A 57,671-nucleotide genomic window follows, 5' to 3' on the forward strand; every position below is an offset into this window, starting at 1 on the left:
AAGTGAGGGCGTTTGCGCTGTTCACGCTGCCGGTCAACAAGCAGCTGACGGTCATGGCGGAGCGCCGTCTGAAGGTGCTGCAATCGCTCGATACGCTTGGCGCAGGTTTCCAGCTGGCCAGCCACGACCTCGATATCCGCGGCGCCGGCAATCTGCTCGGCGAAGAACAGTCGGGTCATATCAAGGAAGTCGGTTTCGAGCTTTACCAGCAGATGCTGGAAGAGGCGGTCGCCGAGGTGAAGGGCGACGACGAGATCACCGATACCGGCTGGTCGCCACAGATTTCCGTCGGCATCACCGTGATGATCCCGGAAGACTATGTGCCGGACCTGCATCTGCGCATGGGCCTTTACCGTCGTCTAGGCGAGTTGACGGAACTGGCTGAAATCGACGGTTTCGGTGCCGAAATGATGGATCGCTTTGGCCCGATGCCGAAGGAAGTGCAGAACCTGCTCAAGGTCGTCTACATCAAGTCGCTGTGCCGCAAGGCCAATGTCGAGAAGGTGGATGCAGGACCGAAGGGGATCGTGCTGCAGTTCCGCGACAAGCAGTTCCCGAACCCGGCCAACCTCGTCGGCTTCATTGCCAAGCAGGGCACGATGGCCAAGATCCGGCCGGACCACAGCGTGTTCCTCACCCGCGATCTGCCGACGCCGGAAAAGCGGCTGGTGACGGCGGCTCAGATCATGGGTCAGATGGCCGAACTGGCAAAGACATAAAAAAATCCCCGGGTTTTGCAGCCCGGGGATTTTTCGTTTCGGATGTGTCTTGCGTTATTTATGCTCGGCCGGTTCTTCCGGCGAGACCATGGCGGCAGCCTGAGCATCGGTGCCGATCGATGGCGGCAGCGGTGTGCCGCGCACCCGTTCGCGCATCAATGTCAGAAGGCCGGAACCGACGATCAGCAGAATGCCGATCATCATCGGCAGGTCGATGTGATCGCCGAAAACGAGATATCCGAACAGCACTGCCCATAACATCTGGCTGTATTGAGTCGGCCCGATCAGAGTGGCGGGCGCGTAAGCCGCCGCATACATCAGCAGGATGGCGGCGATGGCGGCAAAACCGCCGTAACCCGCGAGCCAGACCCATTGCATCATTGTCGGCACCTGGAAGCCCGGAATCGCAAGAGCTCCGCAGACGACCAATGTGCCGAGAACGCCTGCGCCATAAAGCGAGATGTTCTTTTCCGACGGGCCCATGGCGCGAAAAATGACGATCGAGATCGCACCGCTCAGGCCGCCGAAGACGGCGCCGAGATGGCCGATGGAAAGCTCGCGAAAACCCGGGCGCAGAACGATCATCACGCCGACGAAGCCGATGATGACGGCACCCCAGCGGCGAAACCCGACCTTCTCCTTGAGGAAGAGAACGGACATGATGGTGACGAAGGAGGGCAGCAGAAAAATCAGCGCAAAGGCTTCCGCCATGGACAGATGGGTGAAGGCGGTGACGCTGCCGATGGTGCCACCGGCCTGCGCTGCAAAACGCAGGATCCAGAGCGGGCGGTTGGTGGTGGCGAAGATGTCGGTCCAGCGGTCGCCGGGCTTCATGATGAAGGGCAGGGCCATGGCGCCGAAAATGGCACCGAGGAAGGCGGCCTGATAGGGGCTGAGTGTGCCTTCCAGCAATTTGACGCTGGCATCGCTGAAGGCAAAGGCGGCGAAGGAAACGAAGGCGATCAGGACGCCTTTGAGAGCATGGTCTGCGGAGACGTTGGCCATGGTCCTAGTTCATGCCCTTGCGCGCTTCGGCCTTGGAGGCGGCGATTTCGCGGAATGCGTTGGCGAGCACATCTGGGGTCTGGGCGCCGCTCACCGCATATTGCTGATCGATGATAAAGAAAGGCACGCCGGTAACGCCCATGTCCTTGGCCGCAGTGATTTCGGCCTGCACCGTATCCTTGTCCGCATCTGACTTGAGCAGGTTTTCGATAACCTTGGTGTCGAGACCAGACTGTTCTGCGATATCGAGCAGCACGGCGTGATTGCCGACATTTCTGCCGTCTTCGAAATTGGCCTTGAAGAGCGCCGTCGCCACCTTGTCCTGAAGTTCGCGGCCTTCCATCATCGCCCAGTGCATCAGGCGATGCGCATCCAGCGTGTTCGGGCCAATCTTGATGGCGGCGAAATCGAAATTGATACCGACTTCCTTGCCGAAAGCGGTGAGGCGTTCGTGACCCTCCCTGACAGCATCCTCGCCGCCCAGCTTCTCCGCAAGATACTTGTGGTGGTCGACGCCCTCGGCCGGGATGTCCGGGTTGAGCTGGTAGGGGCGCCAGTTGATGTCGATGCCGACTTCGTCCTGCACCTCGGCAATGGCAAGCTCGAGGCGGGCCTTGCCGAGATAACACCAGGGGCAGACGACGTCCGAGACGAGGTCGATAGTGAGCCGTTCCATCTGGAACTCCTTATGTCAGAACAGCCGCATGGGAGGAGGCGGCAGGATGAGATTATTGTACGCGGGCGTCCCACCAGCTGGAGAACTGGTGACCATATAGCGGCAAGGTTTGCGGGTGATCGATGCGTTTCCAGCGCGCCACCCATTTTTGCGGCACGTGGTAGAGCGGCACGACATAATGGCCCGATAGAAGCAGGCGGTCAAAGGCGCGCACGGAGGCCTGAAAATCCTCCCGGTCGCGGGCAAGGCGCATCGCATCCATGATGCGGTCGAGATCCGGGTCTGCCGTGCCGGCATAATTGAAGCTGCCCTGCGCCTTTGCAGCGACGGAGCCCCAGCGACCAACCTGTTCGATACCCGGCGACAAAGATGACGGATAGGATTTGACGATCATGTCGTAATCGAAAGTACCAGAGCGGCTCTGATACTGCGAATCGTCGACGGTGCGGATGTTCATCGAAACACCGATCAGGCGAAGACTACGCTGATAGGCAATGGCCAATTTTTCCTGATCCTGCGTCTGCGTCATCACCTCGAAGGCAAGCTGGCGACCCTTCTTGTCGACCATGCGGCGATTGCGGATGGTGTAGCCGGCCTCCGCCAACAGATCGACGGCCTTTTTCAGCACTTTCCGGTCGCCGCCTGTACCGTCTGTTTTCGGCAGACGATAGGTGCCGTTCAGGATGTCCGGCTCGATGCGGTCCCTGGCCTTGCCGAGCACAGCCAGTTCCCGTTCATCGGCTGGGTTTCCGAGCGCCGAGAGCGGTGAGTTCTGCCAGAAACTTTCGGTACGGGTGTAAGCGTCATCAAACAGGTTCTTGTTGGCCCATTCGAAATCGAAGGCTAGCGACAGTGCAGCGCGGACACGCACGTCAGCAAACAATGGCCGACGGACGTTGAATACGAAACCGAGCATGCCGGTCGGCAGTTGCGGCTGAAAGGCATCCCTGACGATGCTGCCATTGGTGACGGCAGGGAAATTGTAGGCGCGGGTCCAATGTGTCGGGCTGCCATCCGGGTATAGGTCGATTGCCCCCTTCTTGAAGGCTTCGAACAGGGTGTTGTCCTGCAGGAAATATTCGATGGCAATCTGGTCGTAGTTATCGAAACCGACCTTTGAGGCAATGTCCTTGCCCCAATAATCGGGATTGCGCTCATAAACGATGCGCTCGCCCGGCGAGACCGACTTGATGCGATAAGGGCCTGAACCGATCGGCGGTTTCAGCGTAGATTGTTCGAAAGTCTCCACATCGATCGCGTGTTTAGGCAGGATCGGGGTCGATGTGGCGAGAATGAGTGGTGTTTCGCGCGTCGCCTTGTCGTTGAAGGTAAAGCGAACACCGTGTTCGCCAACCTTTTCCATCTTCTCCACTGAGTTCAGGCGTTGCGAGAAGGGAATACGGCCCTTGTCGCGCAGCACTTCAAAAGAAAAGATCACGTCGTCCTGGGTGACGGGTTGGCCGTCCGACCATTTTGCCTTGGGATTCAGATTGAATTGCACAAAGGTTCGGTCGTCATCCCATTCGACGCTTTCCGCAAGGAACCCGTAGAGCGTGAACGGTTCATCGGCCGAACGTGTCATCAGTGATTCGTAGATGAGGTTGCCGAATTCCGGATCCCAGATGCCGCGGGCGGTGGTGCGGATGCTTTTCAGATTGAATGCATTGAGGCTGTCGAACGTGCCGACGACACCATAAGTGATGCGCCCGCCCTTTTTCACGTTTGGATTGACGTAGGGAAAATGAGTATAATCGCCGCTGAGCGCCGGCTGGCCATGCATGGCAATGCCGTGAAGCGGTTCCGCCGCTGCTGTTCCGGCTGCCAAGAAGACAAGAAGTAAGGCTGACGGTCTGCGCATATGGGCGGCTTTCATTCGAAGATTATGCTTTATGATTCTGCGCAAAATAGACCAAGGATGCGGCGGAAACCAAATCAAACCCCGCAGAAATAAAGGTTGATACGAAGAAAATTCTCGCGGGCACTGGATATCGGCGAAACCGCGATGTAACAGATTGCTCAACGCTGGGGGTCATTCAAATGCCTCATTTGACCGACAGGTGAACGCAGGAAGACAACCCGATATCGAGCGGCCTCGTCGCTCTCGGACGGATTTCAGGAGACGGATTTCGTTATGACGCTTAACGCAAACAAACTTTCGCGAGCCCTGTCGGCTCTGGCTCTGACGGTCGGCACGGCCGCAGTTCCTTTTGCCGCTTCCGCTCAGCAGGCAGCACCGGCCGGCCCGGCGCCGGGCCAGTGGTACAAGACCTGCGCCAAGCAGGGCGAAAACGACCTTTGCGTCGTCCAGAACGTCCAGCTCGCCCAGAACGGCCAGCTCATCACCGCCGTTGGCATGATGACCCTTCAGGGCAAGGAAACCCGCAAGATCATGCAGGTTTCGGTTCCGACCGCACGTCTGCTGCCCCCGGGCATCACCATGCAGATCGATGGCGGCAAGGGCCAGAAGATGGATTACACCGTCTGCCTGCCGGACAAGTGCATCGCCGAAGCGCCGCTGACGGACGCCAACCTCGCTGCCCTCAAGAAGGGTACTGAAGTTGTCTTCACCTCGGTCAACTTCCGTCGCGCGCCGAACCCGATCAAGATCACGCTGTCCGGCTTCACCGGCGTTTACGATGGTCCGGCAATCTCGGAATCGCAGGTTGCCGAAAGCCAGCGTTCGCTGCAGGAAGGCATGCAGAAGAAGGCCGAAGAAACCCGCAAGAAGCTTGAGGACGCGCAGAACGCGGCCAAGCAGGGTCAGTAATTTTTCCGGCATCCAGTGATGCCGTTTCACAAGATGAAAAAGGGACGCTCTTTCGGGCGTCCCTTTTTTTGTTTTCAATTGAGCCAGATGTCCTACACGTCGGTTGCTGCTTGGCGGCAAGAATAAAACAGCCAAAACAAGGTAGATTTACCCGGATCGCAACCATGTTTGTATACGCGGGACTTATTGTAACACAGATTCTGTTTTATCCAGACGTCTGAACTGAAATTCAAGTTACCCGCTGGCAAAACGGCATTGACCTTCGAGGAAAACGTAGTAGCGTCGATTTGGTCATCATTTTTTAAGTTATATACTCAACCTATGGCTGTTTTGCCTTAGTCTATCTCACCATTGCGAGAATATTTCTAAATCTTTACTGCTGCTACATTAAGTTTCCCTGAAACAACAGGGGCGCGCTAACCTTGTTTACCCTAAATAAGTAGTTTGCGAGAGATTGTGGGATTTCAAAGTTGCTGAATAAGTAACATAACGGTACAACACGCCCAATTAGAAAAAGGGTTCTGCAATTGCGTACTCGTTGGGACGAAGTAGAAGATGTGGATGGCGGCTCGCACCGCTTTATGGGCTTTAGCGCGGTAACCTGGGCTATGGCAGTGCCGGTCGCGTTGATTGCAGGCGCGGCTGTCATGAGCTTTTTCGGTCAGTCGCAGCCTGATACTACGTCGCTGACAATACCTGCTCCGGCTGTCAGCGATCACGCCAAAGCCGTCAACGGTGCCCGCGTGGGCAGCGATAAAGGCCGGTGGGAAGAAGAGGCGCGGCAAGCGGCGACCAAGGCTGCCGAACTGCAGATGCAGGTAGAGGCGCTTCGTGACCAGGTGAGCGATGAGGCTCGCCGGCGTCAACAGGCCGAACAGACTGCCGCTCAGGCGGCCACGACGCTTGAAAAGGTGCAGCAGGAACAGAAAGCCTCGCAACAACATCAGCCGGCGACTGCGGTTGCCGTGTCCAACCCGGTTCAGCCTTCGCAGGGCGCATTGTCCTATGCCGCCCCTGGTGGGTCTGGCTCCACAGCATTCGGTTCCCAGTCGGCGTCCGACGAGCGGACAGAGCGTGCTGTTTCAGCTTCCACGGATAACAACCAGGTAAGCGGGCGAGCCAATGACGATTCCATTGCCCTGCAGCGGATCATCGAAGATACGGCGAGCCGAAGTGCAGCCCTGTCCGACCGCAGAGACGAGATGGAGAGTGACGCCACTTCGAGCACATCGAACATGCGTCCCGCCAACACCTCACGCAGCGTGGCAGATGTTGAATCGGCCCTTGAGAAGGCCACGGGCCTCGACACACTTTCGGTTTCTCAGCGAGGTGGCCTGAAGGATGAACTGGTTGCCGGTGCATGCGTAACCGTCAGCCTTGAAAAAGTATTCGGCAATCCAGTGCCGGTTGTACCGCTACGAAATCTGGTTCGTGATCTCGATAGCGATTGCTGATCCACCAAATCAATTAGGGGGCATGTTTGAAGCGTTTAGCACTTAATTTGTTTGCATTGGCATTGATTGGTAGCGTTTTGCCTGGCGTCGTCCGGGCACAGGAAGCCGATCGAAACATCATGGCGTCGATGGAAGGGGGCAGTCAGACAATGATCGCCCGCGATATCGCCGAACTGGGCAACAAGTGCGGTCTTCCGCTCCATGTCGTCGACTCGCACGGATCGCTGGAGAACTTCTTCGGTGTTCGAAACCGCCACAACACACAATTCGGTATCGTAGACAGCGATATCCTCAACTACCTGTCCGCATATCGCGGCTCCAACGAGGACGTGAAGCAGGCCATTCAGGGCATGCGCATCATGCTGCCGCTCTATGACGCCGAAGTGCATGTCGTCGCGCGCGCCGGCATCAACAGCCTGCAGGATCTTCGCGGCAAACGCCTGGGCGTCGGCCAGAAGGACGGCACCGCCTATCTCACCTCGCAGCTCATCCTCGACATTCTTCGTATTCAGGTGAGCGAACGCGTGACCGGTTCGGCCGATGAGATGATCGAACTTCTGCGTCAGGGTGAAATCGATGCGCTGCTCAAGGTGGGCAATGCGCCGATGCCCATGTTCACGGATGGTCGTGTCGACGGTTCGTTCCACATGGTGCCGATCACCGACGACGTGCTGCATGCCAGCTACAAGCCGGTAACACTGCCGGCAGGCACCTATTCGTTTCAGCGTGAGCCAATCAAGACGATTGCCAGCAAGACACTTCTGATGACCTACGAATATGGTTCGGAGAAAAACGCCTATTACCGGAATTCGTGCAAGGCTGTGTCGGATTTCACCAACTTGATCGTCGGCAATCTCGATGAGTTGCGACGCAGCGGCCACCATCCGAAATGGAAAACCCTCAACCTGACGGAAATTCCAAAGGGTTGGGAAGTGGGTGCCTGTGTGCGCAAAGGCCTCGAGCCGACCTACGAGGTCAGCTGCACCGAGACTGAAAGTGCCGATAATCAGCAGTATCTGGACCTGCTGCGCGATCGCCTTCGTCAGTAGAACTGTTTTTCAATTTGAAATGGCAGGGCCGGCGCACCTCTGAGGATCGCCGGCCTTTGCGGATGAGTGTGACGGCGGAGAGGGCGGCTCCGCAAATGGAGATATTTGGCGCAAGGCGGAGCAATCCTCCACGCGCCGCAATGCAGATTTGGAGCGACAGCCTGAGGGGCTGAGAGATTGGGATTTGGAGGAGAATTCGATGAATATGAGAGCTATGGGGCTGATTGCATTGGCCATTGTCGGCAGCATTTGGGCGCCTCGGGCGGGGTTTTCGGCCGAGGCCGACCGCAACATCATGGCATCCGGTGGCGGCGGCACTCAGTTGGCGATCGCCCGTGACATTGCTGACTTGGGCAACAAGTGCGGCATGCCGGTAAACGTGGTTGGCTCAAAAGGTTCACTCGAAAACTTCTTCGGCGTACGCAACCGTCACAACACCCAGTTCGGGATCGTGGATGGTGACATCCTGACTTACCTGAACAGTTACCAGGGCCAGAACAGTGATGTGCGACAGGCCATTCAGGGCATGCGCATCATGTTTCCGCTCTACGATGCAGAGGTCCACGTTGTGGCGCGCGAGGGTATCAGGACCCTGCAGGATCTTCGCGGCAAGCGGGTTGGTGTGGGCGAGCCGGACAGTTCTGCTTACCTGACCTCTCAGCTGATTTTCGACATCCTGCGCATACAGGTTGCCGAGCGGGTTCGCGGTTCCGGCAACGATATGGTCGAATTGCTGCGCCAGGGTGAAATCGACGCGCTGGTGCGTGTCGGCGGTGCGCCGCTGGCACTGCTGAACGACGGCAGGATCGACGATTCTTTCCACCTCGTGCCGATCACCGATCAGGTACTGCATGCGAGCTACAAGAACGCAACCTTGCCGGCTGGCATTTACGCCTTCCAGAAAACAGCGGTGCAGACGGTCAGCGTGAAGACACTGTTGATGACCTACGAATATGGCACGGGCAAAAACAGCTATTACGACAATGCCTGTAAAACCGTGGCCGATTTCACCAGCCTGATCGTGGACAATATCGACGAATTGCGGCGCAGCGGCCACCAGAAATGGAAGGACGTAAACCTGACCGAAGTGCCCAAAGGCTGGGAGGTCGGCATGTGCGTGCGCAGGGGGCTGGATACGAACTACAAGGTTTCCTGCACGCAGGCCGCCGGAAATGCTGAAAACCAGCAATACCTCAACCTGCTGCAGGAGCGTTTAAAGCAACGGTAAGGCGAATGGCTTAAATCAGAGATCGAGGGAGCGCCGCTTATTGCGCTTCCTCTTTTACTACTCGAGCCTGTTGCGTCGGAAATCTGACGGATCAGGCGAGAGCCGCTCCAGTTACCGCGAAAATATACATCGAATACGCAATATAAAAACAATACAACTCACATTACATCGGGAAAGACTATGAAATTCGCGGTACTTAACGTCATCGCCCTGTCGTTTGTCGGCGCACTCGCGCCTCAAGCTGCTTCTGCCCAGGAGGCGGAACGCCATATTATGGCCGCCGGGGCTGGCTCCACTCAGGGCCTCATCGCCAAGGATATCGCCGGCCTCGGAGACCGGTGCGGCCTGCCTTTGAGCGTGGTCTCGTCCAAGGGCGCGCTGGAAAGCTTCTTTGGTGTTCGAAATCGCCACAACACCCAGTTCGGCATCGTTGACAGCGATCTTCTGAACTATCTGAACAGCTACAAAACCGAGAGTGCCGATGTCCGCGCGGCAGTGCAGGGCATGCGTATCATGCTGCCGCTCTACGACGCCGAGGTTCACGTTCTGGCGCCCGCGAATATCCGCACCCTGCAGGATCTCCGTGGCAAGCGTATCGGCGTTGGCGAAAAGGACAGCACGGCCTATCTCACCTCACAGCTGATGTTCGACATTCTCCGCATTCCAGTCGCCGAACGCGTTACAGGGACGACTGACGAGATGATCGAGCTTCTGCGACAGGGGGAAATCGACGCGATGATCCGCGTTGCCGGCGCGCCGGTCGAGGCCTTGGCCGACCGCAGGATCGACGACACCTTCCACCTTGTGCCGATTACTGAGGAATTGCTGCGGGCAAGCTACAAGCAGGTCACGATTCCGGCCGGCATGTATCCCTACCAGAGATCGCCGGTCCAGACGGTCGCGGTCAAGACCCTGCTGATGACCTATGAATACGGAACCGGCAAGAACGCCTATTACAATACGGCGTGCAAGGCTGTTGCCGACTTTACCAATCTGGTTGTCGACAATATCGACGAACTGCGCCGGACCGGTCACCCGAAGTGGAAGGACATCGACCTCACCGAGGTACCGAAGGGTTGGGAAGTCGGAATGTGTGTCCGCAAGGGGCTTGATCCGACTTATAAGGTATCATGCACAAACACGGTCGATGACGTCGGTAACAACGAATATCTTCAGCTGCTGGAGCAGCATCTCAAGAGATGATCGCCGACCGCTGACAGACATAAAAAAGGGCGCCGCAAGGCGCCCTTTTTTCATTGGCAATAATGCCAGCTATCAGTGTGCCAATATCGACTTCGGCTTCAGTTCGCCTGACGGTGCGCGATCAAAGATGCGCATCACATTGTCGCTGCGAAGCGGCTGCTCGCTGTCGTCATGGATGAGGTTCTGTTCGGAGACGTAAGCCACATATTCCTGGTCGTCATTTTCGGCGAGCAGGTGATAAAAGGGCTGGTCCCTGTCGGGGCGGATATCTGCCGGTATCGCGTTCCACCATTCTTCGGAGTTGGCGAATTCGGCATCCACATCGAACACGACGCCGCGGAATGGGAAAACCTTGTGGCGAACGACTTCGCCGATGGTGAATTTTGCGTTGCGTTGTTTCATGGCGCGAACTTCCTTTCGCAACATTATGTGGTCACTCCATTCCCACGCTACAAGGGCAATGCCCGAGCAGGTAAAAAGCTCCCGAAAATGTGGAAATTCTTGGACCGTTACTTTCTTTTCCCCTTGTTTGGCATCGTGGCCAGCACGACGCCGCCAACCACAAGCAGAATTCCCACGGCATGATAGGCGGCAAAACTCTCGCCAAGGAAGATGATCGCCATGACGATGGAGACTGGTGGCATGAGGTACAGCGTGACGCCTGCCTGTGCCGGACCAAAGACGCGCACCGTCTGTTGGAAGCAATAGAAGGCGGCAAGAGAAGCAAAGGCAACCATGCCGGCGATCTTGGCCCAGTCCATGGGCTCATCGGGCATGGGACCGCCTGTGAAGATTTCGTAGACGGTTGGCGGCAGAAGCACGAGAGCGCCCGACAGTGCGATCACGCCGAATAGCGACAGCGGTTGCAGGTTTTGCAGGGCGGGTTGGCGCAGAAGGATCGAATAGATGGCAAAGGAAATCGCCGCGATCAGGATGCCGAAATCACCGATGTTGAAATCGAGATCCAGCAGCGCGGAGATGTCACCGCGCAACACGATGACGATGACGCCGGCAAAGGCGATCGCCATGCCTGCCAGTTCTCGGAGGCCAATGCTGCGTCCGGAAAACATCCATTGGAAGAGAATGATGAACAGCGACGAAGTCGTGTAGATCAGCGTGCCATTGGCAGCCGTCGTGTAGTTCAGCGACCAATAGACCACGCCGCCGCAAATGCCCATGCCAAGCCCGCCCAGCACCAGCCAGAGCCAGAAATGCCGGCTGACGAAGAACCATGCGGCGCGACGATCGGCAAAAATGAAGGGCAGGGTGACCAGCGTCGATCCGGTCCAGCGTAGGAAGGCCGTCGTATAAGGCGCGACATCGCCAATGATGCCCCGGCCGAAAATGATGTTGGTGGAAAAGAAAAAAGGAACGAGAGCAAAAATGACCCAGTCGAGCGGGCGGGCCGCATTGGGCTTTGTCTGATCGGGCATGGCGCACCGGCAAATGAATTGATGGGAAGTATTCTGGACGGGTGAAACGAAAAACGGCGGGATTTTCATCCCGCCGTTTCCAGCATGCGGCTTGAACCGCACACGCGATAGGATCCGGCAGATCAGGCCGAATAATACATGTCGAACTCAACTGGATGAGGCGTCATTTCGTAACGCATCACTTCGACCATCTTCAGTTCGATATAAGCGTCGATCTGGTCGTCATCGAAGACGCCGCCGGCGGTCAGGAACTTGCGATCGCGATCGAGGTTTTCGAGCGCTTCACGCAGCGACGCGCAGACGGTCGGGATCTTCTTCAGTTCCTTCGGCGGCAGGTCGTACAAATCCTTGTCCATGGCCTTGCCCGGATGGATCTTGTTCTTGATGCCGTCGAGGCCGGCCATCAGCATGGCGGCGAAGGCGAGGTAGGGATTCGCCAGCGGATCAGGGAAGCGGACTTCGACGCGCTTCGACTTCGGGCCGGTGCCGAACGGGATGCGGCACGAAGCCGAGCGGTTGCGAGCCGAATAGGCCAGCAGAACCGGTGCTTCATAACCCGGAACCAGACGCTTGTAGGAGTTTGTCGTCGGGTTGGTGAAGGCGTTGATCGCCTTGGCATGCTTGATGATACCGCCGATGTAGTGCAGGCAGCTTTCAGACAGGCCGGCATATTCGTCGCCGGCAAAAGTCGGCTTGCCGTCTTTCCAGATCGACTGGTGCACGTGCATGCCCGAGCCGTTGTCGCCAAAGATCGGCTTCGGCATGAAGGTTGCCGTCTTGCCATAGGCATTGGCGACCTGGTGGACCACATATTTGTAGATCTGCACCTTGTCGGCGTTGCGCACCAGCGTATCGAATTTGACGCCCAACTCATGCTGGCCTGGCGCAACTTCGTGGTGATGCTTTTCGACGACAACGCCCATTTCCGACAGAACCGTCAGCATTTCGGAACGCATGTCCTGCAGGCTGTCGATCGGCGGAACCGGGAAATAGCCACCCTTGACCCGCGGGCGGTGACCAAGGTTGCCTGTTTCATAGTCGGTATCGTCGTTGGACGGCAGTTCCGAACCGTCAAGCTTGAAGCCTGTATTGTAAGGGTCGGCCTTGTACTTGACGTCGTCGAACACGAAAAATTCAGGCTCGGGACCGACGAAAACGGTATCGCCCACGCCGGAGGCCTTGAGGTAGGCTTCGGCCTTCTTGGCGGTACCGCGCGGATCGCGGTTATAGGCTTCGCCGGAGACCGGATCGAGAATGTCGCAGATGACGACCATGGTCGACTGCGCGAAGAACGGGTCCATGTGGACGGTGGCCGGATCGGGCATCAGCACCATGTCCGATTCGTTGATGGCCTTCCAGCCGCCGATCGAGGAACCGTCGAACATGACGCCATCGGCAAACATGTCTTCGTCTACGGCGACAACGTCCATGGTGACGTGCTGCAGCTTGCCCTTGGGATCGGTAAAGCGCAGGTCCACGAACTTGACGTCGTTTTCCTTGATCTGTTTCATGATGTCGCTTGCGGTCGTCATGGAATCTTTCCTTGGGTGTGAGAATGATGAGGTGCCGGTCCTTGGATGGACCGGGCGTTATTAGATCGCGTCGATGCCGGTTTCACCGGTGCGGATACGGACCACTTCTTCCACGTTCGAAACGAATATCTTGCCATCGCCGATGCGTCCAGTCTGGGCCGCGTTACGAATGGCATCGATGACCGCCTCGACATTCTCGTCCGCGAGCACGACCTCGACTTTCACCTTTGGCAGAAAATCCACCACGTATTCCGCACCGCGATAAAGCTCGGTATGGCCCTTCTGTCGGCCAAAACCCTTCGCTTCCGTCACGGTGATGCCTTGCAGGCCGACTTCCTGAAGGGCTTCCTTCACTTCGTCGAGCTTGAAGGGCTTAATGATCGCTTCGATCTTCTTCATGAAAAAATATCTCTCCGCTTCTCCCTGGAGCAGGCACTCCCCGCTTAGCCTTGATAATGCAGGTATCATGCCAATCCAAGGCCCATGATGTGTTAAATATCCTAGCCTTAGGCGAGGGCGAGAGCCAAGGGCATTATTATTGGGCACTCCGGGAATGCATTTGGTTGCGACAAATGGCGCATCGGCCGATGCCGGATATCTCTGCCCACTGAATTAGTGAAAACCGAATTCATCGGTTGGCGTCATTTTAGGCATTTGACTATTTTTGCGCCGAACCAGTCGAAAAAAATCGATTGTGTTCGCCGGGCAAGTCGAGTGAGATCATCGCATGATCGATCTCAGCACGCATATCTTCACGCCACAGGAAATGAACGCCGTCGACGCTGCCTCGGTGGCATCAGGCATTCCGTTCTTCGACCTGATGGAGCGGGCAGGACAAGCCGTGGCGGCTTCAGCGCTGCGGCTCTATCCTCAAGCACGGCGTTTCGTGGCGTTATGCGGACCCGGCAATAACGGTGGTGACGGATATGTGGCGGCGCGTGCGCTTTGCGAAGCTGGCGCAGTCGTCGCGGTTTTAGAGATGGCAGGCGACACGGCCTTGAAGGGTGATGCACGCCGCGCGGCCTTGGCCTGCCCACTGCAACCGAGCCCCTTGAGCGAATATCGGCCCGAAGCGGGTGACGTTATCATCGATGCGCTTTTCGGCGCGGGCCTGTCGCGCATTCTGTCGGGCGACGTTCAGCAGCTTATTGCCGCGATCAATGATGCCGGGCTGCCCGTCATTGCGGTCGATCTGCCGTCCGGTATATGCGGTCTTCGCGGCAAGGTTCTGGGTAGCGCGCTGCAAGCTACGCGCACGATCACCTTCATGGCCATGAAGCTGGGCCATCTGCTCATGCCCGGGCGGACATTCTGTGGTGAGATTGAAGTTTTCGATATCGGCATTCCGCATCGGACCCTTGCCGCACATGTGGGCAATATCCGGAAAAACCATCCGTCACTTTGGGCGTCCCGTTTGCCGGCACTGGCAGGAGAAACACACAAATACAAACGCGGCCATCTGGTCGTATTCTCCGGTAGCGCCTCGCATACGGGGGCGGCACGCCTTGCGGCGACTGCCGGATCGAAATGCGGCGCCGGTCTCGTGACTGTGGCGTCGCCCCAGGATGCCGTTGCCGTGAATGCCGGCGCCCTGACTGCGGTAATGGTGCGGCAGGTGGAGACACAAGCCGAACTAACCAACTGGCTGGATACGGCAAAAATATCAGCCTGCGTGCTCGGCCCAGGTTTTGGCGTCGGCGAACGGGCGCGTGATTTTGTATCTGTCCTGACCGAAAAACCGCTGGTGCTGGATGCCGACGGGATCACCTCGTTTCGCGACGAGCCAAAACTTCTATTCGACGCATTCGCCGGTGGGGAAACGAAATTGGTGCTAACGCCGCATGAGGGCGAATTTGCACGACTGTTTCCCGACATCGCCGCCGACGAAAACCTCGGAAAGGTGGAAAAGGCGAGGGCGGCGGCCGCACGTTCCAATGCAGTCATTGTCTACAAGGGGGCGGACAGCGTCATCGCCTCGCCGGACGGTCGCGCCTATATCAATTCCAACGCGCCACCATGGCTTGCGACCGCCGGTTCCGGCGACGTATTGGCCGGAATGATCGGCGCCCTGTTGGCGCAGGGCGTCCCGGCATTCGAGGCGGCGGCAGCAGGCGCCTATCTGCATGGAGAGGCTGCACTGAAGGCCGAACCAGGCATGACCGCCGAAGATCTGGCTCAACATGCCAATATTGATCTGACCTGAGGGGCATAAAAATTATTTCAGCAGTTCCGCCATCGCCATAGCACCCTGAGGTGCATTGACCTTGCCTTCATGGATGAAGAAGGCAAACACGTCGCGTGGTTCCTTCTTCACCTTGCGACCGTCGTCCACCAGCGGCAGGTCGGCAGGCACATCGCCGGCAGCCCACGTCTTCAGACGGCTTGCCCAGGTATTCATGTCGTCATCGGCATAACAGGTCGGGATCTCGTCAGATCCCTTCTGCAGCCGAGCATAGACGAAATCGGCAGTGACATCCGCAATCATCGGGTAATCGAAATGGTCGGCGCAGACCGGAGCGATGTTGTATTTTTCGAGAAGCGCCACGAATTCCGGGACCTTAAAACTGTCGTGGCGCACTTCGACGACATGACGCAGAGGCAGACCTTCCAGCTTCTCTGGCAGCAGCTTCAAGAACGCCTCGAAATCGTCCGGCTCGAACTTTTTGGTGGGCGCGAACTGCCAGAGCAGAGGGCCAAGACGGTCGCCCAGTTCGACCAGACCCTGATTGAGGAATTTATCAATCGATTCAGCGGCCTCGCCAAGAATCTTGCGGTTGGTCGTGAAGCGGCTGGCCTTCAGCGAAAAGATAAAGCCATCGGGCACTTCCGAAGCCCATTTGGCGAAGGTTTCCGGTTTCTGCGACCCGTAATAGGTGCCATTGACCTCGATGACCGAGAGCTTGCTGGAGGCATATTCAAGCTGGCGTTTCTTCGTCAGCTTTTCGGGATAAAACGTGCCCTCCCAGGCATCAAACGTCCAGCCGCCGATACCGGTGCGGATCGTACCCGACTTGCTCATCCATGCCTCCCGTTGAGATCTACTCGCGATAGCGTCTGGTGACGGCGGATTACTCCGCCGCCTCAACTTTCTTGGCCGGCCGACGCTCCAGCAATTCCTTCAGGAACTGACCGGTATAGGACCGCTTTTCCTTGACGACCTGTTCGGGCGTGCCCTGCGCAACGATCTCGCCGCCACCGGTGCCGCCTTCAGGACCGATGTCGATGATCCAGTCGGCCGTCTTGATGACCTCGAGATTGTGCTCGATGACGACGACCGAATTGCCCTGGTTGACCAGTTCCTGCAGCATTTCCAGAAGCTTTGCGACGTCGTGGAAATGCAGGCCAGTGGTCGGTTCGTCGAGAATGTAGAGCGTGCGACCGGTGGAACGTTTTGACAGTTCCTTGGCTAGCTTGACGCGCTGCGCCTCGCCACCCGAAAGCGTGTTCGCCTGCTGGCCGACCTTGATGTAACCAAGACCAACCTCAAACAACGCCTGCAGTTTGTCGCGCACGGCAGGCACCGCCGAGAAGAACTCGACGCCTTCCTCGACCGTCATGTCGAGCACGTCGGCGATCGACTTGCCCTTGAAGTGCACGTCCAGCGTTTCGCGATTGTAGCGTTTGCCGTGGCAGACATCGCAGGTGACGTAGACGTCGGGCAGGAAGTGCATTTCGATCTTGATGACGCCATCGCCCTGGCAGGCTTCGCAGCGGCCGCCCTTGACGTTGAAGGAGAAGCGGCCCGGCGCATAACCGCGCGCCTTGGCTTCCGGCAGTCCGGCAAACCAGTCACGGATCGGCGTGAAGGCGCCGGTATAGGTGGCCGGGTTGGAGCGCGGCGTGCGGCCGATCGGCGACTGGTCGATATCGATGACCTTGTCGATATGCTCGAAACCGTCGATGCGGTCGTGCTCGGCCGGGATTTCTCGCGCGCCCATGACGCGACGGGCAGCAGACTTATAGAGCGTCTCGATCAGGAAGGTTGACTTGCCACCGCCCGACACCCCGGTCACGGCGGTAAAGACACCAAGCGGCACAGAAGCGGTCACGTTCTTGAGGTTATTGCCGCGTGCGCCGACAACCTTGATTTCCTTGCCCTTCTTGGGCTTGCGACGTTCCGCCGGCACGGCCACACCGAGTTCGCCCGACAGATATTTGCCGGTCATCGATTTCGGGTTGGCCATGACCTGTTGCGGCGTGCCTTCTGCGATCACCTCGCCGCCATGGATGCCGGCGGCGGGGCCGATATCAACGACGTAATCGGCGGTCAGGATCGCGTCCTCGTCATGTTCGACAACGATGACGGTATTACCGATATCGCGCAGGTGTTTTAGCGTGTCGAGCAGGCGTGCGTTGTCGCGCTGGTGCAGGCCGATCGACGGCTCGTCCAGTACGTAAAGCACTCCGGTCAGCCCGGAGCCGATCTGCGAGGCAAGCCGAATACGCTGGCTTTCACCGCCCGAAAGCGTGCCGGAATTGCGCGACAGGCTCAAATAATCGAGGCCGACGTCGTTCAAAAACTGCAGGCGTTCGCGGATTTCCTTGAGGATGCGGACGGCGATCTCGTTCTGCTTGGCATTCAGGTGCTCGGGCAGAGCCGAAAACCAGTCGCGCGCCACCTTGATCGACATTTCGGTGGTCTGGCCGATATGCAGCTTGTTGATTTTGACGGCCAATGCTTCCGGCTTGAGGCGATAACCGGCGCAGGCCGGGCAGGGTGCCGCCGACATGTAACGCTCGATTTCCTCGCGCGCCCATGCGCTGTCGGTCTCCTTCCAGCGACGTTCGAGGTTCGGCACGATGCCTTCGAACGTCTTGGTCGTTTTATAGGAACGAGCGCCGTCGACGTAGTTGAATTCGATCTTTTCTTCGGTGCCCTTCAGGATCGCTGTCTGCGCATCCTTGGAAAGCTTTTCCCAGCGGTCGGACAGTTTGAAGCCAAAGACCTTTCCGAGGCCTTCGAGCGTCTGGTTGTAATAGGGCGACGAGGATTTTGCCCAAGGTGCGAGCGCGCCGTCCTTCAGCGTGCGGCCGGGTTCCGGCACGATGAGGTTTTCATCCACCTTCTGCTGCGAACCAAGGCCGTCACAGGTCGGGCAGGCGCCAAAAGGGTTGTTAAACGAAAACAGGCGCGGCTCGATTTCCGGAATGGTGAAGCCGGAGACGGGGCAGGCGAATTTTTCCGAAAACAGCACGCGCTCGTGGGTTTCGTTGAGCGACTTGTTTGCGGAACCACCGGCTGCGGTTTCATTGGCAGGCAGGGGCTTGTCGGCAAACTCGGCGACGGCAAGGCCGTCTGCCAGTTTCAGCGAGGTCTCAAGACTGTCTGCCAGACGTGCGGAAATGTCGGAACGGACGACAAGACGGTCCACCACGACGTCGATATCGTGCTTGTATTTCTTGTCGAGCGGCGGCACGTCGGCAATCTCGTAAAACTGACCATCGACCTTCACACGCTGAAAGCCCTTTTTCATCAGTTCGGCGAGTTCCTTTTTATACTCGCCCTTACGACCGCGGATCATTGGCGCCAGAATATAAAGGCGCGTGCCTTCCTCGAACGCCAGAATACGATCGACCATCTGGCTGACGGTCTGGCTTTCGATCGGCAGGCCGGTGGCCGGCGAATAGGGCACACCGACGCGCGCAAACAGCAAGCGCATATAGTCGTAAATCTCGGTGACCGTGCCGACCGTCGAGCGCGGGTTGCGCGAGGTCGTCTTCTGCTCGATCGAGATGGCCGGCGACAGACCTTCAATCTGGTCGACATCCGGCTTCTGCATCATTTCGAGGAACTGCCGGGCATAGGCCGACAGGCTCTCGACATAACGGCGCTGGCCTTCAGCATAGATCGTGTCGAAGGCGAGCGACGATTTGCCCGACCCTGACAGTCCGGTCATCACGATCAGCGAATTTCGCGGAAGATCGAGGTCGATGCCCTTGAGATTGTGTTCACGCGCGCCACGAATGGAGATCGTCTTGAGTTCGCTCATTACCAAAGCCTGATGGGAGGGAAGGCTCCCTATATGGTGATTGATTCGTCTGTGTCGAGATGGAAACGGCGTGGGTTGACGCTCGTTCCCGATTCGTTTGACATGACTATAGGAATTAAATAGAACAAATAAAGAACAATCTTCATGTTGCGCGAATGCCTATGTTTGGCAACATTTCGGGAAATCCTTGTGGATTAAGGGATCGTGAGGGTCCCAAGGCGCCGCGCCTATAGTCTATGGTGCTGGCATTGGATTTTTAAGCCGCGTCCCGTGGCGTAGAAAGTGAGAATATCATGGCAGGTAGCGTCAACAAGGTGATCCTGATCGGCAACGTGGGTGCCGATCCCGAAATCCGCCGGACCCAGGATGGTCGTCCGATCGCCAATCTGCGCATTGCGACGTCGGAAACCTGGCGTGATCGCAATTCCGGCGAGCGCAAGGAAAAGACCGAATGGCACAGCGTCGTCGTTTTTAACGAAGGCCTGTGCAAGGTTGTCGAACAGTATGTGAAAAAGGGTGCCAAGCTCTATATCGAAGGCGCGTTGCAGACCCGCAAATGGCAGGACCAGCAGGGTGCGGATCGTTATTCGACCGAAATCGTGCTGCAGGGGTTCAACTCGACCCTGACCATGCTTGACGGCCGTGGCGAAGGCGGCGGCGATCGTGGCGGTTACAGCGGTGGTGGCGGCGGTGGCCGTGGCAGCTCTGCCGGCGGCAACGATTACGGCGGCGGCGGCGATTTTGGCGGCGGCGATGACTACGGGCGTCCGTCGGGCGGTGGCGGCAATCGTGGCGGCGGTCAGCCTTCCGGCGGCGGCGGTGGTTTCTCCCGCGACCTGGATGATGATATTCCGTTCTGATCTGGAAAGGCGCCGCGAGGCGCCTTTTTCATATCGAAACACTGAGACGGAGAAGTTCGGATGACCGAGACGCAAAGCCCGCAGCCACCAAACGGCACGATTGGAAAGCCGCCGGCCACATGGCGGATCGTGCTGGCCTTCATCCTCGATTTTTTCACAATCTTCTGGATCGCAGGTCTTGGTGTGGCATTTGTTTTAGGTGGCACGACCGAAAACGGTTTCAGCCTGAACGGCCTTCCGGCGCTTTTGTGCTTTGCCCTGATGATCGCGTATTTCGTCGTGTTCAATCGCTATCTCGGCGGCACGATCTGGAAGCGCATTCTCAGAGCCAAACGGACAGACCGCTGATGCCTGACGCAACGTCATGACGTCGCGTCAGATGAACGCCCGTTCGCTCACAGATCGAAGGCCGAGCGAATGCCGTCGACGGCGAACTGTACCGACAGTGCTGCCAGAATGACGCCGAGCAATCGGGTCAGCAGCGCGCGGCCGGTTACGCCGAGAAAACGGTCGAGGGCAGGGGCGATCATAAGCGCTGCAAACACCGCGGCCATGGCGACGGCGAGAATGCCTATCAAGATAGCGCGGTCGAGTGGCGCGCTGAAGCTACCGGCCAGAAGCACGGTGGCGGAAATTGCACCGGGACCGGAAATCAGCGGCAGCGCCAGCGGAAAGATCGCGATATTGCGGATGTGATCGACCGTCATGGCCGTTTCGGACGTCTTTTCCTTGCGATCATTGCGGCGCTCGAAAATCATCTCGAAGGCGATCCAGAACAACAATATGCCGCCGGCGATGCGGAAAGCGCCCATGGAAATACCGAGGAAACCGAGCAATTGCGCGCCGACCAGCGCAAAGCCGGCAAGAATGCCGAAAGCGGTGACCGTGCCGAGCATGGCGACATGGCGACGCTGGGCCGCGTCCATGCCGACGGTAAGGCCGACGAAGAGCGGCGCCAGGCCCGGTGGGTCGAGCGTGACCAGCAGCGTCGTCAATGCATTCAGGATCGTGTCGATTGTCACCATTTCAGCAATATTCCCGCATGCTTGCCGTTAAACTGAAACCTTGTTAGGACAACCGCAGCACGGAGAAAACCCCGATCGCGGGCGATCTTCTTGGATGATGACGGCATATGCCGCCTATAAGCCGTAAAAGCCTGTTCACAACAGGTTCGAAAATTGGCGTTGGCGGCAGCCTTCGGCTATAAAACGTCAACTGATTCCGAACAGGATCCTAATCGATTTGACTGATCAAAGCACACCCGGCGGCGGAAAGCTGCCACCAGGCATCGAACCCATTTCGATCATGGAGGAAATGCAGCGGTCCTACCTCGATTACGCGATGAGCGTTATCGTCAGCCGCGCGCTTCCCGACGTCCGTGACGGCCTCAAGCCGGTGCATCGTCGTATCCTTTACGGGATGAACGAGCTGGGCCTCGACTGGAACAAGAAATACGTCAAGAGCGCCCGCGTGACCGGTGACGTGATGGGTAAGTACCATCCGCACGGCGACTCGGCGATCTATGACGCCTTGGCCCGTATGGCGCAGGACTGGTCTTTGCGGTTGCCGCTGATCGATGGTCAGGGCAATTTCGGCTCGATCGACGGTGATCCGCCGGCTGCACAGCGCTATACCGAGTGCCGCCTGGAAAAGGTCTCGCATGCGCTGCTCGATGACCTTGACAAGGAAACCGTCGACTTCCGCGACAACTACGACGGCACCATGTCGGAGCCCGTCGTGGTTCCGGCAAAATTCCCGAACCTACTGGTAAATGGCGCGGGCGGTATCGCGGTTGGCATGGCCACCAATATTCCGCCGCACAATCTGAGCGAAGTCATCAACGGCTGTATCGCGCTTATTGATAACCCGGCTATCGAACTGCCTGAAATGATGGAAATCATTCCCGGTCCGGACTTCCCGACCGGCGCGATGATTCTGGGCAAGAACGGCATTCGTTCTGCCTACGAAACCGGCCGTGGTTCGGTGATGATGCGTGGCCTTGCCACCATCGAGCCGATGCGCGGCGATCGTGAGCAGATCATCATCACCGAAGTTCCCTATCAGGTGAACAAGGCGACGATGATCGAAAAGATGGCCGAACTGGTCAAGGAGAAGCGCGTCGAGGGTATTTCCGACCTGCGCGACGAGTCCGACCGCCAGGGTTATCGCGTTGTCATCGAGCTGAAGCGCGATGCCAATGCCGACGTCATCCTGAACCAGCTTTATCGCTATACGCCGCTGCAGACCTCGTTTGGCTGCAACATGGTGGCGCTGAACGGCGGCAAGCCGGAGCAGATGATCCTGCTCGACATGCTGCGCGCCTTCGTTTCCTTCCGCGAGGAAGTCGTTAGCCGGCGTACAAAGTATCTTCTGCGCAAGGCGCGCGAACGCGCCCACGTCTTGGTCGGTCTGGCGATTGCTGTCGCCAACATCGACGAAGTCATCGCGCTGATCCGTCGTGCGCCTGATCCGGCGACCGCCCGCGAGCAGCTGATGACCCGCCGCTGGCCAGCCCATGACGTCGAGCCGCTGATCCGCCTGATCGACGACCCGCGTCACAAGATCAACGATGATGCGACCTACAATCTTTCCGAAGAGCAGGCACGCGCCATTCTTGAACTGCGTCTGGCCCGCCTGACGGCACTCGGCCGCGATGAAATCGCCGACGAGTTGAACAAGATCGGCGCCGAGATCAGCGATTATCTCGATATCCTGTCTTCGCGTGTTCGCATCCAGACGATCGTCAAGGCCGAGCTTGCTGCCGTTCGTGACGAATTCGGCACGCCACGCCGCACCCAGATCATGGATGCCGGCCTCGACATGGACGATGAAGACCTCATCGCCCGCGAAGACATGGTCGTTACCGTTTCGCATCTCGGCTATATCAAGCGCGTACCGCTTGCCACGTATCGCGCCCAGCGTCGCGGCGGCAAGGGCCGTTCCGGCATGGCGACGCGCGACGAGGACTTTGTATCGCGCCTGTTCGTGGTCAACACGCATACGCCGGTGCTGTTCTTCTCCTCGCGTGGCATCGTCTACAAGGAAAAGGTCTACCGTCTGCCGATCGGCACGCCTCAGTCTCGCGGCAAGGCCCTGATCAACATGCTGCCGCTGGAAGCCGGCGAACGCATTACCACGATCATGCCGCTGCCCGAGGACGAAGCGACCTGGGAAAACCTCGACGTGATGTTCGCAACGACACGCGGCACGGTTCGCCGCAACAAGCTGTCGGACTTCGTGCAGGTCAACCGCAACGGCAAGATTGCCATGAAGCTTGAGGAAGAGGGTGACGAAATCCTCTCCGTCGAGACCTGCACGGCGCCCAACCACGATCTCGCAATTCCGGGCGACGACGTGCTGCTGACGACCGCGCTCGGTCAGGCGATCCGCTTCCCGGTCGATGAGGTCCGCGTGTTTGCCGGCCGCAACTCGATCGGCGTACGCGGCATCAATATGGCTGATGGCGACCGCATCATCTCGATGACGATCGTTGGCCACGTCGATGCCGAGCCGTGGGAGCGTGCTGCCTACCTCAAGCGTTCAGCCACTGAGCGCCGTGCCGCCGGTGTCGATGAGGACGATATCGCTCTCGTCGGCGAGGAAGTGGTGGAAGAAGGACAGCTGTCCGACGAACGCTACGAATACCTCAAGGAGCACGAGCAGTTCGTTCTGACCGTTTCCGAAAAGGGCTTTGGCAAGCGTTCTTCGTCTTATGACTTCCGTACCTCGGGTCGTGGCGGTAAGGGTATCCGTGCCACCGACACCTCGAAGACCGCGGAAATCGGCGAACAGGTTGCTCTGTTCCCGATCGAGGACAAGGACCAGATCATGCTCGTCACCGATGGTGGCGTTCTGATCCGAGTACCGGTCGACGGTATCCGCATCGCCAGCCGCGCCACCAAGGGCGTCACCATCTTCTCCACCGGCAAGGGCGAGAAGGTCGTATCGGTCGAGCGCATCAGCGAGCCGGAAGGCGAAGAGGAAGAGGGCGACGTGCCGGGTGAAATCACCACCGAGGGCGGCGCCATCACCGAGGCGCCGGAAGGCGGAGCCCCAGAGGGCGACGCACCGAGCGAAGAATAAGAAGCAAAGGCCGGGAGAAATCCCGGCCTTTTTCGTTGAAGATCATGCCAAATGACGCCGGAGACTTTTCTCAAGTTTTTGGCGCCGATCGGAACCGTTGGAGGCTTTTATCTGCTGGTCCGGTGCATAGTCGGTCTGGTTCGGCTCGGCTCACCTGACGTGCGAGAGCGCTTCCCGGCCGGCTCTGAACCGAAGAGAGTGACGCTGCCGAGGGCAGGGCGTTATCTCATCAGCGTCGTGGCGCCACCGTTCACCGTCATCCCGGGCACCGCGCATTTTTCGCCATCCGTGATGCGTCATCAAGAGCAATGATCGACTATCATGGCTCAAGGTTGGCGATGATGCAGGTCCAGCGAACGGACATGAGTGGCCGCAAGTCTATCGCGCTTGGACGCTTCGATTGCACAGCACCCGGAGACTATGAGGTTCTCTGCCTGGATCCGGACAAGATCCGTTCCAGTTTCCTGCTGGAAGTTTCGCCGCATATTTCGGCGATAAAATTCCTGCCCCTCATTCTCGGCACAATCGCATCCTTCGGCATGGCCGGCGGCGGATTGATTTTTATGGTCGTCTGGATAGCGGGAAAAATCTGAAAGGCGTGGCTTTGTTCATGTTACAAACAGCAAAAAAGCCGGGTGAAATTCATCACCCGGCTTTTTTATTCAGAATTGTAGCCTCAGAATGCCCTGTGGCGGCGGGCGAATTCCTCGATATCCTCACGCTCTCGACCGAGCTCGGCAATCGAGGACACGACTGTGGCGACAAACATGGTGCTGATCAGCCCGGCAAGAACTGTCATGGTCAAGAACATCTCATACCTTCCCGGGCTTTAAAAGCCTCAGTAGTAGGAGACGCCCTGGTAAGTACCGGTCATCTCCGTGTAATTGGTCGGAGCCGTATCGGACTTGTCGTTGTAGAGAGTTACAGTTGCAGTCATCATGACTGCGATCATTGCGGTCCATACGATGCTGATCATGGTGATCTTGTCAGGCATGGCCGAATTTTTCTTCGCAAACATCTCCGCAATTCCTTCTATTCTCTGAACGTGCGATGAGCACGCTGGTTCCGCATTGTTGAGGAAGTTTTAACACTCCCCCTCTGAAGCCTCCCTGAAGAGGTCGTTCATCTGGCGTTCAGGATTCAAATCTCTCTGGCGTCGTCGAGGTCCACGGTGAGGACCAGTTCGGCCAGAAGCGAGAGGCCGATGGCGATAGCGACAAGAACAACCAGCATGTATTTACTCCTGTTGCGGGACCCGGGGACCGTTCCCCTCCGTCTCTGCAGGGTGGATAAAAACATGTGAGCCCTGAAACCACCTTGAACAGCGCGTTCATTTGCCGTTCAGGCGCTGGCCGCCTTGCGATTGACCGCCGACCGTGACAAAAGGCGGTGACTTTATAACGGTTTTGGCACTGAAACGCTGAAGACACGATGACCACTGCTTTTTATCCGGGATCGTTCGATCCGATGACCAATGGCCACCTCGATGTGCTTTTGCAGGCGATGAAGGTCGCCGGCACGGTCGTCGTCGGTATCGGCGTTCATCCGGGCAAGACGCCGCTGTTCACGTTCGAGGAGAGGGCGGAACTGATCCGCCGCTCATTGGATCAGGCGCTGCCGGAAAAGGCCGATGGTGTTTCGGTCGTCAGTTTCGATGGTCTCGTCATCAACGCGGCACGCGACCATGGCGCCAGCCTGCTGATCCGCGGCCTGCGGGATGGTACGGACCTCGATTATGAAATGCAGATGGCCGGCATGAACGCGCAGATGGCGCCCGACGTGCAGACGGTTTTCCTGCCGGCCGGCATTGCATCGCGGCCCATAACCGCCACATTGGTCCGACAGATCGCCTCCATGGGCGGCGATGTCAGCACCTTCGTGCCGGCAGCCGTTCATGAAGCCCTGAATACCAAGCTTAAACGCTGATCGTTTATCAAACGGAGCCCAGGATGAAACTTCTTCACCTTGCCCTTGCCGGCGCCATGATGGCCGCTTCTTTCGCAGCGCCTGTCCTGACCACATCCGCGCTTGCCGCCGATGCCAACACCATGACCATCCAGCTGAAGGATGGCCCGGTCGTCGTCCAACTTATGCCGGAACTGGCACCGAAACACGTCAAGCAGATCAAGGAACTCGCATCCAAGGGCGAATACGACAATGTCGTGTTTCACCGCGTGATCGACGGTTTCATGGCCCAGACCGGTGACGTCGAGTTTGGCAAGCAGGGCGGAAAAAGCTTTGCACCGTCGCGCGCCGGCATGGGTGGTTCCGCACTGCCGGATATCCCGGCCGAATTTTCGCGCACGCCGTTCGAGCGTGGCGTGCTCGGCATGGCCCGTTCACAGAGCCCGAATTCGGCGAACTCGCAATTTTTCATCATGTTCACCAAATACCCAAGCCTTGACGGCCAATACACGGTCGTCGGCAAGGTCGTGTCCGGCATGGAAAATGTCGACAAAATCAAGAAGGGCGCCGGCAGCAATGGCGAGGTCACCGACCCCGACCGCATGCTGAAGGTCACCGTGGGCAAATAAATCCGCCAATAAAGATGCATATCGGGTGAAAACCCCAACCAAGGAGAAAGACATGGCCGAGATCAAAGATCCGGAAAACACCATCATCATGGAAACCACCAAGGGCAAGGTCGTCATCCAGCTTCTGCCGGATCTCGCACCTGAGCACGTCGCACGCATCAAGGAACTTGCGCGCGAAAAGGCCTATGACGGCGTTGTTTTCCACCGCGTCATTCCCGACTTCATGGCCCAGACCGGCGACGTCAAGTTCGGCAAGAAGGGCGGCGAGAGCTTCAACCCGTCACGCGCCGGCATGGGCGGCTCCGAAAAGCCGGACCTGAAGGCTGAGTTTTCGGCTGTATCGCACGTGCGCGGTACCTGCTCGATGGCCCGTTCGCAGAACCCGAACTCCGCCAACTCGCAGTTCTTCATCTGCTTCACCGACGCTCCGTGGCTGAACAAGCAGTATTCCGTCTGGGGCCAGGTCATCGAAGGCATGGATTTCATCGACCAGATCAAGAAGGGCGAGCCTGTTCAGGATCCCGACTCGATCGTATCCGTCCGCGTTGCAGCCGACGCTGCAGCCTGATTTTTCAAGACGATAGATCTATCAGAAACGCCCCGGCGACGGATCGGGGCGTTTCGCTTTTTCGGAAAGGCCCCGGACGGTGCGTGTAGACCTGTTCGATTTCGATCTCCCCGACGACAATATCGCATTGCGGCCTGCCAATCCGCGTGACAGCGCGCGGCTGCTTGTCGTCAAGCCGGGGAACCACCCGGAGCTTGCCGACCATGTCGTGCGCGATCTCGTGGATTTCCTGCAGCCCGGCGACGCGCTTGTTTTCAACGACACGAAGGTTATTCCGGCCCAGCTGGAAGGCATCCGCCACCGCGAAGGTGCCGGAGGTCAGCAGGTGTCTGCCACGCTGCACATGCGTACCGAGCCGGATGTATGGAAAGCGTTTGCCAAGCCGGGAAAACGCATCAAGATCGGCGACCGGATCGAATTCGGGCAATCCGATGCCAATACCTGCCTTCTCGGTTCGCTGATGGCGACGGTCGAGGAAAAAGGCGAGGGCGGCGAAGTTACATTGCGCTTCGATCTCTCGGGCCCGGCGCTTGATGAGGCGATCATGGGATCGGGCCATATTCCGCTGCCGCCCTATATCGCCGCCAAACGACCGGAAGACGAGCAGGACCGCAAGGACTACCAGACGATTTATGCCCGCGAGGAAGGCGCCGTTGCAGCGCCCACCGCCGGCCTGCATTTCACTCCCGACCTGTCTGCGCGCCTCGACGCTGCCGGGATCGAACGGCATTTTGTGACGCTGCATGTCGGCGCCGGCACGTTTTTGCCGGTCAAGGCCGATGATACCGACGACCACAAGATGCACCTTGAAATCGGCCATGTTAGCGCCAAGACCGCGAAAGCCCTTAATGACGTCAAGGCGAGGGGCGGGCGCATCGTCTGTGTCGGCACTACGTCGCTGCGGCTGATCGAAAGCGCTGCCTCCGACGATGGTCGCGTTCATGCCTGGAGCGACGCCACGGGTATCTTCATCACGCCCGGTTATCGTTTCAAGGCAGTCGACCTGTTGATGACCAATTTCCACCTGCCGAAATCGACGCTGATGATGCTGGTCTCCGCCTTTGCCGGGCTGGAAACCATGCAGCGCGCTTACGCCCACGCGATCGACACCGGCTACCGTTTCTATTCCTATGGCGATTCCAGCCTGCTGCACCGGATGCCCCGATGACCGAAAACTTTAAGTTCACCCTCAAGGCCACCAACGGCGGCGCCCGTCTTGGCGAAGTCTCTATGCCCAGAGGCACGATCCGCACGCCGGCCTTCATGCCGGTCGGCACGGTCGGCACCGTCAAGGCGATGTATCTGGATCAGGTGAAGGACACCGGCGCCGATATCATTCTCGGCAACACCTATCACCTGATGCTGCGACCGGGTGCGGAGCGCGTGGCGCGCCTCGGCGGGTTGCACAAGCTGATCCGCTGGGATGGTCCGATCCTCACCGATTCGGGCGGGTTTCAGGTCATGTCGTTGTCCGGTCTTCGCAAGCTTGATGAGCAGGGCGTGACTTTCAAGAGCCATGTCGACGGTTCACTCCATCACATGTCGCCTGAGCGCTCGATCGAGATCCAGGGCTTGCTGGGCTCGGATATCCAGATGCAGCTCGACGAGTGCGTGGCACTGCCTGCGGAACCGAAGGAGATCGAGCGGGCGATGGAAATGTCGTTGCGCTGGGCCGAGCGCTGCCGCGTTGCCTTTGGTGAGCAGGCCGGCAAGGCGATGTTCGGCATCGTGCAGGGTGGTGACATTCCGGCTTTGCGTATCCGCTCCGCCGAAGGCCTGAAGCAGCTGGACCTCAAGGGTTACGCGGTCGGCGGTCTCGCTGTCGGCGAACCGCAGGATGTGATGCTGTCCATGCTGGAGACTACGCTGCCAGTGTTGCCGACCGAAAAGCCACGTTACCTGATGGGCGTCGGCACACCGGACGATATCCTGAAGTCGGTGGCGCGCGGCATCGACATGTTTGACTGCGTCATGCCGACCCGTTCCGGCCGCCATGGCCTTGCCTTCACGCGCCGTGGCCGCGTCAATATCCGCAATGCCCGCCACGCCGAGGACATGCGCCCACTCGACGAGGAATCGAGCTGCCCTGCCGCCCGCGATTATTCGCGCGCCTATCTGCACCACCTCGTCCGCTCGGATGAGGCGCTGGGCGGCATGCTGCTGTCGTGGAACAACCTTCACTATTATCAGGACCTGATGAAGGGCATCCGCCAGTCGATCGCTGAAGGCCGCTTTGAAGACTTCTATGCAGAGGCGCAGGAAAGCTGGGCCAAGGGCGATATCGACAAGCTCTGAGGAGATTTGGTGGCGTGAACGGAGAAGGCGATGAGGATGAACAGGAACAGCCGACCGGCGTGACGCCGCGCATGCTGGCCTGGTCACGCAATTCCACCCTCTATCGCCTGTCGCGCCGGATGATGTCTGAGCGCGAGCTTTCCGACGCCATCAAGCGCAAGGCAAAGCAGAAATTCGAGGATATTTCCGACGAAGATTTGCGGGTGCTTGCCACATCGGCCCTCGAATTCGGCAAGACGCTTGGCGCCTTGAATGATCAGAACTATGCCGAGACGAAAGTCCGATCCGGGGTGCGCGGCGGGCGTTCGAAACGGATGATCCAGCGGAAACTGCAGGAAAAGGGCATCGATGCCGAGACCGCTTCGATAGCGCTTGAGGATGCAGATGACCCGCGAGCTGCCTTGGCCTATGCCCGCAAGCGCGGTTTTGGACCTTATCGGCGTGACGAAGCGGACGAGAAGCGGATCACCAAAGAGCTTTCCTCACTGGCGAGGCAAGGGTTCAGCCTTGAGATCTGCCGTCGGGTTGTCGCCCTTGATCGCGATGAAGCAGACGAGATGATGGTGGGGGCCACCTTCTAGAGTCTGTCCGGGCTAGATTGGCGCGAAAGAGACGGAGCATGTCAAAAACAAGTCGTCTGTTTGAAATGATTGCCGTCCTGCGCGCCCGCAGGAGGCCCGTCACCGCCATCGAACTTGCGCGCGAACTGGATGTGTCCGAGCGCAGCATTTACCGCGATATCGAAACACTGCGCTCGCTGGGTGCTCCCGTCGATGGGCAGGCGGGTGTTGGATACGTCCTCAGCGAAGGTTTTTTCCTTCCGCAGTTCGCATTTTCACCAGAGGAATTGGATGCGTTGGTGCTTGGCCTGGGCTGGGTGCAACAACGCGCCGATCCTGCATTGGCGCGATCCAGCGAAAGCGCCCTGGCAAAGGTTCTTTCCGCCCGAAGCGACGGGCCTGCGCAGACCAATGAAGCACCGGCGCTCGTCGCCGCCTCGGCGTCTGAGCGCGGGGATTCCCCGCAGGCAGCCATGTTGCGCGATGCGATCCGTCGTCAGCGAAAAGTGGCGATCGATTATGAAGACGCGCAGGGCTCGTGGTCGGAGCGCACCATCTGGCCCATTGCCATCGTTTATTTCGATCACGTGCGCGTATTGGCGGCCTGGTGCGAAAAGCGATCGGCCTTCCGCCACTTCCGCGTCGATCGCTTGCAGGTGACGGCGATTTCGGAGGAACGTTACCCGGGGCGGCGCCAATCGCTCGTAACGCGGTGGCAACAACAGGACCGTGATTGGCGTTCGATCCTGACAGTTTCTGACAAGGCTGTGCGCTAGGAATTGGCTAGCGCACTCACTTTGGGTGCATGGTCAAAGGAAAGATAAATGGTCGCGTTGTCACCCACCGCCCTTGAGGCCTTCTTCGCCGAGGACGACAATTCCGCTGTCGTCATGTTGAACCTGATACGTTTCGAACCCGATGGCGGCCGGGAACGGTATCGACAATACCTCGACTTGGCCAAGCCATGCCTGGCACGGTTCGGCGCGAAAATTCTGTTCTCGGGCGATGGTTTACCGCTGCTGACGGCGGGTCAGGCAGAGCAATGGGATGCCGTCACGGTGGTTCAGTATCCGCACAGGTCCTCATTCAGGGATATGGTCGGTGATCCACAATACCAGATTGCCTTCAAAGTCGGGGAAGCAGCCATCGCCGACATCGTGCTTCAGCCTCTCAAGCATTTCGGCGGTTTGACGTGAGACGATCTCGCCGGATCGCCTTTGGCGAGAGAACAAAGACCGACCAGCAACTGTGCGGGTCGGCTCGTTTTTTTGGATGTCTTCTGAATAAAACCGTGTCTCATGACACTAGCGGCCATGTGCCCAAAGTCTAGATGCCGGTGCTGGCCGTGTTCTTCAGCACGCGCACGCCGTTCACCTTGTAGCTGCCATCGTCCATCAGCCGCATCTCGTAAATCGCCGTCCAGTCCTTGCCGCCGGGGCCTGTGATCATCACTTCCTGCAGTACCATCTCACCGCCGCCGACCAGTTTGGAGCGGCCGAAGGCATAGTTGCCGGCGTGAAAGATCGCGTCGTAGTTTTTCTGCACCATCTCGAAGAAACGCTTTTCATCCGGGAAAAGCCCACGAATGCCGGGGGAGGCGAAGGAATAGGCCCTTCCCGCATCCTGTGCCTTCATGGCGGCGATCTGCTCGCTGATAATGGACTGGGCATCTGCGACCGGATCCTCGGCGTGGGCCGGCACAACCGATGAGAAGAGCGCGTAAACTGCAACGATCAGGCTGGGGACGTGCATCGGCGTTCTCCATGGCGATTGAATAAGGCTAGCGCTATTTCAGAAAAATTGAAGATGCCGAACTGAAGATTCTCAGTCGAAATTTCACCATTGTCCGCCTTTTGCGTATGGCAGCCCTGCCCAACGCTGTCTTGCCGCGTTCATCTTGTGGTGCGAAGAGGAGCCGCAAAACTGATTCCCCGGAATGATGACATGACCACGCTTGCGCCGCCCGCGCTGATCTTTTTCTGCAATTCGATCCTGTTCGTTTCGCTGTTTACCCGGCTTCCCTCCATTCAGGCAGGGCTTGGGGTCGACAAGGCGGTGCTGGGCTTGTCACTTCTTGGCGCTCCGATTGGAACGCTGGTGGCTCTATCTGTAGCCGGGCGGATTACCGAACGGATGACGCCTCGCATCACCGCACCTCTGATGCTGACGACATGCGCCATCATCATGCCGCTGATCACCATCGCGCCAATAGTGCCGTTCTTCCTGCTTTTCATTTTATACGGCTTCTTTCGCACCATCATGGATGTTGCCGCCAACATGATCGCTACCGGCACCGAAAAACGCACCGGCGTGAAGGTTCTGTCGCGCAGCCATGGTTTCTGGTCGGTCGGATTGCTGCTCGGCTCGCTGGCATCCGGCTTCGTGGCGGCGAGGGGCGTGTCGCCGTTCTACCATCAGGCCACCGCTTCGGCTCTGGTGATGATCGCCTGCCTCGTCATCCTGCGCATCACACCAAAGGACGATACCGCAACCGAAATAATACCTGCTACGAAACGATCGACGATTTTCGTCCTGCCCGATCGCACCATTCTGCTGATCTGCGTCATGGTTTTCGGCATATGCATCACCGAAGGCGCCATTTATGATTGGGGCATCTTCTTCCTGCAGGAACACGTCGGTGCAAACGCCGCCACAGCGGGCATCATCTACGCCTGTTTCACACTCGGCATGGGCCTGATGCGGATGTGCGGCGATTCGTTACGGCAGCGTTACGGCACGATGACCTTGGTGCGCGGTTCAGCTCTGATGGTGATCCTCGGCCTGATCGGCATGCTGGTGACGCCTGGCCTTATCCTCACCGGCGTCGCGTTTTTCGTGATCGGTTGCGGTATCGCGCTGGGTTATCCGCTGGCGGTCGCCACCACGATCGAACGCGGCAAGGGCAAGCCGGCCGACAACCTCGCTGCGCTGTCCTTGACGCTGATGCTGTCAACGATCGGCGTGCCGCCGGTGCTCGGTTTCGTTGCCGAAACATTCGGTCTGCTGGCGAGCTTTGCCGTGCTTTTGCCGTTCGCAGCACTAAGCTTTTTCATGGCGCCAGTCTCGCAGGGACAACGGCCAGGCTTTCGGCCTGGCTGGCGCCGATCAGCGCGATAGCACGCGCGATCCAACGGTCGATCTGACCGCCGGGGCAGGGCGGCCGACATAATAGCCCTGCGCGAAATCGATATTCATGTCACGCAGGCATTGCAGTTGCTCTTCACTCTCGACCCCTTCGACGAGGATATTGGGGCCGCGATGTCGTACCAGATCAACGATGTCGCCGAGCATGAGACGGCCACGCTCAGTGTCGATATCATGCAGGAACGAGCGGTCGATCTTGACGGTGTCGAAATCGATCAGCCGCAGCCATGACAGGCCGGCAAAACCGGTACCGAAATCATCGAGCCAGATGCGGATACCAAGCATCTTCAGGTCGCTGATGCAGCGCAGGACGTCCGAATGGATCTCCATATCGAGACCTTCAGTGATCTCGAATGCCAGCCGGTTGCCGGAAATGCCGGTCTCGCCCAGAACTGCGGCGATACTTGCGGCAAAGCCGGGCGTGCGCAGCTGGATCGGCGAGACATTGACGCTGACGACATCAGCCTGATTTGTGGCAAGCATTTCGCGGCAGACTGTGCGGATAGCCCATTTTCCGAGTTCGAGGATGATACCGGTTCGTTCCGCTATCGGAATGAAAAGGGTGGGCGAGATATTGTCACCGTCCAGCGTCTTCAGCCGCATCAGCGCTTCGGCGGCATCCTGACTGCCGGTCTTGAGATCCACCAGAGGCTGATAGACCATAGAGACAAGATTCTGGGTCACGGCAATCTTCAGCAATGCAGCGATATTCTCGCTTTCGTCGCTGGTATGCGGATCGTTCGGATCGAACACACGGGCGCAATTGCGGCCATGTGCCTTTGCGCTGTAAAGCGCGCGATCGGCTTCGTGGATGATCTTTTCCAGCTTGGCGCCGATATGATCGCGTGTAAAGGCGGCGCCGACACTGACGGTGACGATGGCCGTGCCATCACGACGCTCTATATGCGGCGCGCCAAGCGCTTCGACGGTAAAGCGGATCTTTTCGGCGAGCGCTGCCACATCGGCACGGCTGTCCACGCGAGCGAGCACGATGAATTCCTCACCACCGTAGCGGCCAATCGAGCCGCCTTGTGGTTCGACCGCCTCACGAATGGTGTTGGCGACCGTGATCAGGCAATGGTCGCCCTGAATATGGCCGTAGCCATCATTGTACTTCTTGAAGAAATCGACATCGACCAGAATGGCGGCAAAACCGCGGCCTTCGCCTTGCCATGCGTTCCAGTAAGTGCGGAGTCGCTGGTCGACGGCGCGGCGGTTGTCGAGGCCTGTCAGGTAATCGGTATTCGACATCCGCAGGAGCGCGGCGCCTCGCTCCGTCGCTTCCGTCTGGCGCAGTTTGGCTTCATGCGCATTCAGGAAGACGTGGTAACGCTCCACGTTCAGCTTCCAGTTCACATAGGAGGTGAACACGAAGCAGGACAGATAGAACGTTGTGAATCCGAACGCATAAGCGCTGTCGGGCGGGAAGAAAAACAGAAGCGATGCCAGAAACGCGAATAATATCGCGCCCGATGAGGCAATAGACAGCATGAACGGGAAGTTGAAGAACAGATTGGCGCCCATCATGAAGATCGCACCAAAAATCATGTAATAGGACAGGCTTTCCGCGTGGGTCGTGTGCAGCGCCGGCACAAGCCAGCCGACATAGGCGACGACCAGTGCAACGGCACTTGTGCGATCAAGCCAACGCGCCTTCACCTTCAACGCCACCAACAACTCGAGCGCTGCTAGTGCCAGAAATGACACGATCAAACGTGCCCCTGCCGCCTGAATTGCGACATCGGGAATCATCAGAAAATCGGTAGCGGAATAGGCTAGATAGGACAGAACAGCGATCCACAGACCCTTGCGGGTTGCCGTCGCGCGCCCCTGCTCGTCGGCTTCGCGATAAAGCCCACGAAGCTCCGACGACGTCGGTCGCTCAAGCGACTTCTGAAGGTCTGTCTCGATCGCATCGGCAAATGTGTGCTTCATGCACTGTCCTATTCTTCTCGGCCCGTTTCGGGATATTCGAACTCCCTAACAGAACCATCGGCAAGCCGGCAGATCGGGTTCCGCCATCAAGCTTACATCCCGTAAATTTACGGGTAAGGCACTTAACTTTTCTTGAATCTTCAACGGTCAACCCGACGGATGTGCCATGCATGGAATTTGATAGTTAATCATTAATGCAAGTCTATGGTGCGTTTTTAGATGTATCGTGTTTGATTGGAGCCGTTAATAATTCATTCACGTTAGCAGTGGGGTAATGTCACGTGAACCAGATCAAGTTGCAATTCGACGGCCATAGTCTCATCACGCCGAAACAGATCGCCGATGAAATCTCGGTCGAAAAGGCGGACAATTTCGACAGCCAGCTCGCCTCGGGGAAGGGCGAGGTGGCGCTTCTGCTGGAGCTTGCTCGCCAGCAGTTCGACAGAAACGACAATCCGACTGCCATTATCGACAGGATCACGCTGTCGCTGCACGATTTGCGTGGGCGGCTGCATCAGAGCGTCTGGCTGGAACTGGTACCGCTGATTCAAAACCATCCGGTGACCGCCTATTTCCTTGAAGATCCGGTGACGCGCTGGTCCTGGGACAAGCCGCGCGGTTATTCCGGCGATGCGAGCCTGCTCGACCTGATCTATCGCCATGAATGCGTTTCGGACATGATTGCCGCGGCTTCCGAACGCGGCAAGGCGCTGTTCGAATATACCAGCACCGCGCCGTCCTCCCAGGCCAACTGGGACCGTCGCGACATTCTTGCGCGCTTCGTCGATGAGGTGGCGGCAGAGAAGGGACCGGAAACGGAAGTGCTCAGCATTGCCGCCGGCCATCTGCGCGAAGTGGAATGCTCCGAAGCTGCCAAGAGCGGTGGCCTGAAGCGTTACGTTGCGCTCGATCAAGACCCCGTCAGCATCGGCACGATCACTCGCGATTACGCGAAAATGGGCGTGGAAGCGATCGACGGGTCGGTTCGCCAGATCCTGGCCAAGCGTATCGAACCGGGACAGTTCGATCTCGTTTATGCATCCGGTCTTTACGATTATCTGGTCGACAAGGTGGCTATCAAGCTCACCCAGCGTGCGCTCGACATGCTGAAGCCGGGCGGCACGTTCCTGTTCGCCAACTATTCCTACCCGATCGTGGTGGACGGTTATATCGAGACCTTCATGAACTGGCAGCTGTTGCTGCGCTCGGAAGCCGACATGTGGAACATCATCAATGCCTGCAAGGATGATGGCCACGACTACGAAACCAGCGTTTTCTTCGGCAAGAACCGCAATATCGTCTACGGCGTCATGAAGCGCAAAGACTGACGTCTTTGGCGGGCAGGGGAACCTGCCCGTCACGCCTCCAGCCGCCGCACGCCCTGCTCACGTTGCGGCGGTCAGCCTTGCCTCGGTCAGATCGATGTCGCGCACGATCTTTCGTGCAGTTTCTTCCGGAATTTTTCGCGCCCGCACCAGTTTGAAAATCTGCTCTCGCTCGGCACGCGCCGCCGCAAGGCGCAGGACCCGTTCGATTTCCTCGAGCTTGCGCATCTGATTTCCCTCATCTTCCGTATTCGAGCGTCCGTCGATACGCTGGCGGTAAAGCTCCATCAGGCGGGCGCCGACATCTGAATAAAGATCGGCATCACTGCGGCCTTCACCCATGCGGTGCTGGGTGGCCTCGATTGCCTTGATGGCGGCCTCTGCCGCGGCGATGCGTGCCTCGTCCTCCTCGCGCTGATGCGACGGCTCCGGCGGTAGTTCAAGGTCCTTCAGGAGGAAGGGCAGTCCGACGCTTGCAACGATTAGCGAAACGATGATGACGCCGGCGGCGAGGAAAATCACAAGATCGCGTGCAGGGAAGGGTGAGCCATCGTCCACCACCAGCGGGAGTGTCAAAATACCTGCAAGCGTGATGGCGCCACGCACACCGGCCAGCGATGTCGCCGCCACCAGCCGCCAGCTGGGTTTCTGGATCACCTGTCCCTTGCGCGCTGCCCGAAACAGGGTGAAGCGCAGCGATACCCACACCCAGACGAGGCGCAGAACAGCGAGCGCGACGTTGATCGCAATGACATAGAAGACCAGCCAGATCGGATCGAGATGGCCGGTTTCGCTGACCACCTTGGCTGCACCCGAAATGATGCCCGGCAGCTGTTCGCCGAGCAGCACGAAGATGATTCCGTTCATGGTGAACTGAACCGTGTCCCAGACAGCGGTCCGGCGCACCCGCGTAACGGCAAGAGCCTTGCCGCGGGCTTCCTCGTAGCTCATGGCGATGCCAGCCGCGACGGCGGCCAAAATGCCGGAACAATGCAGATGTTCGGCCGCCAGATAGGCACCGAACGGGATGAGGATGCTGATGAGTATCTGTGAGCCGGTTTCCTCACCGAGTTTTCGAGACACAAGATCCTTGAACCGCGTCACCGCCAAGGTGACGGCAAGGCCGATCGCAATGCCGCCGAGCGCGACATAGATGAAGGTCAGAACCGCATCACCAGCCGAAAACGTGCCGCTGACAGCCGCCGCCACGGCAAAACGCATGCAGACGAGGCCTGACGCATCGTTGAGAAGCGATTCGCCTTCGAGAATATGCATCAGACGCTTTGGGATCGGCACGCGGGCGGAAATGGCCGAGACGGCGATCGGATCTGTCGGCGACAGGATGGCGGCCAGCGCGAAAGCGACGGGCAGGGGGATGGCGGGCACCAGCCAATGCACGAAAAAACCGATCCCGAGCACCGTGAACACCACCAGACCCAGCGCCAGTTCCAGAATGGTGCCGCGGTCGTGAAACAGACCTTCCTTGGGAATGCGCCAACCATCGAGAAACAGGAGCGGTGGGAGAAACAGCAGGAAGAACAGGGTCGGATCAAGCGTGACGGCCGAACCGGTGCCGATGGCGATCAGCGCACCAAGAGCGATCTGCACCAGCGGCAGCGGAATGGCGACGGGAGACAGTCGCGCCAGCATCCCGCTTACGACAACCGCCAGCAGCAGAAACAGCGAGATCGTCACGCCATCCATCTGAAAACCTTTCAAAAATATGGGAACCGCCAGGCGGCGAGATCGTCAAACACCGCAACGAATAGGAAAACGAGCACGTGCCACTTTCTGGAGCGGCCGCGGAATGACGCTTATGATCCTTCGACCGCCTTTGATCAACCGCACGGCGGAAAAGTATTGAAAAACGTCAATTCGCCGGAGAAATGGGCGTCTGTCATCAGCATGCAAATGGAGTAGGGTGCTCGTACCTGCTCTCCCGTAACCAGGTGCCATAAAAAACGGGCACCTGTGAGTGCCCGTCTTTGTGCTTCATCTACGGTATAAACCGCGCGATTCCTGTTTGCGCCCAGTCGTGGCAATCAGACCGACTGGCTCAGTGCGTCGACGGCCAGAATGGCGTCCGCCACTTCCTGCGCGGTGAAATCCGACCGTAGATTGCGCAGCGTATCCGCCTCGCTGTTGGCGAGTTCGCCAACCTTGATCAGATCTTCGCGGCTGACGCCTTCCAGATGCAGTTCCTTCAGCGTCGTCGGCATGTCGATCATGCGATAGAAGTCGATATATCCGGCAATCTCGTCATCCGGGCGCTGTTCCAGAACCATATGGGCGAGGGTGCCGTAGGCGACCTTCTCACCATGGGTCAGGTTATGGATTTCACCGTGAAGCGCAGTAAAACCATTATGGATGGCGTGCGCACCGGCAAGGCCGCCATTCTCGAAACCGAGACCGGATAGCAACGTGGAGGCTTCTACGACGGCTTCGACAGCCGGCGTGACGAGTTTCTGCTGCACGGCCTTGTAGGCGCTGAAGCCATAGGTGAGCAGCGTCTTTTCGCAGGCCTCTGCAATGGCCATGCCGGCGATCGAAGACGCGCCGCCAACCATGGTCTTGGCATTCGAGCGCTGTACGGCAAGCGCCTCGACGTAAGTTGCAAGACCATCGGCGATACCGGAAGCGAAGAGACGCGCAGGTGCCTGTGCGCAGATCCAGGTATCGACGAGGACGAGATCCGGGTTCTTCGAATAGAAGCGATATTCCTCGAATACACCTTCATCGGAATAGATGACGGAAAGCGCGCTGCAGGGCGCATCGGTAGACGCAATTGTGGGGACGATGACGACCGGCTGCTTCAGTTCGTCCGCGACAGCCTTGACCGTGTCGAGCGTCTTGCCGCCGCCGAGACCGACCACGACCTTGGAACCGGCTTTGCGCGCAGCATCGGCAAGCCGCTTGATCTCGTTGACCGAAGCTTCGCCTGCAAATCCTTCACGCGTATATTGGGTCTTTCCGGTAACGGCAGCCTCGACCTGTTTGCCGATGAGGCCCCAGACGATGTCGTCGGACACGAGGAAGGCATTGTCACCAAACTCCGCCAGATAGGTCCCGAGTTCCGCAATCACGCCGCTGCCCTGAACATAACGACCGGGTGATGCAAAAATACGTTTCGTCATCTGTCTCTTCCAATCCTGCTTATCGATAAAACAACAAACGACATATCGACCCGTCGCGATGTCAGCTCAATGACATAGCGCAAATTTGGTAGGACAGATGGGAGGCCACGAGGCGAGGCTGGGAAAGGCGTTGTTCAGCGGCACATAAATATTCGATAATCTATCTTATGGAACTTATGGATTACTGTATATGCTCAGATACTTGCATTGCAGAACTTATTTATCGTCTCAGACCTTATCCGACGATATCCAGCTCGATCTCGAAACTCAGCCCATCATGCGCCGGCACCACATTGTCCGGCGTCGCGCTCATCACCGCGTCGTAATCCAGCGGCGTGTGCATGTGCGTGAGAATGGCGCGCCGTGGTGTCAGGCGCTCGATCCATTCAAGTGCCTGCCCGAGTGACAGATGACTCGGATGCGGCTTGTATTGCAGCGCGTCGATGATCAGCATGTCGAGACCAGAGAGCTTGTCGACGCTTTCAGCCGGGAAATCGCTGACATCGCTGCAATAAGCCACGTCGCCGATGCGAAAGCCCAGCGAATGGATATCACCGTGCACCTGTCGATGCGGCATGAAGGATATCGGGCCGCCGGCGCCATCGATGACGATCTCGCCATATGGCGGTTCTATCATCCGCGCCACGGCAATCGGCGGATAGCTGCTGCCAGACGGCGTCTCAAGGCAATAACCAAAACCTTCGCGAATGCGCTCCAAAGTCTCGATATCGACATGGATCGGCACGCGGTGATGCCGAACGAGAAAGTAACCGCGCAGGTCATCCAGCCCATGAAAATGGTCGGCATGGGCGTGCGTGTACAGCACAGCGTCGAGATTTTCGACCTTTGCAGCGATCATCTGGGCACGGAAATCCGGACCCGTATCGATGACGACTGTCGTCCTGCCGCCATCGGGGCCGATCTGCTCGACCAGCATGCTGGCGCGTGTGCGGCGGTTCTTCGGGTTGTCGGGATTGCAGGCGCCCCAGTCACCATTCAGGCGCGGCACGCCGGGCGATGACGAACAACCGAGAATGGTGAAGCGCCGCCTGTAATCCGCCACGCTCAGAGCCTCGGCATTTTGGAGAAACAGCGAAACGCATTTTCCGTGGTGATCTCGGCCATTTCGGCATAACTCAGGCCATGTACCTCAGCCAGAAACTCCGCCGTGTTGACCACGTAGGACGGCTCGTTGCGTTTGCCGCGCCAGCGCTTTGGCGCCAGAAACGGCGCGTCGGTCTCGACCAGCAGCCGATCGAGCGGCACGGTTTTGGCGATTTCGCGGATATCCTCCGACTTTGGAAAGGTCAGGATGCCGGAAAAAGACACGTAGCCGCCGAGTTCGACACCAACACGCGCAAGTTCGGCGCCGGAGGAGAAGCAGTGCAGAATGAAAGGGAAGGACCCCTTCCCGCTTTCCGCCTTCAGGACTTCCGCCATGTCCTCATCGGCGCTGCGGCTGTGGATGACCAGCGGCAGACCGGTTTGCCGGGCCGCCGCGATATGGCGCAGAAGCCCGGTTTTCTGGTCCGCCGGCGTCTGGGTGTCGTAGAAATAATCGAGACCCGCTTCGCCGATCGCCACGATTTTTTCGTGCGAATTGGCCAGTCGCACGAGGTCGTCCGTCTGGATCTCCAGTTCCTCGCCGGCATTGTTGGGATGCGTGCCGACAGAGCAGAATACGGACGGATATTTTTCCGCGATCGCCAGCAGGGTTTCGAGCCGGCGGACGCGGGTTGAGATGGTGACCATCTGCTTGACGCCCGCAGCGTGAGCACGCGCGATGATATCGTCGCGCTCCGCTTCGAATTCGGCGAAATCCAGATGGCAATGGGTATCGATCAGCATGCTCTTCGCCTTACGCGCTGGCAGCCGGAGCGACATAACGCGGGAAGACCGGCGTCGGCGCTTCCAGCACCGTGCCCGGCACAAGACGGCCGGCCTCACCCAGAGCAGCAAAGTTGCGGCTGTCGGCCGGTGCAGCCACCAGGTCGAGCAGCTTTGTCGCCGATGCCGGCATGTACGGCTGCAGCAGGATGGCGATCTGGCGCACAACTTCGGCGGTTACGTAAAGGACGGTGCCCATGCGCTCGAGATCGGTCTTTTTCAGTGCCCAAGGCTCTTGTGCGGCGAAATAGCGGTCGGTCTCGGACACGACGGCGATGATGGCCGCCACGGCCTTATGGATCGCCTGCTTGCCCATTTCCTCGCGGCAGACGGCCAAAAGACCGTCGGCTGCGGTCAGCATCGCCTTGTCTTCCTCGGTCAATTCACCCGGCTGCGGGATCTGGCCATCGCAGTTCTTGACGATCATCGACAGCGAGCGGCTGGCAAGGTTGCCGATGCCGTTGGCGAGATCGGCATTGATACGGATACCGATGCCTTCCTCGCTGCAGTAACCGTCCTGACCGAAGGAGATTTCGCGCATCAGGTAATAGCGGATCTGGTCAAGGCCGAAATGTTCGATCAATTCGAACGGATCGAGCACGTTGCCGAGCGATTTCGACATTTTCTCGCCGCCCTTGGCCAGGACGAAACCATGCGCGAACACGCGCTTGGGCAGTGGCAGGCCGGCAGACATCAGGAAGGCTGGCCAGTAAACCGTGTGGAAGCGGATGATGTCCTTGCCGATGATATGCGCGTCAGCCGGCCAGAATTTTGCAAGCGGGGCGTTTCTGTCGGTCAGGAGGCCGGTGGCCGTCAGATAGTTGGTCAGGGCGTCGACCCAGACATACATGACGTGTTCCGGGTCGTTAGGAACCTTCACACCCCAGTCGAAGGTCGTACGCGAGATCGACAGATCGCGCAGGCCCGACTTGACGAAGGAAATGATCTCGTTGCGACGCTCAGCTGGGCCGATGAAGTCCGGCTGTTCCTCATAGAGTTTCAGCAGGCGGTCCTGATATTCCGACAGCTTGAAGAAGTAGCTGGACTCTTCCACCCATTCGACCGGCGTGCCCTGCGGCCCGTAACGCACGCCGTCGGCGCGCACTTCGGTTTCGTCTTCGCCGTAATAGGCTTCGTCGCGCACCGAATACCAGCCGGCATAGCTGTCCTTGTAGATGTCGCCCGCATCGGCCATGAGGTTCCAGATCGCCTGGCTCGCCTCGTGGTGGCGCGGCTCGGTGGTGCGGATGAAATCGTCGTTCGAGGCGTTGAGCAGCTTGCCCATCTGGCGGAATTCATTCGAATTGCGCTCTGCCAATTCTTCCGGCGAAATGCCCTCCTTGCGGGCCGTCTGCTGCATCTTCTGGCCGTGTTCGTCCGTACCGGTGAGGAAGAACACGTCGCGGCCGTCGAGGCGCTGGAAGCGTGCCATCGCATCGGTGGCGATCAGCTCATAGGCGTGGCCGATATGCGGCTTGCCGTTCGGGTAGGAAATGGCGGTGGTGATGTAATACGGCGTCTTATCGGACATGGCGGCGGCACTCTGCAAATGATCAGATTTGACTGCCGCTCTTAAAGCAAGTTTCCGCAATGCGAAACAGCTACTTTGCCGACGCCCGCCTGTCGGTCAGCCGCGCACTTCTTCGAGGATGGTAATAATCGTCTGCTTACGGTCGAGATTATAGGCCTGACTGATGCCGATGCGCTCGCCGATTTCGCTCGACAGTTTTGCCGCACGGTCAGCTCCTACAAGGTCACCCGCAAGTGCGGCGCTGCGTGCCCGATCAACAAGACTTTCCATCAGGTGGTCGATGAAAAAGCCGAACAGCACATCGTTATCCTTGCCCGACAGGACATCGGCGAGGCGGTGCATGGCCTTTCTAGCCCCTGCCCCTTGTGCCTTCAGCACATCCTCGAAGGACTGGATGATATCGTGACCGCCGTAATTCATCAGTTTCAGCGCCTGCGCCACGCTGCCCTTGGCAAGCCCCGGAACTTCCTGGGCCATGCGCCCACCATCCAGCGGCGTGCCGAGTGCGGCAAGCGCCCGGCCGAGATTGTCGTCGGACAGCGGTTGCAGACGAAGCGGCAGGCAGCGTGAGCGAATGGTTGGCAGCAACTTTCCCGGCGCGTGCGACAGCACGAGAAACAATGCGCGCTTCGGCGGCTCCTCGAGGATCTTCAAGATGGCATTGGCGGCATTGCGGTTGAGATCGTCCGCCGGGTCGATGATGACGATGCGCCAGTTGCCGGAGCCGGATGTCTGCGAAAAGAAATGGCCGGCGCGGCGCACTTCATCGACAGTGATTGCCGATTTCACCTTGCCCGTCTTTTCGTCCACCGGTCGGGTCAGATGGAGAAGATTGTGCGAGGCACCGGCAATGATCTGGCGGCTGACAATGGAATCCGGATCAGGTATCGACAGGCGCTCAGGCGCATCACCCGGCTCGGGATGGCTCAGCACATGGTTGGCGAAACGGAATGCGAGCGTCGCCTTGCCGATACCTTCAGGGCCTTCGATCAGAATGGCATGGTGACCTTTACCCGAACGGTAACCGCGCGCCAGAAAATCCTCCGCGTCGGCGTGGCCGAACAGATTCGTGTTGCGCTGGGGCGCTATCGCGCCATCGAGAACACCGACACCTTCCCCGCTCATGACAGGGCTCCGCTCATGAATAGGCGTCCTCTCATGACACCGGCTCCGCTGCGGGTGCATGCGCTGCCAGCGCTTCATCTGCGATATCGGCGATATCGGCGGCGATGTCATGCTCCGGTCGATCGGCATCGATGACGCGGCAACGCACAGGTTCGCTTTCAGCGATTTCCAGATAGGCCTCGCGACGCTTTTCGTGGGTATCCTGCTGCTCGCGTTCGAAACGATCCGGTTCGGCGGTCTTGTCGATCGCACCCCGCCGACGCCCGGCGCGCGCCAAACCGATCTCGGCCGGCAGATCGAGAAGGATAGTGAGGTCGGGCATGACGCCATCGACGGCGGCCTGCTCCAGCGCCGCCATGAAGGCCGGCTCCAGATTGCCGGTAACACCCTGATAGACCCGCGACGAATCAATAAACCGGTCGCAGAGAACGGCAGCGCCGCGTTTCAGCGCCGGACGGATCACTTCCTCGACATGGTCGTTGCGCGCGGCCGCAAACAGGATGGCCTCCATGCGCACCCCAAAATCTTCGGCGGCACCTGAGAGGATGACATGGCGCACGGCCTCCGCACCCGCAGAACCACCGGGTTCACGCGTCACCACCACTTCGAGCCCAGAGCCGCGCAGATGATCGGCCAGCCGGCGAATCTGGGTGGATTTTCCACTCCCCTCACCGCCTTCGAAACTGATGAAAATTCCGGCTGATCCTGCCACTCTGCGATCGCTCTGTTGCGGCTCGATGAAGCCTCGTCTTACCTTGCACCACCTGGTGCTTCGCGCCGTCTTACCTCAACTATCGACCGCGTGGAACCGTAACGACGGCAATCAACAGGCGTAAAACACACCTAGAGCCAGAAGAACATCATCTCCATCAGCGCATCGCTTGCCTGCGAGACCAGCGAGCCGGTGCCGACCGCGCCGGCCGTGTAGAGAGGAACGTCCCGCAGCAGCCGCTCGCCGGAATAGATTTTCAGAGTGCCGACATCCTGACCTTCGACAACGGGCGCGCGCAACGGCCAGCGATAGACGATACGGGCAGACAGCCGTTCGGGATTGTTCGTCGGCACATAAAGCTCGACCGGGCCCTTGGCCACCAGATCGACGCGACCCTGGTCGCCACCATAAACGCTTGCCTGACCGACCGGCTCACCATCCGTGAAAACAACCTTGTTTTCGAAGGAGGTCAGCCCCCATTCGAGCACGCGTTTGGCCTCTTCCGCGCGTTCCTTGTCACTGGAAAGACCGCCCATGGCGAGAAACAGGCGCGTGCCGTTGCGCTCGACAGAGACGACGATAGCAAAGCCTGAGCCCTCGGCAAAACCGGCACCCAAACCATCGACTCCGATATTCAGGCCGAGCAACGGATTTTTGTTACGCTGAAAGATCTTGTTCCAGGTGAAGTCCGGCTGGGCATAAAGGCCGTAATATTCAGGATAGGCCGTCTGGATGTGGCGTGCGAGCTCCACCATGTCGCGCGCGGTCGTCCGGCTTTCGGCGTCCGGCATGCCGGTGGAATTGCCGAAAAGGCTGCGGCTGAGGCCGAGATCCTTGGCACGATCCGTCAATCGGGATGCGAAAAGCGCATCGGAGCCGGCCATGCCCTCGGCCAGAATCATGCAGGCATCGTTGGCATTCTGGATGACGACGCCCTTGATGAGGTCCTCGACGCGGATTTCCGACTTTAGCGCTGCAAACATGGTCGCTGTGCCCGAAGGTGCGCCGCCCTTGCGCCAGGAATTTTCGGAAACGCGGTAGGTCGTATCCGGTGTTATCTCGCCCTTCTTCAGGGCATCGAAAACCAGATCCATGGTCATCAGCTTGGCCAGCGATGCCGGCGGGAAGGCCTGGTTTTCGTTATCGGCAAGCAGAACTGTGCCAGACTTCGCCTCGACCATATAGACTTGGCGAGCCTTGGTCGCAAAAATCGGTGCAGCGTCACCGGGTCCGGCAGCATGGGCAGACGATGCGCCCACGCAAAAGGTCAAAAGCGCCAACATGGCGAGACGCGACAGCATGCTCGTTCCCCGGAAATGCACCATCGGATGATATGCCGAATTGCTAACAAGGCGGCGGAGCCTGCGCAATCTGGGACGACCATCAACTGTTCGTTTTCGACATGGGTTTTGTCGGTGAGGGCGGCACATTTGCACCACCCTGCCCTTTCGCGCCGACAATCAGCGTCGTGCCGGCCTGGACGTTGCCACGCCGCCAAAGGAGCGCGCCTGCGCCTCAAGCGTGTGCTCTGTGTACTGTTGCTGCGGCGCCGGCGCATAATATGCCGGAGCGGCCTGGGCGGTCATCGAACCTGGACGAGCGGCCGGCACAGGCCCAACGAAAGGCAGATTGGCGAATTCCTCGCTTGCGGCAAAGGCTGCGCCCTGTAGCGACGAAGCGGCCTGCGCCTGAACAGCGGCCACAGCAGAGTTAGCTCTGGACGAAGGGCCACTCGGCGTGCGCCCCGCCAGCGCCATCGGGCTCGGCGTCGGCAAAGCCGAACCGTAGCTCTGCAACTGGTCGCCGAAGCGCTCGTTGGACGCGACCATAACGCCGCTTGCGATCTGGCCGTCCGGGCGGATGCCCGGAATGCGATCGCCCTTGCGAACATAGGATGCCATCAGGAACGGCATGTCGTGGCCGTCCATGCGGGCACGGCCGACATATTGCACATTCACATTGCCGGTGCCGGTGCGCTTCATGTCGAGCATGTCGGCAGCCTGACTGGACACGTCGATAATGCGGCCGGGATGATAAGGACCACGGTCGTTGACGCGAACGATGACGGAAGAACCGGTATCGACATTGGTCACGCGCGCATAGCTCGGCAGCGGGAAAGTCGGATGCGCGGCCGAAAGATGGCTGGAGTCGTAAACTTCACCATTGGCTGTCAGGCGACCATGGAAAGCCGAGCCGTACCACGAAGCAAGACCGTTCTTGTTGTAGTTCGGATCTTCTTTCGGAACGTAGGTCTTGCCCTTAACCTCATATGGCTTGCCGACCATGAAGCGGCCGCCCCCCTTGGGAACGGACTTTCCATCGGCAACCACACGCGGGCTTGCTTTGACGCCGTATTCCTTTTCGGAAAAATATTCCTTGCTGCGCTGCTTCTTCGGCTCCGGCTTGGAGGTCGCGCAAGAAGCAACACTCGCGCATACCATGACGATACCGAGCCATCTCGCGCCGAGAATAAGCCTGCTATATTCTGAATTCAATTTTCTAGTCCCGCCGCTTCAGGGCCGCCTCCAATCCCGTTTGGAGACAGTCCCCATGCCGTTCCGCGCGCCGCGCGCGGTCCCGCCTGTTGATCGCCCATTGTTTTTTGCCTGCAAGATGGCAAAATTGCGAATGAATTCTGTGGACTAGATAAAATACCAAACAACATGGTTAAGCATTGGTTTACGCGGTCCGCCGCCGACATATTGCGCCGTACCGGCACATGTGTTCCGGCCTGACGCAAACAAGACACATCCATGCGGCTTTTCTCGACGGGTCATGGACAAATTCTGCTGCTGAACTACTTGCTGAGAAGTAGGGAGACGAAACAGTTTAGGAGGAACTGACCCATGAATAAAAACGTCGTCGTAGGCTTGGTCGTTGTCGTCATCATCGCGCTTGCCGTCTGGCTCTTCATGCCGGCCTCGAACGCTCCGACCACCACACCTGCCACCCCGCCGGCCTCAAGCGAAGCGACCCCACCGTCATCGCCCGCCCCGGCCTCACCGGCACCGGCGACGCCGGCTCCTGCAACACCAGCGCCCGCCGCGCCGGCTCCGGCAAATTAAGCGGCGCAGCAGGTTTGATAGAGACGCAAACGCCGCCGTCAGGATATCCTGTCGGCGGCTTTATTTTTCGTTCAGCGCAATACGCCGGTGGCCAGAGCGCGCTGGATACCCCGGACATCGGCACCTTTCTTGAGTGTTCTTGCGATCGGCTCGCTGCTGCCGGACACCCAAATCTTCAGCTCCGAATCGAGGTCGAACGTGCCGGCTGTCTCAACCGAAAACCGCGTGACGGCGCGGTATGGTATCGACATGTAATCGACCTTGGTGCCGGTCATGCCCTGAATGTCGACGAGAATGACGCGAAACTGGGTGAATACGAAAAAATCGCGGATGACACGGAAGGCAAGCTCCGGCGCCTCGCCTTCGATCAGTACGCCATTCAGGCGCTTGTTAAGATCCGCAGGATCCACAGCGGAACCATGGCCGAGAAGTCCGTCAAAAATGCCCACGATACCCTCCTGATTGTGTTTACACCGGAGAAATAGCCTCTCTTGCTGCCACGACAAGCAGACTGGCCTTCCGGTGCAGTTGACGATCCGCCCCGCGACACTGTAAAGCCGACGACAAGAATGAGCGGGTTTCATCCCTGCGAGCCGAACAGGCCTTTATTGCCTGTCATTCTTTGGAAGAGTGTCCGAGTGGTTTAAGGAACCGGTCTTGAAAACCGGCGTGCGGGAGACCGTACCGTGGGTTCGAATCCCACCTCTTCCGCCATTCCCGCCAGATCACACCATTGTTTCCCGACCGACTCGGCTTTCTGCTGCGCAAACGAAAACAGCCGACTCGAAAGCCGGCTGTTCTCAGAACCATCATCGTCCGATCAGTTGCAGACCCGGACGTTTTCGTAATGCCAGCCGCCATCATAGGCGTTCTGCACACGGCGATCCTCGAACCAGCAACGCGGCGGCGGCGGCTCCTCGATATAGCGCGGGCCATTGTTGTTGCCATTGGCAAGCGCGCCACCGATCAGGCCACCGATCACGCCGGCAGCAAGGCCGCCGGCAATAACCTTGCCGGTGTCGCGGTCGCGGTGATGACGACGTGGCGGCGGTGGGGGCGGGCCGCGGCGATCGTCCCAGCGCGCCGGGCCATCGCGCCACTGGGCGCTGGCCGGCGCGGTATGCGCAAGAATACTGCCGGCAGACACGGCCAAAATCATTGCGACGCGAATTGTCTTATTCATTGCACACGTCCTGTTTTCCTCGCGATTTCCAACCAGGAAATCCTGCGACATTTAGCTAAGATGCACATAATCCCATTAACGCACGCTGAACGACGCAAGGCTGGTCATGAGCACTCAGAGGCATCTTCGAAAGAAGCGCTATGCACCAATCATGGAGTAAAGACGGCAGGCCATCTTTCGTCATGCATTCAACGGTGGATAATTTTCTGATCGTGCAGCAGACACACGGCAACCCAAGACCATTTTGAATGGCTGCTTCTTGGCAGACATTTCCTGCCGCGTTGAGCACTCGGACCGTCTCGGTACCGCAGCAGATGATGCATAACACACCTGTGCATTGCTTTTGCACGCAATGCCTTCATTTCCGTAGCGGTTTGTTCTAGAGACAATCTCTCGAAGACGACCGCCGCGTGAAAGGCGGCGCACAATAATTCGCAAGGTGATGTAGTCCATGCTCGATTCCCTCAGAACAGCCTCCCGCTCCTGGGTTGCCAAAGCGCTTCTCGTGCTGCTCGGTGTATCATTCGGCATCTGGGGTGTTTCGGCCTCGATCATGGCGCCGGCCGGCGGGAACACGGTGATGACCGTCGGAGACCAGACGGTCAGCCCTCAGGAATATCGTCTCGCCATGCAGCGTCAGCTGTCGCAGCTCAGCCGCCAGTTCGGCACGCAGCTCACCGCCGAACAGGCGCGTGCCTTCGGTCTCGACCAGCAGGTCTTCAGCCAGCTCGCCGCCGGCGCAGCGCTGGACCAGCTTGCCGCCGACATGAGACTTGGCCTGTCGGACGATCGCCTCGCTCTTCTTGTTGCCGAGGATCCGGCCTTCAAGGATGGCAATGGCCAGTTCGACCGCCAGCTGTTCTCATCGCGCCTGCGTTCGGTCGGTTTCGACGAGAACGAATATATCATGGAACGCAAGAAGATCGCGGTGCGCAGCCAGATCGTCGATGCGGTGTCGGACGGCTTCACGCCGCCGGCGGTCATGACCGATGCGCTGCGTCAGTATGCAGACGAAACCCGCACGCTCGATTACCTGATCCTGTCCTACGCCAACATCCCGCCGGTCAAGGCTCCGACGGACGACGTTCTGGCCGCCTGGTTCGAGGGCGCCAAGGCGCGTTACCGCGCACCGGAATACCGTAAGATCACCTATGTGACGCTGCAGCCTTCCGACGTTGCCGATCCGTCCACGATCACCGACGAACAGGTTCAGGCCGATTATGAAAAACGCAAGGACACGTTCGGCACCCCGGAAACCCGCACGATCGAACAGCTGACCTTCCCGAGCAAGGAAATGGCCGATGCTGCGGCCGGCCAACTTACGTCGCGCGCTGTCACATTCGACCAGCTGGTGACGGATCAGGGCAAAACCCCTGCAGACGTTCTGCTTGGCGAATTCACCAAGGAACAGGTTCCTGACCCGAGGGTCGGCGCCGCCGCCTTTGCGCTGCCGGCAGACGGCGGCACCAGCCCCGCAATCCAGGGCACGTTCGGTGCCGTCATCCTGCGCGTTACCAATGTGAAGCCGGCCACCACCAAGACCTTCGACGAGGTCAAAGAAGAAATCCGCAACCAGCTGGCGCTTGCCGCTGCCTCGCGCGGCCTCGTGGAAAGCCATGACAAGTTCGACGATTTGCGCGGCACCGGCGCCACGCTGCAGGAAGCGGCCAACGAACTGAAGTTGAAGACAACCGCGATCACCATCGACCAGAGCGGTAATGACGAGGCAGGCAACCGCGTTGCGACGCTTCCTCAGTCGGACAATTTCCTCGCCGAGGCATTCCGCGCCGAAGTGGGTGCCGACAACCTGCCGGTCAATCTCGGCAATACCGGCTATGTCTGGTTCAACGTCGATGACGTGATCGACGAGCGTGAGCGCCCGCTGGCGGAGGTGCGCGAAAAAGCCGTGGCCGACTGGACCGGCGAGCAACAGAAGGCAGCGCTTGCCGCCAAGGCCGAGGAATACAAGAAACGCCTCGAAAGCGGCGAACAGCTTGCCACGATTGCCGGCGAGATCGGCATTACCGTTGAAAACAAGCAGGGACTTCGTCGCGCAAGCACCGACGCAGTGTTCGGCCAGGCCACCGTGCAGGCCGCTTTTGCAGGCCCAGTCGAATCGATCGCCAGCGCGCTGGCTGCCGATAGCGAAAGCCGCATCCTGATGAAGGTGACAACCGTTGACCATCAGCCGGCGGCCGGTGGCGGTGCCGACGACCAGCAGACCCAGCAGATCGCCCGTGCGGCGGGCGACGACATGCTCGACCAGATGGTGACCCGCCTGCAGCAGGATTTTGGCGTACAGATCAACCAGACCGCAGCCGAGCAGGCTCTGGCCACGATGCGCTGAACGCGGACCTCGAGGAGAAATCACATGCCGGTCCTGAAACCGTTCATCGCCAAGGTCGCCAACGGCGAGAGCCTCAGTCGACCGGAAGCACTGGAAGCCTTCACCATCCTGATGTCGGGCGAGGCAACGCCGTCGCAGATCGGCGGTTTTTTGATGGCGTTGCGCGTACGCGGCGAAACCGTCGATGAGATCGCAGGTGCCGTTTCCACCATGCGGGCCAAGATGGTGCCGGTTTCGGCCCCGTCCGATGCCGTCGACATCGTCGGCACGGGTGGCGATGGTATCGGCACCTACAACATCTCCACCCTCGCCTCGATCATCACGGCCGGCGCCGGCGTGACCGTTGCCAAGCACGGCAACCGTGCCCAAAGCTCCAAATCCGGCACGGCGGATGCGCTGAGCACGCTCGGAGTCAATCTGGAGATCGGGCCGGAACAGATCGGCCGCTGTATCGCTGAAGCCGGTATCGGCTTCATGTTCGCGCAGAAACATCACGCTGCCATGCGGCATGTAACTGCGAGCCGCGTCGAACTTGGCACACGCACGATCTTCAATCTGCTCGGGCCGCTTTCCAACCCGGCCGGCGCCAAACGTCAGTTGCTTGGCGTTTTTTCACCGCAATGGCTTCAGCCCCTCGCCGAAGTGCTGCGTGATCTCGGCTCCGAGCGTGTCTGGGTCGTTTATGGCGACGGCATGGACGAGATCACCACCACAGGCGCGACGCAGGTCGTGGCGCTGGAAGATGGCAATATCCGCAGCTTTGAGCTGACGCCGGAAGATTTTGGCGTGAAGCCTGCGGTTATCGACGACCTGAAAGGCGGCGACGGGGTCGTCAACGCAGCGGCCCTGCGCGACGTTCTCGCTGGTGCGCGCAATGCCTATCGCGACATCGCTCTCTGCAATGCCGCGGCGGCGCTCGTCATCGCCGGCAAGGCGGACAATGTCATGGACGGCATGACCATCGCCTCCGAATCACTCGATAGCGGCAAGGCAACAGCCGTGCTCGAGAGGCTGATCGCCGTTTCCAACGAGAATGCAGACAAGGAAGGAGCCGGCGCATGACCGACATCCTGCGCAAGATCGAAGCCTACAAGCGCGAGGAAATCGCCGCAGCCAAGGCTAAGACGTCGCTTGAAGACCTCAAGGCCATGACCAAGGGCGTGTCCGCGCCGCGCGGTTTTTACAGGTCTCTGGTCGCCAAGCGTGATGCCGGCGAATTCGGACTGATCGCCGAAATCAAGAAAGCCAGCCCCTCGAAAGGCTTGATACGGCCGGATTTCGATCCGCCGGCGCTGGCCAAAGCCTATGAGGCCGGTGGCGCTGCCTGCCTTTCCGTGCTGACCGATGGCCCAAGCTTTCAGGGCGCGCCGGAATTCTTGGCCGCCGCCCGCGACGCCTGCTCGCTGCCCGCGCTGCGCAAGGACTTTCTGTTCGAACCCTATCAGGTTCATGAAGCACGCGCCTGGGGCGGCGATTGCATTCTGATCATCATGGCATCGCTCTCCGATGACGAGGCGCGGCTGCTGGAAGACACGGCGTTTGAACTCGGCATGGATGTTCTGCTCGAGGTGCATGACGAGGCCGAGATGGAGCGGGCGCTGAAGCTCGCCTCGCCTATGATCGGCGTCAACAACCGCAATCTGCGCACGTTCGAAGTCAGTCTGGATGTCAGCGAGCGTCTGGCTTCGATGGTGTCCGATGACCGTCTTCTGGTCGGCGAAAGCGGTATCTTCACCCATGATGATTGCCTGCGTTTGCAGAATTCGCGCATCTCCACCTTCCTCGTCGGCGAAAGCCTGATGCGAAAAGACGACGTGACCGCTGCCACCCGCTTGCTCCTGAAAGGTGGCGCCCTCACCGCGGCAGCGCAGTGATGAGCGACAGCAAGCCCACTCTCACCCATATCGGCGCCTCCGGCGAGGCGCATATGGTGGATGTCGGCGACAAGGCCGAAACAACCCGCATCGCGACCGCTGAAGGTTTCGTGCGCATGCTGCCGGAAACACTGGCGCTGATCCGCGAAGGCAATGCCAAGAAGGGTGACGTGATCGGCACGGCGCGGCTGGCCGGCATCATGGCCGCGAAGAAGACCTCCGACCTCATTCCGCTTTGCCATCCGCTTATGCTGACCAAGGTTTCGGTGGAGATCGAGGAGGATGGCGCCCTGCCCGGCCTTCGGGTCGTGGCCACCGCAAAATTGTCCGGCAAGACCGGGGTCGAGATGGAAGCGCTGACAGCCGTTTCCGTCGCCTGCCTGACGATCTACGATATGGCCAAGGCAGCGGACAAGGGCATGGAAATCGGCGGCATTCAGCTTCTGACCAAAAGCGGCGGCAAATCCGGCAACTGGCGGCGTGAATCATGAACAAGCCAAGTCTGCTTCCCGTCGAGGATGCCAAGGCGCGGCTTGCGGCGCTGACCAGGCCGGTTACCCAGATCGAGATGGTGCCGCTGATTGAGGCTGCCGGACGTGTTCTCGGGCGTCCTGTCGCAGCGCATCTGACCCAGCCGCCCTTCAATGCATCTGCCATGGATGGGTACGCAATCCGCGCGACCGACACGCCGGAGATAGGCAGCGAATTGACGGTGATCGGCACCGCCTCCGCTGGACACGCCTTCGACGGCGAAATCGGTCCCGGCGAGGCCGTGCGCATTTTCACCGGCGCGCCGGTACCGGAAGGCGCGGACACGATCCTCATTCAGGAAGATGCGGAAAAGCTCGACGGCAACCGTATCCGCACGACATTCGCCGTTACCCCCGGCCGCCATATCCGCCCCCGTGGTCAGGATTTTGCGCAGGGTGAAGCCGTGTTGTCGGCCGGGATGCAGCTCGATTTTTCAACGCTGACGCTTGCGGCGGCCACCAACAATGCCAAGCTGCCGGTCTATCGAAAACCCGTCATTGCCATCCTCGCGACCGGCGATGAACTGGTTCAGCCCGGCTCCGTGCTCGGCCCCGCACAGATTGTAGCCTCTAACACGTTTGGCGTGGCGGCACTCGCGCGCGACAATGGTGCCGAAGTCCTCGATCTCGGCATTGTTCCGGATGACAAGGCGCAGATCGAAAAGGCTATCTCCATGGCGCGTCTGGCTGGCGCCGATGTGCTGGTGACGATCGGCGGCGCTTCCGTTGGCGATCATGACCTTGTGCAGGGCGTATTGAAATCCGTCGGCATGGAGCTTGATTTCTGGCGCATCGCCATGCGTCCCGGCAAACCGCTGATGGTTGGTTCGCTGGGCGACATGCAGGTGCTTGGCCTGCCCGGTAATCCGGTCGCCAGCCTTGTCTGCAGCCTGCTGTTTCTCGAGCCGACCTTGCGAAAGCTGGCGCATCTTCCCGAACGGAAGCGCGAGGCCGAGGCGTTGACCTCCCGCACCTTGGCTGGCAACGACCTGCGGCAGGATTTTCTGCGGGCAAAACTGTCGCGTAACGATGACGGCAAGCTTGTCGCCGATGCCTATGGCAAGCAGGACTCTTCGATGATGAAAATCCTCGCCCAATCTGATTGCCTCGTCATCCGCCCGCCGCATGCACCGGAACTGCCCGAAGGCAGCCCCTGCCCGGTCATTCTTCTGCGGCCCTGAGAATCACCGTGAGCCTTTTGCCGGCTCACGCGTTTAGCCCCGGACATCCACATCAAGGAGGCCCGCGTGGCTGAAGACAAAAAGCCGGTCATTCTCTGGTTCCGCCGTGATTTGAGGCTCGACGACAATCACGCGCTTCACGAGGCGGTGGAGACGGACCGGCCGGTCATATGCGTCTATATCCGCGAGCCCGAACAGCCCGATATCGGCCCGCTGGGCGGCGCGCAGGCGTGGTGGCTGCATCATTCGCTGATGGGGCTGCGGGAAAGCCTGAAGGCGCATGGCAACGATCTCTGCCTTCGCACAGGCTCGGCCGAAGACGTGCTGCAGGATATCGCCCGCACATCCGGTGCCGAATGCGTGTTCGTCAATCGCGCCTATGAGCGGACATCGGTGGATCGCGAGATCGCGCTGGCGTTGAAGGCCGCAGGCATCGGCATCAAGGCTTTCCATGGCCAGCTGCTGCATGATCCGAAAACGATCCGGACCGGCTCAGGCAACGCCTTCAAGGTCTATACGCCGTTCTGGAACGCCATGCAGAAGCTTGGAGAGCCGGGCGAACCGACGGACGCGCCGGAGACGATCGCGGCGCCTGATACGCATCCACACTCCGAATTGCTCGACGGCTGGAACCTGCTGCCGACGAAACCGAACTGGGCTACAGGTTTTTCAGAATTCTGGACCCCGGGTGAGGCCGGTGCGCAGGAAAAACTCGAAGACCTGATCGATGCCGATCTGCACGATTACAAACAGGGCCGCGATTTTCCGGGCACCGACGCCACATCAAAACTGTCTCCACACCTGGCGCTGGGTGAAATCTCCCCTGCCCGCATCTGGCATGCCACCAATGGGCTGGCGCAACGCCACAAGGATGATCTAGTGCATTTTCGCAAGGAACTGGCATGGCGGGATTTCTGCTACAATCTGCTGATCGAGTTTCCCGAGTTGCGCACGAAAAACTGGGACGACAAGTTCGATGCGTTCGAATGGGAATTCGATGCGAAGGATTTTGCCGCCTGGACCAAAGGGCTCACCGGTTATCCGATCGTTGATGCCGGCATGCGCGAACTCTGGCAGACCGGCTATATGCACAACCGGGTGCGGATGATCACCGCATCCTTCCTGATCAAGGATCTGTTGATCGACTGGCGGCGCGGCGAAGAATGGTTCCGCGACACGCTGCTGGATGCCGATCCAGCCAGCAACACCGCCAATTGGCAATGGGTGGCGGGTTCGGGTGCCGACGCCTCACCGTTCTTCCGCATTTTCAACCCGATCCTGCAAGGCGAGAAATTCGATCCGGGCGGCGATTACGTCCGCCACTGGGTGCCGGAGCTGGAAAAACTGCCGAAGAAATATATGCACAAGCCGTTCGAGGCGCCGGCCCATGTTCTGGCCGATGCCGGTGTCGAGCTTGGCAAGACGTATCCCAAGCCGGTCGTCAATCACGGCATGGCGCGAGACCGAGCGCTTGCAACGTATAAAGGCTTGAAGAGCTGAAAACAGAAAACCCGGCGTAGAGCCGGGTTTTCTTTGATCTTTGAACTGAGACGTCTCAGACGAGGCGGTTCTGTTCCAGCGCCGCTTCGATAAAGCTCTTGAACAGCGGATGCGGATCGAGCGGACGGCTCTTCAGTTCCGGGTGGTACTGAACGCCGATGAACCACGGATGATCCGGGTATTCCACCGTTTCCGGCAGAACGCCATCCGGCGACATGCCGGAGAATACCAGGCCGCAGCTTTCCAGCTTGTCCTTGTAGTCGACATTGACTTCGTAACGGTGGCGGTGACGCTCGGAAATGTCGGTCGATCCGTAGATCTCGGCAATCCGCGTGTCCTTCTTCAGGCTGGCATTGTAGGCGCCGAGACGCATCGTGCCGCCGAGATCGCCGGCAGCCGCGCGCTTTTCAAGCGCATTGCCCTTCACCCATTCCGTCATCAGGCCGACGACCGGCTCGCTGGTCGGACCAAATTCGGTCGAGGATGCCTGTTCGATGCCGGCGAGGTTACGCGCCGCTTCGACAACCGCCATCTGCATGCCGAAGCAGATGCCGAAATAGGGCACGTTACGCTCGCGCGCGAACTGCGCCGCCTTGATCTTGCCTTCCGAACCACGCTCGCCAAAACCGCCCGGCACGAGAATGCCGTTGACCTTCTCGAGGTAAGGCGCCGGATCTTCCTTTTCGAAGACTTCGGACTCGATCCACTCAAGCTTGACCTTGACCTGGTTGGCGATGCCGCCGTGATGCAGCGCTTCGATCAGCGACTTGTAGGCATCCTTGAGGCCGGTGTACTTGCCGACGATCGCGATCGTGACTTCGCCTTCCGGCTGACGGATACGGCTGGAGACGTCTTCCCATGCATCCAGACGCGGCTTGGGAGCCGGTTCGATGCCGAAGGCGGCCAGAACCTCGTTGTCGAGGCCTTCCTTGTGGTAGGCGATCGGAACGTCATAGATGTTGGCAACATCGAGTGCCTGAATGACCGCCGACGGGCGAACGTTGCAGAACAACGAAAGCTTGCGACGCTCGGCCTCCGGGATTTCGCGGTCGGCACGCACCAGCAGGATGTCAGGATGGATGCCGAGTGCCTGCAGCTCCTTGACGGAATGCTGGGTCGGCTTGGTCTTCAATTCACCGGCTGCAGCAATATACGGCATCAGCGTCAGATGCAGATAGATCGCGGTTCCGCGCGGCAGGTCGTTCTTGACCTGGCGGATCGCCTCCATGAACGGCATCGCCT

Annotated in this window: 55 protein-coding genes and 1 tRNA gene (2 of these 56 running past the window's edge); 29 read left to right on the forward strand and 27 right to left on the reverse strand. The window is 59.0% G+C overall.

The window, feature by feature from the left end:
- Positions 1–719: the 3' end of a transcription-repair coupling factor gene (gene mfd / locus GAO09_RS00510; RefSeq protein ID WP_153352124.1), read on the forward strand. The gene continues 2,821 nt to the left of window position 1, outside the view; the window shows 719 of its 3,540 coding nt (coding positions 2,822–3,540); its start codon lies beyond the left edge, outside the window; the stop codon is at positions 717–719.
- Positions 720–773: 54 nt separating this feature from the next.
- Here mfd and GAO09_RS00515 read toward each other — a convergent pair whose 3' ends face one another.
- Genes GAO09_RS00515 through GAO09_RS00525 form a run of 3 tightly spaced genes read right to left on the reverse strand, consistent with a single transcriptional unit; the run spans position 774 to position 4,258 of the window.
- Positions 774–1,724, reverse strand: coding sequence for a DMT family transporter (locus GAO09_RS00515; RefSeq protein ID WP_153352125.1), 951 nt, complete (start codon positions 1,722–1,724; stop codon positions 774–776).
- Between the two features lie 4 nt (positions 1,725–1,728).
- Positions 1,729–2,400, reverse strand: a complete 672-nt coding sequence (locus GAO09_RS00520; protein ID WP_153352126.1) for a DsbA family oxidoreductase — start codon at positions 2,398–2,400, stop codon at positions 1,729–1,731.
- Positions 2,401–2,452: 52 nt separating this feature from the next.
- Positions 2,453–4,258, reverse strand: a complete 1,806-nt coding sequence (locus GAO09_RS00525; RefSeq protein ID WP_153352127.1) for an extracellular solute-binding protein — start codon at positions 4,256–4,258, stop codon at positions 2,453–2,455.
- A 273-nt stretch (positions 4,259–4,531) separates the two neighbouring features.
- On the opposite strand from GAO09_RS00525, the gene GAO09_RS00530 reads away from it, so the two are divergent.
- The 5 genes from GAO09_RS00530 (at position 4,532) to GAO09_RS00550 (ending at position 10,101) form a co-directional block, all read left to right on the forward strand.
- Positions 4,532–5,167, forward strand: a complete 636-nt coding sequence (locus GAO09_RS00530) for an invasion associated locus B family protein (protein ID WP_153352128.1) — start codon at positions 4,532–4,534, stop codon at positions 5,165–5,167.
- 527 nt (positions 5,168–5,694) lie between these two features.
- Positions 5,695–6,621: a hypothetical protein gene (locus GAO09_RS00535; protein WP_153352129.1), complete on the forward strand. Its 927-nt coding sequence runs from the start codon at positions 5,695–5,697 to the stop codon at positions 6,619–6,621.
- A gap of 26 nt (positions 6,622–6,647) precedes the next feature.
- Positions 6,648–7,670, forward strand: coding sequence for a TAXI family TRAP transporter solute-binding subunit (locus tag GAO09_RS00540; RefSeq protein WP_153352130.1), 1,023 nt, complete (start codon positions 6,648–6,650; stop codon positions 7,668–7,670).
- A 199-nt stretch (positions 7,671–7,869) separates the two neighbouring features.
- The gene (locus GAO09_RS00545; protein ID WP_153352131.1) at positions 7,870–8,898 is read left to right on the forward strand and encodes a TAXI family TRAP transporter solute-binding subunit; all 1,029 of its coding nucleotides are present in this window, start codon (positions 7,870–7,872) and stop codon (positions 8,896–8,898) included.
- Between the two features lie 180 nt (positions 8,899–9,078).
- Complete coding sequence (locus tag GAO09_RS00550) at positions 9,079–10,101, forward strand: TAXI family TRAP transporter solute-binding subunit (protein ID WP_153352132.1); 1,023 nt, start codon at positions 9,079–9,081, stop codon at positions 10,099–10,101.
- A gap of 72 nt (positions 10,102–10,173) precedes the next feature.
- Here GAO09_RS00550 and hspQ read toward each other — a convergent pair whose 3' ends face one another.
- From hspQ to GAO09_RS00570, 4 genes are all read right to left on the reverse strand, one after another.
- On the reverse strand, positions 10,174–10,503 hold the full coding sequence (hspQ, locus tag GAO09_RS00555; protein WP_153352133.1) for a heat shock protein HspQ: 330 nt from the start codon (positions 10,501–10,503) through the stop codon (positions 10,174–10,176).
- Positions 10,504–10,610: 107 nt separating this feature from the next.
- Positions 10,611–11,534, reverse strand: coding sequence for a DMT family transporter (locus GAO09_RS00560; protein WP_153352134.1), 924 nt, complete (start codon positions 11,532–11,534; stop codon positions 10,611–10,613).
- 122 nt (positions 11,535–11,656) lie between these two features.
- Positions 11,657–13,066, reverse strand: a complete 1,410-nt coding sequence (gene glnA, locus GAO09_RS00565) for a type I glutamate--ammonia ligase (RefSeq protein ID WP_153352135.1) — start codon at positions 13,064–13,066, stop codon at positions 11,657–11,659.
- A gap of 60 nt (positions 13,067–13,126) precedes the next feature.
- Positions 13,127–13,465 (reverse strand): P-II family nitrogen regulator, encoded by a 339-nt coding sequence (locus GAO09_RS00570; protein WP_006727717.1) that lies wholly within the window; start codon positions 13,463–13,465, stop codon positions 13,127–13,129.
- Between the two features lie 328 nt (positions 13,466–13,793).
- Here GAO09_RS00570 and GAO09_RS00575 point away from each other — a divergent pair, with 328 nt between their 5' ends.
- The gene (locus GAO09_RS00575) at positions 13,794–15,269 is read left to right on the forward strand and encodes an NAD(P)H-hydrate dehydratase (RefSeq protein ID WP_153352136.1); all 1,476 of its coding nucleotides are present in this window, start codon (positions 13,794–13,796) and stop codon (positions 15,267–15,269) included.
- Positions 15,270–15,281: 12 nt separating this feature from the next.
- On the opposite strand, the gene GAO09_RS00580 is transcribed toward GAO09_RS00575, so the two are convergent.
- Positions 15,282–16,085: a DUF72 domain-containing protein gene (locus tag GAO09_RS00580; RefSeq protein ID WP_153352137.1), complete on the reverse strand. Its 804-nt coding sequence runs from the start codon at positions 16,083–16,085 to the stop codon at positions 15,282–15,284.
- Positions 16,086–16,134: 49 nt separating this feature from the next.
- A complete protein-coding gene (gene uvrA / locus GAO09_RS00585) occupies positions 16,135–19,056 on the reverse strand; it encodes an excinuclease ABC subunit UvrA (protein WP_153352138.1) in 2,922 nt (973 codons plus the stop codon).
- A 293-nt stretch (positions 19,057–19,349) separates the two neighbouring features.
- On the opposite strand from uvrA, the gene GAO09_RS00590 reads away from it, so the two are divergent.
- Both GAO09_RS00590 and GAO09_RS00595 read left to right on the forward strand, forming a co-directional pair.
- Complete coding sequence (locus tag GAO09_RS00590) at positions 19,350–19,916, forward strand: single-stranded DNA-binding protein (RefSeq protein WP_153352139.1); 567 nt, start codon at positions 19,350–19,352, stop codon at positions 19,914–19,916.
- A 60-nt stretch (positions 19,917–19,976) separates the two neighbouring features.
- On the forward strand, positions 19,977–20,264 hold the full coding sequence (locus GAO09_RS00595) for an RDD family protein (RefSeq protein ID WP_153352140.1): 288 nt from the start codon (positions 19,977–19,979) through the stop codon (positions 20,262–20,264).
- Positions 20,265–20,311: 47 nt separating this feature from the next.
- On the opposite strand, the gene GAO09_RS00600 is transcribed toward GAO09_RS00595, so the two are convergent.
- Positions 20,312–20,941, reverse strand: coding sequence for a MarC family protein (locus tag GAO09_RS00600; protein WP_153352141.1), 630 nt, complete (start codon positions 20,939–20,941; stop codon positions 20,312–20,314).
- A 217-nt stretch (positions 20,942–21,158) separates the two neighbouring features.
- On the opposite strand from GAO09_RS00600, the gene gyrA reads away from it, so the two are divergent.
- Positions 21,159–23,999, forward strand: coding sequence for a DNA gyrase subunit A (gyrA, locus tag GAO09_RS00605; RefSeq protein ID WP_153352142.1), 2,841 nt, complete (start codon positions 21,159–21,161; stop codon positions 23,997–23,999).
- A gap of 362 nt (positions 24,000–24,361) precedes the next feature.
- Entirely contained in the window at positions 24,362–24,592 is a 231-nt protein-coding gene (locus GAO09_RS00610) for a hypothetical protein (RefSeq protein ID WP_153352143.1), read from the forward strand.
- Between the two features lie 83 nt (positions 24,593–24,675).
- On the opposite strand, the gene GAO09_RS30215 is transcribed toward GAO09_RS00610, so the two are convergent.
- On the reverse strand, positions 24,676–24,804 hold the full coding sequence (locus GAO09_RS30215) for a hypothetical protein (RefSeq protein WP_274379745.1): 129 nt from the start codon (positions 24,802–24,804) through the stop codon (positions 24,676–24,678).
- 33 nt (positions 24,805–24,837) lie between these two features.
- Positions 24,838–25,017 carry a hypothetical protein gene (locus GAO09_RS00615; RefSeq protein WP_153352144.1) on the reverse strand — a complete coding sequence of 60 codons (180 nt, stop codon included), beginning with the start codon at positions 25,015–25,017 and terminating at the stop codon, positions 24,838–24,840.
- Between the two features lie 413 nt (positions 25,018–25,430).
- On the opposite strand from GAO09_RS00615, the gene coaD reads away from it, so the two are divergent.
- The 8 genes from coaD to GAO09_RS00655 all read left to right on the forward strand — a co-directional run bounded on the left by coaD (position 25,431) and on the right by GAO09_RS00655 (position 31,152).
- Entirely contained in the window at positions 25,431–25,925 is a 495-nt protein-coding gene (gene coaD / locus GAO09_RS00620; RefSeq protein WP_153352145.1) for a pantetheine-phosphate adenylyltransferase, read from the forward strand.
- A gap of 23 nt (positions 25,926–25,948) precedes the next feature.
- Positions 25,949–26,533 (forward strand): peptidylprolyl isomerase, encoded by a 585-nt coding sequence (locus GAO09_RS00625; protein ID WP_153352146.1) that lies wholly within the window; start codon positions 25,949–25,951, stop codon positions 26,531–26,533.
- Positions 26,534–26,585: 52 nt separating this feature from the next.
- Entirely contained in the window at positions 26,586–27,101 is a 516-nt protein-coding gene (locus GAO09_RS00630) for a peptidylprolyl isomerase (protein ID WP_153352147.1), read from the forward strand.
- A 79-nt stretch (positions 27,102–27,180) separates the two neighbouring features.
- Entirely contained in the window at positions 27,181–28,269 is a 1,089-nt protein-coding gene (gene queA, locus GAO09_RS00635; RefSeq protein ID WP_338015034.1) for a tRNA preQ1(34) S-adenosylmethionine ribosyltransferase-isomerase QueA, read from the forward strand.
- Positions 28,266–29,396 (forward strand): tRNA guanosine(34) transglycosylase Tgt, encoded by a 1,131-nt coding sequence (tgt, locus tag GAO09_RS00640; protein ID WP_153352148.1) that lies wholly within the window; start codon positions 28,266–28,268, stop codon positions 29,394–29,396. The genes queA and tgt overlap by 4 nt, the downstream gene beginning before the upstream one ends.
- A gap of 14 nt (positions 29,397–29,410) precedes the next feature.
- Positions 29,411–29,977 carry a regulatory protein RecX gene (locus tag GAO09_RS00645; protein WP_324184724.1) on the forward strand — a complete coding sequence of 189 codons (567 nt, stop codon included), beginning with the start codon at positions 29,411–29,413 and terminating at the stop codon, positions 29,975–29,977.
- A 38-nt stretch (positions 29,978–30,015) separates the two neighbouring features.
- Positions 30,016–30,732 (forward strand): helix-turn-helix transcriptional regulator, encoded by a 717-nt coding sequence (locus tag GAO09_RS00650; RefSeq protein WP_153352149.1) that lies wholly within the window; start codon positions 30,016–30,018, stop codon positions 30,730–30,732.
- Between the two features lie 48 nt (positions 30,733–30,780).
- Positions 30,781–31,152, forward strand: coding sequence for a DUF1330 domain-containing protein (locus tag GAO09_RS00655; RefSeq protein ID WP_153352150.1), 372 nt, complete (start codon positions 30,781–30,783; stop codon positions 31,150–31,152).
- Positions 31,153–31,282: 130 nt separating this feature from the next.
- Here the strand turns inward: GAO09_RS00655 and GAO09_RS00660 are convergent, their stop codons facing one another.
- Entirely contained in the window at positions 31,283–31,708 is a 426-nt protein-coding gene (locus GAO09_RS00660) for a DUF4864 domain-containing protein (RefSeq protein WP_153352151.1), read from the reverse strand.
- 192 nt (positions 31,709–31,900) lie between these two features.
- On the opposite strand from GAO09_RS00660, the gene GAO09_RS00665 reads away from it, so the two are divergent.
- Positions 31,901–33,073 (forward strand): MFS transporter, encoded by a 1,173-nt coding sequence (locus GAO09_RS00665; protein ID WP_153352152.1) that lies wholly within the window; start codon positions 31,901–31,903, stop codon positions 33,071–33,073.
- Here GAO09_RS00665 and GAO09_RS00670 read toward each other — a convergent pair.
- Positions 33,062–35,035, reverse strand: a complete 1,974-nt coding sequence (locus tag GAO09_RS00670; RefSeq protein ID WP_153352153.1) for a putative bifunctional diguanylate cyclase/phosphodiesterase — start codon at positions 35,033–35,035, stop codon at positions 33,062–33,064. The genes GAO09_RS00665 and GAO09_RS00670 overlap by 12 nt on opposite strands.
- A gap of 281 nt (positions 35,036–35,316) precedes the next feature.
- Between GAO09_RS00670 and GAO09_RS00675 the strand changes: the two genes are divergently transcribed.
- Complete coding sequence (locus GAO09_RS00675) at positions 35,317–36,363, forward strand: class I SAM-dependent methyltransferase (RefSeq protein WP_338015035.1); 1,047 nt, start codon at positions 35,317–35,319, stop codon at positions 36,361–36,363.
- 57 nt (positions 36,364–36,420) lie between these two features.
- Here GAO09_RS00675 and GAO09_RS00680 read toward each other — a convergent pair whose 3' ends face one another.
- The 9 genes from GAO09_RS00680 to GAO09_RS00720 all read right to left on the reverse strand — a co-directional run bounded on the left by GAO09_RS00680 (position 36,421) and on the right by GAO09_RS00720 (position 47,190).
- On the reverse strand, positions 36,421–38,064 hold the full coding sequence (locus GAO09_RS00680; protein WP_153352154.1) for a Na+/H+ antiporter: 1,644 nt from the start codon (positions 38,062–38,064) through the stop codon (positions 36,421–36,423).
- 338 nt (positions 38,065–38,402) lie between these two features.
- On the reverse strand, positions 38,403–39,494 hold the full coding sequence (locus GAO09_RS00685) for a glycerol dehydrogenase (RefSeq protein WP_153352155.1): 1,092 nt from the start codon (positions 39,492–39,494) through the stop codon (positions 38,403–38,405).
- A 235-nt stretch (positions 39,495–39,729) separates the two neighbouring features.
- Positions 39,730–40,557 carry an MBL fold metallo-hydrolase gene (locus GAO09_RS00690; RefSeq protein ID WP_324184727.1) on the reverse strand — a complete coding sequence of 276 codons (828 nt, stop codon included), beginning with the start codon at positions 40,555–40,557 and terminating at the stop codon, positions 39,730–39,732.
- Positions 40,558–40,559: 2 nt separating this feature from the next.
- Positions 40,560–41,342 carry a TatD family hydrolase gene (locus tag GAO09_RS00695; RefSeq protein ID WP_153352157.1) on the reverse strand — a complete coding sequence of 261 codons (783 nt, stop codon included), beginning with the start codon at positions 41,340–41,342 and terminating at the stop codon, positions 40,560–40,562.
- Between the two features lie 10 nt (positions 41,343–41,352).
- Complete coding sequence (gene metG, locus GAO09_RS00700; RefSeq protein WP_153352158.1) at positions 41,353–42,912, reverse strand: methionine--tRNA ligase; 1,560 nt, start codon at positions 42,910–42,912, stop codon at positions 41,353–41,355.
- Positions 42,913–43,008: 96 nt separating this feature from the next.
- Positions 43,009–44,037, reverse strand: coding sequence for a DNA polymerase III subunit delta' (locus tag GAO09_RS00705; RefSeq protein ID WP_153352159.1), 1,029 nt, complete (start codon positions 44,035–44,037; stop codon positions 43,009–43,011).
- 31 nt (positions 44,038–44,068) lie between these two features.
- Complete coding sequence (tmk, locus tag GAO09_RS00710; RefSeq protein ID WP_324184728.1) at positions 44,069–44,749, reverse strand: dTMP kinase; 681 nt, start codon at positions 44,747–44,749, stop codon at positions 44,069–44,071.
- A 131-nt stretch (positions 44,750–44,880) separates the two neighbouring features.
- Positions 44,881–46,050, reverse strand: a complete 1,170-nt coding sequence (locus tag GAO09_RS00715; RefSeq protein ID WP_209018560.1) for a D-alanyl-D-alanine carboxypeptidase family protein — start codon at positions 46,048–46,050, stop codon at positions 44,881–44,883.
- 159 nt (positions 46,051–46,209) lie between these two features.
- On the reverse strand, positions 46,210–47,190 hold the full coding sequence (locus GAO09_RS00720; RefSeq protein WP_153352670.1) for a septal ring lytic transglycosylase RlpA family protein: 981 nt from the start codon (positions 47,188–47,190) through the stop codon (positions 46,210–46,212).
- Between the two features lie 405 nt (positions 47,191–47,595).
- Here GAO09_RS00720 and GAO09_RS00725 point away from each other — a divergent pair, with 405 nt between their 5' ends.
- A complete protein-coding gene (locus GAO09_RS00725; protein ID WP_153352160.1) occupies positions 47,596–47,814 on the forward strand; it encodes a dynamin in 219 nt (72 codons plus the stop codon).
- 71 nt (positions 47,815–47,885) lie between these two features.
- On the opposite strand, the gene GAO09_RS00730 is transcribed toward GAO09_RS00725, so the two are convergent.
- The gene (locus GAO09_RS00730; RefSeq protein WP_324184729.1) at positions 47,886–48,263 is read right to left on the reverse strand and encodes a PH domain-containing protein; all 378 of its coding nucleotides are present in this window, start codon (positions 48,261–48,263) and stop codon (positions 47,886–47,888) included.
- A 175-nt stretch (positions 48,264–48,438) separates the two neighbouring features.
- On the opposite strand from GAO09_RS00730, the gene GAO09_RS00735 reads away from it, so the two are divergent.
- Positions 48,439–48,528, forward strand: a tRNA-Ser gene (locus GAO09_RS00735).
- A gap of 106 nt (positions 48,529–48,634) precedes the next feature.
- Here the strand turns inward: GAO09_RS00735 and GAO09_RS00740 are convergent.
- Together GAO09_RS00740 and GAO09_RS00745 are read right to left on the reverse strand one after the other, a co-directional pair.
- Entirely contained in the window at positions 48,635–48,997 is a 363-nt protein-coding gene (locus GAO09_RS00740) for a hypothetical protein (protein WP_153352162.1), read from the reverse strand.
- Between the two features lie 180 nt (positions 48,998–49,177).
- Entirely contained in the window at positions 49,178–49,450 is a 273-nt protein-coding gene (locus GAO09_RS00745; RefSeq protein ID WP_153352163.1) for a hypothetical protein, read from the reverse strand.
- Between GAO09_RS00745 and GAO09_RS00750 the strand changes: the two genes are divergently transcribed.
- The 6 genes from GAO09_RS00750 (at position 49,449) to GAO09_RS00775 (ending at position 56,429) form a co-directional block, all read left to right on the forward strand.
- Positions 49,449–51,344 (forward strand): peptidylprolyl isomerase, encoded by a 1,896-nt coding sequence (locus GAO09_RS00750; protein WP_153352164.1) that lies wholly within the window; start codon positions 49,449–49,451, stop codon positions 51,342–51,344. The two genes, GAO09_RS00745 and GAO09_RS00750, sit on opposite strands and share 2 nt — an antisense overlap.
- A gap of 24 nt (positions 51,345–51,368) precedes the next feature.
- The gene (gene trpD, locus GAO09_RS00755; RefSeq protein ID WP_153352165.1) at positions 51,369–52,406 is read left to right on the forward strand and encodes an anthranilate phosphoribosyltransferase; all 1,038 of its coding nucleotides are present in this window, start codon (positions 51,369–51,371) and stop codon (positions 52,404–52,406) included.
- Positions 52,403–53,218: an indole-3-glycerol phosphate synthase TrpC gene (trpC, locus tag GAO09_RS00760; protein WP_153352166.1), complete on the forward strand. Its 816-nt coding sequence runs from the start codon at positions 52,403–52,405 to the stop codon at positions 53,216–53,218. The genes trpD and trpC overlap by 4 nt, the downstream gene beginning before the upstream one ends.
- On the forward strand, positions 53,218–53,709 hold the full coding sequence (moaC, locus tag GAO09_RS00765; protein WP_153352167.1) for a cyclic pyranopterin monophosphate synthase MoaC: 492 nt from the start codon (positions 53,218–53,220) through the stop codon (positions 53,707–53,709). The genes trpC and moaC overlap by 1 nt, the downstream gene beginning before the upstream one ends.
- Positions 53,706–54,929 carry a molybdopterin molybdotransferase MoeA gene (locus GAO09_RS00770; protein ID WP_153352168.1) on the forward strand — a complete coding sequence of 408 codons (1,224 nt, stop codon included), beginning with the start codon at positions 53,706–53,708 and terminating at the stop codon, positions 54,927–54,929. The genes moaC and GAO09_RS00770 overlap by 4 nt, the downstream gene beginning before the upstream one ends.
- A gap of 66 nt (positions 54,930–54,995) precedes the next feature.
- Positions 54,996–56,429 (forward strand): cryptochrome/photolyase family protein, encoded by a 1,434-nt coding sequence (locus GAO09_RS00775; protein WP_324184730.1) that lies wholly within the window; start codon positions 54,996–54,998, stop codon positions 56,427–56,429.
- 55 nt (positions 56,430–56,484) lie between these two features.
- Here the strand turns inward: GAO09_RS00775 and GAO09_RS00780 are convergent, their stop codons facing one another.
- Positions 56,485–57,671, reverse strand: partial view of a CTP synthase gene (locus GAO09_RS00780; RefSeq protein ID WP_153352169.1) — the 3' portion only. The gene runs 442 nt beyond the window's last position; only the last 1,187 of its 1,629 coding nucleotides appear in the window; the start codon falls outside the window, past its right edge — the gene reads right to left on this strand; its stop codon occupies positions 56,485–56,487.

Source organism: Endobacterium cereale, assembly GCF_009617585.1.
GTDB lineage: Bacteria > Pseudomonadota > Alphaproteobacteria > Rhizobiales > Rhizobiaceae > Neorhizobium > Neorhizobium cereale.

Coding starts and splice junctions, on each gene's coding strand:
- GAO09_RS00685 (WP_153352155.1), bottom strand. CDS start 39,494: ATGACGAAACGTATTTTTGCATCACCCGGTCGTTATGTTCAGGGCAGC.
- GAO09_RS00725 (WP_153352160.1), top strand. CDS start 47,596: ATGAATAAAAACGTCGTCGTAGGCTTGGTCGTTGTCGTCATCATCGCG.
- hspQ (WP_153352133.1), bottom strand. CDS start 10,503: ATGAAACAACGCAACGCAAAATTCACCATCGGCGAAGTCGTTCGCCAC.
- GAO09_RS00525 (WP_153352127.1), bottom strand. CDS start 4,258: ATGCGCAGACCGTCAGCCTTACTTCTTGTCTTCTTGGCAGCCGGAACA.
- GAO09_RS00570 (WP_006727717.1), bottom strand. CDS start 13,465: ATGAAGAAGATCGAAGCGATCATTAAGCCCTTCAAGCTCGACGAAGTG.
- GAO09_RS00545 (WP_153352131.1), top strand. CDS start 7,870: ATGAATATGAGAGCTATGGGGCTGATTGCATTGGCCATTGTCGGCAGC.
- moaC (WP_153352167.1), top strand. CDS start 53,218: ATGAGCGACAGCAAGCCCACTCTCACCCATATCGGCGCCTCCGGCGAG.
- GAO09_RS00630 (WP_153352147.1), top strand. CDS start 26,586: ATGGCCGAGATCAAAGATCCGGAAAACACCATCATCATGGAAACCACC.
- GAO09_RS00660 (WP_153352151.1), bottom strand. CDS start 31,708: ATGCACGTCCCCAGCCTGATCGTTGCAGTTTACGCGCTCTTCTCATCG.
- GAO09_RS00600 (WP_153352141.1), bottom strand. CDS start 20,941: ATGGTGACAATCGACACGATCCTGAATGCATTGACGACGCTGCTGGTC.
- GAO09_RS00670 (WP_153352153.1), bottom strand. CDS start 35,035: ATGAAGCACACATTTGCCGATGCGATCGAGACAGACCTTCAGAAGTCG.
- GAO09_RS00650 (WP_153352149.1), top strand. CDS start 30,016: ATGTCAAAAACAAGTCGTCTGTTTGAAATGATTGCCGTCCTGCGCGCC.
- GAO09_RS00610 (WP_153352143.1), top strand. CDS start 24,362: ATGAGTGGCCGCAAGTCTATCGCGCTTGGACGCTTCGATTGCACAGCA.
- trpD (WP_153352165.1), top strand. CDS start 51,369: ATGCCGGTCCTGAAACCGTTCATCGCCAAGGTCGCCAACGGCGAGAGC.
- glnA (WP_153352135.1), bottom strand. CDS start 13,066: ATGACGACCGCAAGCGACATCATGAAACAGATCAAGGAAAACGACGTC.
- GAO09_RS00575 (WP_153352136.1), top strand. CDS start 13,794: ATGATCGATCTCAGCACGCATATCTTCACGCCACAGGAAATGAACGCC.
- GAO09_RS00740 (WP_153352162.1), bottom strand. CDS start 48,997: ATGAATAAGACAATTCGCGTCGCAATGATTTTGGCCGTGTCTGCCGGC.
- GAO09_RS00770 (WP_153352168.1), top strand. CDS start 53,706: ATGAACAAGCCAAGTCTGCTTCCCGTCGAGGATGCCAAGGCGCGGCTT.
- trpC (WP_153352166.1), top strand. CDS start 52,403: ATGACCGACATCCTGCGCAAGATCGAAGCCTACAAGCGCGAGGAAATC.
- GAO09_RS00550 (WP_153352132.1), top strand. CDS start 9,079: ATGAAATTCGCGGTACTTAACGTCATCGCCCTGTCGTTTGTCGGCGCA.
- uvrA (WP_153352138.1), bottom strand. CDS start 19,056: ATGAGCGAACTCAAGACGATCTCCATTCGTGGCGCGCGTGAACACAAT.
- GAO09_RS00615 (WP_153352144.1), bottom strand. CDS start 25,017: ATGTTTGCGAAGAAAAATTCGGCCATGCCTGACAAGATCACCATGATC.
- metG (WP_153352158.1), bottom strand. CDS start 42,912: ATGTCCGATAAGACGCCGTATTACATCACCACCGCCATTTCCTACCCG.
- GAO09_RS00530 (WP_153352128.1), top strand. CDS start 4,532: ATGACGCTTAACGCAAACAAACTTTCGCGAGCCCTGTCGGCTCTGGCT.
- GAO09_RS00750 (WP_153352164.1), top strand. CDS start 49,449: ATGCTCGATTCCCTCAGAACAGCCTCCCGCTCCTGGGTTGCCAAAGCG.
- GAO09_RS00680 (WP_153352154.1), bottom strand. CDS start 38,064: ATGGATGGCGTGACGATCTCGCTGTTTCTGCTGCTGGCGGTTGTCGTA.
- GAO09_RS00580 (WP_153352137.1), bottom strand. CDS start 16,085: ATGAGCAAGTCGGGTACGATCCGCACCGGTATCGGCGGCTGGACGTTT.
- GAO09_RS00715 (WP_209018560.1), bottom strand. CDS start 46,050: ATGCTGTCGCGTCTCGCCATGTTGGCGCTTTTGACCTTTTGCGTGGGC.
- GAO09_RS00625 (WP_153352146.1), top strand. CDS start 25,949: ATGAAACTTCTTCACCTTGCCCTTGCCGGCGCCATGATGGCCGCTTCT.
- GAO09_RS00705 (WP_153352159.1), bottom strand. CDS start 44,037: ATGAGCGGGGAAGGTGTCGGTGTTCTCGATGGCGCGATAGCGCCCCAG.
- GAO09_RS00520 (WP_153352126.1), bottom strand. CDS start 2,400: ATGGAACGGCTCACTATCGACCTCGTCTCGGACGTCGTCTGCCCCTGG.
- GAO09_RS00745 (WP_153352163.1), bottom strand. CDS start 49,450: ATGGACTACATCACCTTGCGAATTATTGTGCGCCGCCTTTCACGCGGC.
- GAO09_RS00655 (WP_153352150.1), top strand. CDS start 30,781: ATGGTCGCGTTGTCACCCACCGCCCTTGAGGCCTTCTTCGCCGAGGAC.
- coaD (WP_153352145.1), top strand. CDS start 25,431: ATGACCACTGCTTTTTATCCGGGATCGTTCGATCCGATGACCAATGGC.
- GAO09_RS00515 (WP_153352125.1), bottom strand. CDS start 1,724: ATGGCCAACGTCTCCGCAGACCATGCTCTCAAAGGCGTCCTGATCGCC.
- GAO09_RS00560 (WP_153352134.1), bottom strand. CDS start 11,534: ATGCCCGATCAGACAAAGCCCAATGCGGCCCGCCCGCTCGACTGGGTC.
- tgt (WP_153352148.1), top strand. CDS start 28,266: ATGACCGAAAACTTTAAGTTCACCCTCAAGGCCACCAACGGCGGCGCC.
- GAO09_RS00595 (WP_153352140.1), top strand. CDS start 19,977: ATGACCGAGACGCAAAGCCCGCAGCCACCAAACGGCACGATTGGAAAG.
- GAO09_RS00720 (WP_153352670.1), bottom strand. CDS start 47,190: ATGGTATGCGCGAGTGTTGCTTCTTGCGCGACCTCCAAGCCGGAGCCG.
- GAO09_RS00665 (WP_153352152.1), top strand. CDS start 31,901: ATGACCACGCTTGCGCCGCCCGCGCTGATCTTTTTCTGCAATTCGATC.
- GAO09_RS00590 (WP_153352139.1), top strand. CDS start 19,350: ATGGCAGGTAGCGTCAACAAGGTGATCCTGATCGGCAACGTGGGTGCC.
- GAO09_RS00695 (WP_153352157.1), bottom strand. CDS start 41,342: ATGCTGATCGATACCCATTGCCATCTGGATTTCGCCGAATTCGAAGCG.